The 57671-nt window shown below is 67.0% G+C and carries 46 protein-coding genes (1 of these 46 cut by a window edge); 14 read left to right on the forward strand and 32 right to left on the reverse strand.

What is annotated here, in order from left to right; genetic code table 11:
• The first annotated feature begins 208 nt into the window (after positions 1-208).
• Together rng and JL37_RS11405 are read left to right on the forward strand one after the other, a co-directional pair.
• Entirely contained in the window at positions 209-1672 is a 1464-nt protein-coding gene (rng, locus tag JL37_RS11400) for a ribonuclease G (protein ID WP_043544345.1), read from the forward strand.
• 202 nt (positions 1673-1874) lie between these two features.
• Entirely contained in the window at positions 1875-2576 is a 702-nt protein-coding gene (locus JL37_RS11405) for a DUF3053 domain-containing protein (RefSeq protein ID WP_043544184.1), read from the forward strand.
• Between the two features lie 23 nt (positions 2577-2599).
• Here the strand turns inward: JL37_RS11405 and JL37_RS11410 are convergent, their stop codons facing one another.
• The 4 genes from JL37_RS11410 to msbA form a co-directional block, all read right to left on the reverse strand.
• Positions 2600-4072 (reverse strand): sensor domain-containing diguanylate cyclase, encoded by a 1473-nt coding sequence (locus JL37_RS11410; RefSeq protein WP_043544185.1) that lies wholly within the window; start codon positions 4070-4072, stop codon positions 2600-2602.
• Between the two features lie 135 nt (positions 4073-4207).
• Entirely contained in the window at positions 4208-4438 is a 231-nt protein-coding gene (locus JL37_RS11415; protein ID WP_043544187.1) for a hypothetical protein, read from the reverse strand.
• A gap of 121 nt (positions 4439-4559) precedes the next feature.
• Positions 4560-6371: a monovalent cation:proton antiporter-2 (CPA2) family protein gene (locus JL37_RS11420; protein WP_043544188.1), complete on the reverse strand. Its 1812-nt coding sequence runs from the start codon at positions 6369-6371 to the stop codon at positions 4560-4562.
• A gap of 144 nt (positions 6372-6515) precedes the next feature.
• Positions 6516-8291 (reverse strand): lipid A export permease/ATP-binding protein MsbA, encoded by a 1776-nt coding sequence (msbA, locus tag JL37_RS11425; protein ID WP_043544189.1) that lies wholly within the window; start codon positions 8289-8291, stop codon positions 6516-6518.
• Between the two features lie 105 nt (positions 8292-8396).
• On the opposite strand from msbA, the gene JL37_RS11430 reads away from it, so the two are divergent.
• From JL37_RS11430 to JL37_RS11440, 3 genes are read left to right on the forward strand one after another with little or no spacing between them, the layout of a single operon-like run.
• The gene (locus JL37_RS11430; protein WP_043544190.1) at positions 8397-9368 is read left to right on the forward strand and encodes a glycosyltransferase family 9 protein; all 972 of its coding nucleotides are present in this window, start codon (positions 8397-8399) and stop codon (positions 9366-9368) included.
• A gap of 12 nt (positions 9369-9380) precedes the next feature.
• Positions 9381-10145, forward strand: a complete 765-nt coding sequence (locus JL37_RS11435) for a YdcF family protein (RefSeq protein ID WP_043544192.1) — start codon at positions 9381-9383, stop codon at positions 10143-10145.
• Positions 10142-10417 carry a YkgJ family cysteine cluster protein gene (locus tag JL37_RS11440; RefSeq protein ID WP_369798544.1) on the forward strand — a complete coding sequence of 92 codons (276 nt, stop codon included), beginning with the start codon at positions 10142-10144 and terminating at the stop codon, positions 10415-10417. The genes JL37_RS11435 and JL37_RS11440 overlap by 4 nt, the downstream gene beginning before the upstream one ends.
• A 252-nt stretch (positions 10418-10669) precedes the next feature.
• Here the strand turns inward: JL37_RS11440 and JL37_RS11445 are convergent, their stop codons facing one another.
• The 7 genes from JL37_RS11445 to dnaE all read right to left on the reverse strand — a co-directional run bounded on the left by JL37_RS11445 (position 10670) and on the right by dnaE (position 20165).
• Positions 10670-11818: a glycosyltransferase family 4 protein gene (locus JL37_RS11445; RefSeq protein WP_043544195.1), complete on the reverse strand. Its 1149-nt coding sequence runs from the start codon at positions 11816-11818 to the stop codon at positions 10670-10672.
• A complete protein-coding gene (locus JL37_RS11450; RefSeq protein WP_156124285.1) occupies positions 11793-12518 on the reverse strand; it encodes a polysaccharide deacetylase family protein in 726 nt (241 codons plus the stop codon). Before JL37_RS11450 ends, JL37_RS11445 begins: the two co-directional genes overlap by 26 nt.
• A 355-nt stretch (positions 12519-12873) precedes the next feature.
• Entirely contained in the window at positions 12874-13983 is a 1110-nt protein-coding gene (locus JL37_RS11455) for a glycosyltransferase (RefSeq protein ID WP_043544197.1), read from the reverse strand.
• Entirely contained in the window at positions 13980-14732 is a 753-nt protein-coding gene (locus tag JL37_RS11460; protein WP_043544198.1) for a glycosyltransferase family 2 protein, read from the reverse strand. The genes JL37_RS11455 and JL37_RS11460 overlap by 4 nt, the downstream gene beginning before the upstream one ends.
• Complete coding sequence (locus JL37_RS11465) at positions 14729-15577, reverse strand: polysaccharide deacetylase family protein (protein ID WP_043544199.1); 849 nt, start codon at positions 15575-15577, stop codon at positions 14729-14731. Before JL37_RS11465 ends, JL37_RS11460 begins: the two co-directional genes overlap by 4 nt.
• On the reverse strand, positions 15574-16674 hold the full coding sequence (locus JL37_RS11470; RefSeq protein ID WP_043544200.1) for a glycosyltransferase family 4 protein: 1101 nt from the start codon (positions 16672-16674) through the stop codon (positions 15574-15576). The genes JL37_RS11465 and JL37_RS11470 overlap by 4 nt, the downstream gene beginning before the upstream one ends.
• A complete protein-coding gene (gene dnaE / locus JL37_RS11475) occupies positions 16674-20165 on the reverse strand; it encodes a DNA polymerase III subunit alpha (protein WP_043544202.1) in 3492 nt (1163 codons plus the stop codon). The genes JL37_RS11470 and dnaE overlap by 1 nt, the downstream gene beginning before the upstream one ends.
• 117 nt (positions 20166-20282) lie before the next feature.
• Here dnaE and lpxO point away from each other — a divergent pair, with 117 nt between their 5' ends.
• Positions 20283-21182: a lipid A hydroxylase LpxO gene (gene lpxO / locus JL37_RS11480; protein ID WP_043544203.1), complete on the forward strand. Its 900-nt coding sequence runs from the start codon at positions 20283-20285 to the stop codon at positions 21180-21182.
• 192 nt (positions 21183-21374) lie between these two features.
• Here lpxO and hrpA read toward each other — a convergent pair whose 3' ends face one another.
• Positions 21375-25304 (reverse strand): ATP-dependent RNA helicase HrpA, encoded by a 3930-nt coding sequence (hrpA, locus tag JL37_RS11485; protein WP_043544205.1) that lies wholly within the window; start codon positions 25302-25304, stop codon positions 21375-21377.
• Between the two features lie 217 nt (positions 25305-25521).
• Here hrpA and argA point away from each other — a divergent pair, with 217 nt between their 5' ends.
• Positions 25522-26880: an amino-acid N-acetyltransferase gene (argA, locus tag JL37_RS11490; RefSeq protein ID WP_043544207.1), complete on the forward strand. Its 1359-nt coding sequence runs from the start codon at positions 25522-25524 to the stop codon at positions 26878-26880.
• Positions 26881-26985: 105 nt separating this feature from the next.
• The gene (locus JL37_RS11495) at positions 26986-27258 is read left to right on the forward strand and encodes an oxidative damage protection protein (protein WP_043544209.1); all 273 of its coding nucleotides are present in this window, start codon (positions 26986-26988) and stop codon (positions 27256-27258) included.
• A gap of 27 nt (positions 27259-27285) precedes the next feature.
• Here the strand turns inward: JL37_RS11495 and JL37_RS11500 are convergent, their stop codons facing one another.
• Positions 27286-28590, reverse strand: coding sequence for an ArgE/DapE family deacylase (locus JL37_RS11500; protein WP_043544210.1), 1305 nt, complete (start codon positions 28588-28590; stop codon positions 27286-27288).
• A gap of 39 nt (positions 28591-28629) precedes the next feature.
• Positions 28630-29949: an MFS transporter gene (locus JL37_RS11505; protein WP_043544212.1), complete on the reverse strand. Its 1320-nt coding sequence runs from the start codon at positions 29947-29949 to the stop codon at positions 28630-28632.
• A gap of 177 nt (positions 29950-30126) precedes the next feature.
• On the opposite strand from JL37_RS11505, the gene JL37_RS11510 reads away from it, so the two are divergent.
• A complete protein-coding gene (locus JL37_RS11510; RefSeq protein WP_043544213.1) occupies positions 30127-31110 on the forward strand; it encodes a LysR family transcriptional regulator in 984 nt (327 codons plus the stop codon).
• Between the two features lie 57 nt (positions 31111-31167).
• The gene (locus JL37_RS11515) at positions 31168-33120 is read left to right on the forward strand and encodes a phosphocholine-specific phospholipase C (RefSeq protein WP_043544215.1); all 1953 of its coding nucleotides are present in this window, start codon (positions 31168-31170) and stop codon (positions 33118-33120) included.
• 252 nt (positions 33121-33372) lie between these two features.
• Here the strand turns inward: JL37_RS11515 and phoU are convergent, their stop codons facing one another.
• The 5 genes from phoU to rmuC all read right to left on the reverse strand — a co-directional run bounded on the left by phoU (position 33373) and on the right by rmuC (position 39741).
• Positions 33373-34104: a phosphate signaling complex protein PhoU gene (gene phoU, locus JL37_RS11520; protein WP_043544216.1), complete on the reverse strand. Its 732-nt coding sequence runs from the start codon at positions 34102-34104 to the stop codon at positions 33373-33375.
• A 170-nt stretch (positions 34105-34274) separates the two neighbouring features.
• A complete protein-coding gene (gene rpiA / locus JL37_RS11525) occupies positions 34275-34955 on the reverse strand; it encodes a ribose-5-phosphate isomerase RpiA (RefSeq protein WP_043544218.1) in 681 nt (226 codons plus the stop codon).
• Positions 34956-34994: 39 nt separating this feature from the next.
• On the reverse strand, positions 34995-36656 hold the full coding sequence (locus JL37_RS11530) for an isovaleryl-CoA dehydrogenase (RefSeq protein ID WP_043544221.1): 1662 nt from the start codon (positions 36654-36656) through the stop codon (positions 34995-34997).
• A 63-nt stretch (positions 36657-36719) separates the two neighbouring features.
• Positions 36720-38249: an amidase gene (locus JL37_RS11535; RefSeq protein ID WP_043544223.1), complete on the reverse strand. Its 1530-nt coding sequence runs from the start codon at positions 38247-38249 to the stop codon at positions 36720-36722.
• 118 nt (positions 38250-38367) lie between these two features.
• A complete protein-coding gene (rmuC, locus tag JL37_RS11540; RefSeq protein WP_043544224.1) occupies positions 38368-39741 on the reverse strand; it encodes a DNA recombination protein RmuC in 1374 nt (457 codons plus the stop codon).
• 104 nt (positions 39742-39845) lie between these two features.
• On the opposite strand from rmuC, the gene JL37_RS11545 reads away from it, so the two are divergent.
• On the forward strand, positions 39846-40568 hold the full coding sequence (locus JL37_RS11545; RefSeq protein WP_052097112.1) for a PhoP regulatory network YrbL family protein: 723 nt from the start codon (positions 39846-39848) through the stop codon (positions 40566-40568).
• Here the strand turns inward: JL37_RS11545 and JL37_RS11550 are convergent.
• The 9 genes from JL37_RS11550 to JL37_RS11590 form a co-directional block, all read right to left on the reverse strand.
• Positions 40565-41278 (reverse strand): DNA-3-methyladenine glycosylase, encoded by a 714-nt coding sequence (locus JL37_RS11550; RefSeq protein ID WP_043544226.1) that lies wholly within the window; start codon positions 41276-41278, stop codon positions 40565-40567. The two genes, JL37_RS11545 and JL37_RS11550, sit on opposite strands and share 4 nt — an antisense overlap.
• Before the next feature lies 1 nt (position 41279).
• Positions 41280-41636: a Spx/MgsR family RNA polymerase-binding regulatory protein gene (locus JL37_RS11555; protein WP_043544228.1), complete on the reverse strand. Its 357-nt coding sequence runs from the start codon at positions 41634-41636 to the stop codon at positions 41280-41282.
• A complete protein-coding gene (locus JL37_RS11560; protein ID WP_043544230.1) occupies positions 41633-42442 on the reverse strand; it encodes an ABC transporter permease subunit in 810 nt (269 codons plus the stop codon). The genes JL37_RS11555 and JL37_RS11560 overlap by 4 nt, the downstream gene beginning before the upstream one ends.
• Positions 42439-43359: an ABC transporter permease subunit gene (locus tag JL37_RS11565; protein ID WP_043544231.1), complete on the reverse strand. Its 921-nt coding sequence runs from the start codon at positions 43357-43359 to the stop codon at positions 42439-42441. Before JL37_RS11565 ends, JL37_RS11560 begins: the two co-directional genes overlap by 4 nt.
• On the reverse strand, positions 43356-44483 hold the full coding sequence (locus tag JL37_RS11570; protein ID WP_043544232.1) for an ABC transporter ATP-binding protein: 1128 nt from the start codon (positions 44481-44483) through the stop codon (positions 43356-43358). The genes JL37_RS11565 and JL37_RS11570 overlap by 4 nt, the downstream gene beginning before the upstream one ends.
• Positions 44484-44488: 5 nt before the next feature.
• A complete protein-coding gene (locus tag JL37_RS11575) occupies positions 44489-45592 on the reverse strand; it encodes a polyamine ABC transporter substrate-binding protein (protein WP_043544234.1) in 1104 nt (367 codons plus the stop codon).
• A 143-nt stretch (positions 45593-45735) separates the two neighbouring features.
• A complete protein-coding gene (locus JL37_RS11580; RefSeq protein ID WP_197064598.1) occupies positions 45736-46404 on the reverse strand; it encodes a 3-deoxy-D-manno-octulosonic acid kinase in 669 nt (222 codons plus the stop codon).
• A 58-nt stretch (positions 46405-46462) separates the two neighbouring features.
• Positions 46463-46885, reverse strand: a complete 423-nt coding sequence (locus JL37_RS11585) for a group II truncated hemoglobin (protein ID WP_081955046.1) — start codon at positions 46883-46885, stop codon at positions 46463-46465.
• Entirely contained in the window at positions 46885-49416 is a 2532-nt protein-coding gene (locus JL37_RS11590; protein ID WP_043544237.1) for an ABC transporter permease, read from the reverse strand. Before JL37_RS11590 ends, JL37_RS11585 begins: the two co-directional genes overlap by 1 nt.
• A gap of 175 nt (positions 49417-49591) precedes the next feature.
• On the opposite strand from JL37_RS11590, the gene JL37_RS11595 reads away from it, so the two are divergent.
• The 3 genes from JL37_RS11595 (at position 49592) to JL37_RS11605 (ending at position 52478) form a co-directional block, all read left to right on the forward strand.
• Positions 49592-50566 carry a TRAP transporter substrate-binding protein gene (locus tag JL37_RS11595; RefSeq protein ID WP_043544238.1) on the forward strand — a complete coding sequence of 325 codons (975 nt, stop codon included), beginning with the start codon at positions 49592-49594 and terminating at the stop codon, positions 50564-50566.
• A gap of 100 nt (positions 50567-50666) precedes the next feature.
• Positions 50667-51167 carry a TRAP transporter small permease gene (locus JL37_RS11600; protein ID WP_043544239.1) on the forward strand — a complete coding sequence of 167 codons (501 nt, stop codon included), beginning with the start codon at positions 50667-50669 and terminating at the stop codon, positions 51165-51167.
• 33 nt (positions 51168-51200) lie between these two features.
• Positions 51201-52478: a TRAP transporter large permease gene (locus JL37_RS11605; RefSeq protein WP_043544241.1), complete on the forward strand. Its 1278-nt coding sequence runs from the start codon at positions 51201-51203 to the stop codon at positions 52476-52478.
• Positions 52479-53545: 1067 nt separating this feature from the next.
• Here the strand turns inward: JL37_RS11605 and JL37_RS11610 are convergent.
• The 4 genes in view from JL37_RS11610 to JL37_RS11625 are tightly spaced (each overlapping or abutting the next) and all read right to left on the reverse strand, a layout consistent with a single transcriptional unit that may run on beyond the window.
• Positions 53546-54532 carry an ABC transporter ATP-binding protein gene (locus tag JL37_RS11610; RefSeq protein WP_052097118.1) on the reverse strand — a complete coding sequence of 329 codons (987 nt, stop codon included), beginning with the start codon at positions 54530-54532 and terminating at the stop codon, positions 53546-53548.
• Positions 54522-55562, reverse strand: a complete 1041-nt coding sequence (locus tag JL37_RS11615; protein ID WP_156124286.1) for an ABC transporter ATP-binding protein — start codon at positions 55560-55562, stop codon at positions 54522-54524. Before JL37_RS11615 ends, JL37_RS11610 begins: the two co-directional genes overlap by 11 nt.
• On the reverse strand, positions 55559-57046 hold the full coding sequence (locus JL37_RS11620; RefSeq protein WP_043544243.1) for an amidohydrolase family protein: 1488 nt from the start codon (positions 57044-57046) through the stop codon (positions 55559-55561). Before JL37_RS11620 ends, JL37_RS11615 begins: the two co-directional genes overlap by 4 nt.
• Positions 57046-57671: the 3' portion of an amidohydrolase family protein gene (locus tag JL37_RS11625; protein ID WP_043544244.1), read on the reverse strand. It continues 568 nt past the right edge of the window; only the last 626 of its 1194 coding nucleotides appear in the window; its start codon lies beyond the right edge, outside the window; the stop codon is at positions 57046-57048. The genes JL37_RS11620 and JL37_RS11625 overlap by 1 nt, the downstream gene beginning before the upstream one ends.

Here is a 57671-nt window from a genome sequence, read left to right on the forward strand (position 1 = left end):
TAGGCCCTGTGCCGCAGGCAGTCCTGGCTGGCCGCCGACGCCATTCTCGTGCCGGCACACGCCGCGCCGCCTTCGTACTTCCTTATATATATAGCCAAGGCAAGGCTATGCTCGCTCGGCGGCTTGCCTATGGAATGGGTGCGTTTACTATTCGCCTTGTACGCCGCACCTACCTGGAGACGAACACCCTATGCCCCCCGCCATCGCCATGAGCGAAGATATCCTGATCAATGTCACCCCCTTCGAAACCCGCGTTGCATTGGTGGAACAAGGATCGGTGCAGGAGCTGCACGTGGAACGCAGCATCCAGCGCGGCCATGTGGGCAATATCTATTTGGGGCGGGTCGTCCGCGTGCTGCCCGGCATGCAGAGCGCCTTCATCGACATCGGGCTGGAGCGCGCCGCCTTCATACACATAGCGGACTTGCGGGAGAACCGGGGAGAACGCAGCCAGGGGCTCACCCCCACTCCCATCGAGAAGCTTCTGTTCGAGGGACAGACCATCATGGTGCAGGTGGTCAAGGACCCGCTGGGCACCAAGGGCGCCCGCCTGTCCACGCAGATCAGCATGGCGGGACGGATGCTGGTCTACCTGCCCCACGACCCGCACATCGGCATTTCGCAGAAGATCGACACCGAGTCCGAACGCATCCTGCTGCGCGAACGGCTGCAGGCCTTGATGCCGGCCGACGAGAAAGGCGGCTTTATCGTACGGACACAGGCGGAAGGCGCCAACGACGAAGAATTGACGGCGGATCTGGAGTACCTGCGCAAGCTCTGGACCAGCGTGCAGGCCGCCGCTCGGACCCAGCCCGCCCCCGCCCTGCTCCACCAGGACCTGACCCTTGCCCAGCGCGTGCTGCGCGACATGGTGGGCCCCGGCACCGGCGCCATTCTCGTGGATTCCCGCACGACGAGCGCCGCCATGCTCGAATGGGCCCGCATCTATACCCCATCGGTCGTCGACCGCATCCAGCATTACAGCGGCGAGCGCCCCCTCTTCGACACGGCCAACGTGGACGAGGAGATCGCCCGCGCCCTGTCCCGCCGGGTGGACCTGAAGTCGGGCGGCTACCTCATCATCGACCAGACCGAGGCGCTGACCACCGTCGACGTGAACACCGGCGGTTTCGTCGGCGGGCGCAACTTCGACGACACCATTTTCAAAACCAACCTGGAAGCGGCGCAGGCGATCGCGCGGCAGCTGCGCCTGCGCAACCTGGGGGGCATCGTCATCCTGGACTTCATCGACATGGAGGATCAGGAACACCGCGAAACCGTGCTGGCGGAACTGAAGAAGGCGCTCGCGCGCGATCGCACACGGATGACGGTCAATGGTTTCACGCAGCTGGGGCTGGTGGAAATGACCCGCAAGCGCACCCGCGATTCGCTGGCGCACCAGCTGTGCGAGCCCTGCCCCATGTGCGAGGCGCGTGGCAACGTGCGCACGCCGCGCACCGTCTGCTATGAAATCCTGCGCGAAATCCTGCGCGAGGCGCGGCAATTCAACCCCAAGGAATTCCGCATCCTGGCATCCCAGGATGTGATCGACCTGTTCCTGGAAGAGGAAAGCCAGCACCTGGCCATGCTGGGCGACTTCGTGGGCAAGCGCGTATCCCTGGAAGTGGAAAACCGCTACTCCCAAGAACAGTACGACATAATCCTCGTCTAGGGACTGTCCAACCGACAAGCCCCACGCTCATAACAGGTGCGCCTCGGGAATTCACGTCATTGTGTATGAATTGTGTGTCTTAACGATTCGTTTGCAATGAAACTTGAAACCGATGGCGACAAGACGAGCGAGCCGATAAGCTGCGGGCGCTTTGCGGGCGATGGCCTGCATGCGCCCATTCTTTTGCTTTCGGAGGTCAATGATGAAGTCCCTATTCCGTCCGTTCCTGGTGCTGGCCGCCGCGCTGCCGCTTCTGCTGGCCGCCTGCGGCGACAAGGAGCCCGAACAGCGTGCCGCGTTCACGCAGTTCCTGCAGACCCGCATCGTGGACAAGCCCGGCGTGCGGGTGCCGAAGCTGACGGACGAGGAGAAGAAATCCTTTGGCGACTACGCTGCCCATTACGCCGTCATCACCGACTTCAACGCCGGCATGGACGCCTCCGTGAAGCCGCTTTCCGGCATCATGCAGAAGGGCGCGGTGCGCTCGCTGAACGACGTCGTGGCGCGCCGCGACGACATCAAGGCAGTGCAGGTTTCGCTGAACGAAATGGGCACCGCGCTGAAGGCGGAGCAGGCCAAGGCCGATGCCGCGCATGCGCAACTCAAGCAGCCGGAAGACCTGAAGGCCGTGTACGACAAGGCTTATGAAAAGACTGTCAGCCTGCCGGCCGATACCTTCCGCGACACGCTGCCTCAATTGAACGCGACGTTCGACGCCAGCCTGAAGATCGCCGACTATGTCGCCGCGCATGCCGCGCAGATCGATATGTCCGGCCCGATCGTCAAAGTGCAGGACCCGGCCGTGCAAGCCGAGTTGAACAAGCTGCTGCAGGACCTGAACGCGCAAGCGAAGAACGTGCAGCAGGCGCAGACGCGCATGCAGGCCGTCATGGTCGGCCGCTAAGCGGCCAGGGCCATGCCGGCGGCTCACTCGCCGGCCACCGCCACGCGGTTGCGGCCCGCCTCCTTGGCCTGGTACAGGGCGGCGTCGGCCGCCTCCACCAGGCTGGCCTCCATGTCCTCGGCCAGCGGTATCGCAGTCGCGACACCGATACTGACCGTCACGATGCCGGCCCCGTTGTCCTCATGCGGCACGCGCAAGCCAGCAATGGCCTGGCGGATGCCTTCGGCGACCGCCTCCGCGCGCTGCCCGCTGGTATCGGGCAGCAGCACCACGAATTCCTCCCCTCCGTAACGTGCCGCCAAGTCCCGCGGACGCCGGGCCTTCTGCTTGAGCACGAGCGCCAGCACCTTCAGCAATTCATCGCCTTCCTGGTGGCCGTAGCGATCGTTGTACCGCTTGAAGTGGTCTGCATCCAGGAAGAGCAGCGACAGCGGCGCGCGCTCACGGCGCGCGTCCAACCATTCCCGCGCCAGCGCCTCGTCGAACGCGCGGCGGTTCGGCATGCCGGTAAGCCCATCGGTCTGCGCCTGAGCCTCCAGCCGGGCCTCGATCACCTGCCTCTGGCTCATCTCGCGACGAAACAATACGATCAGCGCCACCACGGACAGGAACAGCGCCCCGGTGACCGGCACGACCAGCAACGCGCGGCGCATCCAGGGCGCCATCACTTCGTCGACGTCCATCGCGACGTCCAGGATCAGCGGCGTGCCCTCGATGGTTGCGAACGTGTAGAGGCGATTGACGCCGTCCGGCGACAGCACGCCCACGAACGAACCTTCACGGCGGATCAGGAATTGCTGGAAATCCAGGGACATGCCGATGTCGCTGCCCAGGTCCGACAGGGAATAGGGGTTGCGCAGCAGCACCACCCCGTCGTTGCGGAAGATGGCGATCTCATCCCTCTCGCCAATCGACAGCGCGGCGAAGCGATCGCGGAAATAGGCCAGGCGCAAGGAACCGCCCACGATGCCGGCGAAGCTGCCGTCCGGATTGGACAGGCGCCGGCTGATGGCGATGCTCTCGTCTCCGCCGCGCATGCGGCTGTGGTACGGCCTGCTGACGTACAGGCCGATGTCGTCGGCGTCGCGGTGCACCTGGAAAAAATCCCGATCCGCGAAATTCACGGCGGGAGGATCCAGCGAGCCGGAGTGGTAGCGGATATTGCCGTCCTTATCCACCACCACGATCGCGCCCAGGTACTCGGCCGTGGACGAGCGGTCGAACAGGAAGCGGTGCTGGGTTGCGCGTTCGACGCGCTCCATGCCCGGCTCTCCCAGGCGTTCTATCACCCCTTGCAGCGACAGATCGTAGAGATGCACGGTGCGGCTGATGTCTCCGGACAGCACTCCCGTGATGTTCCGGGCGGACACGTGGGCCGCGTCCCAGGTGACGCGTCGGTCGATCCAGAGCAGCGCGATGGCCGCGGCGCAAATGCCGACCGCGAGCAGCACCGCCAATGCATACAAGGCATGATGAACAAGCCTGCGAGACTTCAATACGGCGCTCCTACGCAAGGGACGTCGGGATATCGCAGCCCATGGCTAGTGGGAATTCATCTTGCCGATAATGCCGATCCCCGGCCTTGGACGCAAGATCCACGCCGAAAAAGGGACGCAGCGCCCAGCCCGCCCTCAGGATGCCGCGACCGCCGCGATGCGGAAGGGAAAGGCCTTGGCGCCCCTGGCCCTGTCGGTCTCGCGGTGCGCGCCGATCGACCACGCGGGCCCCGTTCCGCCCGTCTGCGAAAGCAGCTGGCGCATGGAGCCCGCGGAAAACCCGCAGCGCAAGGCCGTGGCCTGGCGCCGGGCCAGTTCTATACCAACAGCTTGCGGTGTCGTGGAAATCCGATCCGATTGCAGCATGGCAGCCCCCTGGCAAAAGCTCTTCATGGGCGAAGAGTCTGTGCGGATTAATCTACCTTAGTCACCGGGGCTTGCGCGTGAAATGATGCGTAACGTAACGCGAATAAAAGGAAATATTGGCCTACGCCAGCGGACTGGGCGCCGTTTCGGTGGCCTCGCGGTCGGGCTTGTCGTTCTTGCCGTCGGGCGCGCTGCTCATATTGCCGTACAGCAGCGACCGGCCGGCGAACAGCCCGCCCGCCACTTCCAGCTCGAAACGCTCGGTATCCCGCTTGCGGACGTCTTGGGCCACCTCGGCGGCTTCGTCCGCCGGCACCCCGACCACGCGCAGCGCGGCCTCGCCGAACGCCAGCGCCGATTCCAGGGTTTCGCGCACCTGGTAATCCACCCCCTCCTTGGCCAGCGCCAGCGAATGAATGCGGTCATAGGCCCGCACCGCCACCTTGACCAGCGGGAACTCGGCCTTGACCAGCTTGACCATGTGGTTGACCGAGACAGGATTGTCGATACAGATGAGGATGACGCAGGCGTTCTCCGCCCCTGCCGTGCGGAGCATGTCGACGCGGGTGCCATCCCCGTAATAGACCTTGACGCCCCACTTGGCCGCGGCCCGGATCGCGTCGGTGTCGGTATCCAGGATGGAGACCTTCAGGTCTCGCGCCAGCATGGCCTGGGTCACGATCTGGCCGAAGCGGCCGAACCCCACGATGAGCACGCAGCCGTCCAGGTCCTTGGCCACGTCCACGTCTTCCATGGATGGCGCGGGCTTGGGCAGCAGCCAGCGCAGCGCGAGCACGCACAGCGGCGTGAAAGCCATCGAAATGATGACGACCGCCGTCAGCACGGCGCCGGTGTGCGCATCGAATATGCCGGCGGCCGCCGCCGCGCCATACAGCACGAAGGCGAACTCTCCCCCCTGCGCCAGCAGGGCGGCGCGGGTCATGGCCTCGGCATGGGTGGCGCGCAGCGCCCTCGCCACCACATACACGCCGGCTGATTTCACCAGCATGAAGACAATGACCGCCGCCAGGATGAGCGGCCATTCGCGCACGACGGCGGAGAGATCCAGGGACATGCCCACGCCCAGGAAGAACAGACCCAGAAGAATGCCGCGAAAGGGCTCGACCTCCGCCTCGAGCTGATGGCGGAAGGTGGATTCGGACAGCAGGACGCCGGCCAGGAAGGCCCCCATGGCCATGGACAGGCCGCCGAGTTCCATCAGCAGCGCCGCCCCCAGCACCACCAGCAGCGCGGCGGCGGTCATGACCTCGCGGGCGTGCGCCGCCGCCAGCAGCCGGAAGAGCGGGTTGAGCAGCCACCGGCCGGCCGCCAGCAGGGCCAGTATGCATCCCACCGCGATGGCCGCCTGCAGCCAGGGATCGCCATCGCCGTGCTGGACGCCGCCCGCCGGCGCCAGCAGGCTGGCCAGGGCCAGCAGGGGAACGATGGCCAGGTCTTCCAGCAAAAGAATGGACACGATGCGCTGCCCTTGCCCGCTGGCGGCCTCGCCGCGTTCAGCCAGTATCTGCATGACGATCGCGGTGGACGACAGCACGAAGCCCATCGCGGCCATGAAGGCCGCCGGGCCGGACAGCCCGGCCAGCAGGCCGACACCGGTCAGGAGCGCGCCGCAGGCGAGCACCTGCGCCACGCCCAGGCCGAATATCTCGCCCCGCAGCTTCCACAGGCGCGAAGGCTGCATTTCCAGCCCGATGATGAACAGAAACATCACCACGCCCAGCTCGGCCACGTGCAGGATGGATTTGGGATCCGAAAAAAACCCCATGCCGAAGGGGCCGATGGCCAATCCGGCGGCGAGATAGCCCAGGACGGATCCCAAGCCCAGACGTTTGAACAAGGGAACCGCGACAACGGCGGCTCCCAGCAGGACGACGACGTTGACGAGCTGATTGCCTTCGGAAGGCAGGGACATGGAACGCTCCTGGATGCACGGCGAGCCGCGGCGCCTTGGGCGCCGCCGGCCTTGCGCCATTTTCCGGCAATCCGGCGGCTTGGCAATCCGGAAATGCGACAGGAGGAAACGCGCCCGGGCGAGGCCGGGCGCGAAGGGCTGCGGTCAGTCCTCGCGGAACTGCATCTTGTAGAGCGAGGCGTACAGGCCGTCGGCGGCCAGCAGCTCGGCGTGGGGCCCTTGCTCGACGATCTTGCCCGCATCCAGCACGATGATGCGATCGGCGTTCTGCACGGTGGACAGGCGATGCGCGATGACCAGCGTGGTGCGGCCTTTCATCAGGCGCTCCAGCGAGGCCTGGACCTGGCGTTCGGACTCGTTGTCGAGCGCGGAGGTGGCTTCGTCCAGGATCAGGATGGGCGCGTTCTTGATCAGCGCGCGAGCGATCGCCAGGCGCTGGCGCTGGCCGCCCGACAGGCGGGCGGCATTCTCGCCCACGGGGGTGTTCATGCCCTGCGGCAAGCCATCCACGAATTCCAGCAGGTTGGCGGCCGCCAGGGCGTCGCGCACTTTCTGCTCGCTGGACTTGCCGAGCGCGCCGTAGCCGACGTTGGCGGCGATGGAATCGTCGAACAGCACCACGTCCTGGCTGACCAGCGACAGATGCGAACGCAGGCTGCGCAGCGTCAGGTCGCCGATGGGCACATCGTCCACGAGGATCTGCCCGCTGTCGGCCAGCACGAAGCGCGGCAGCATATTGACCAGGGTGGTCTTGCCGCTGCCCGAACGGCCCACCAGGGCGACGGTCTGGCCGGGCTCGACGACGAAGGAAACGTCGTTGACGGTATCGCGGTCGGCGTCCGGGAAACGGTGCGACACGGCTCGGAACTCGACCTTGCCGCGCACGGGCTCGGACAGTTCCCTGGTGCCGGCATCGCCTTCGGGGACCTGGTCGATCAGCGTGAATACGCTTTCGGCGGATACCAGCATCTTCTGCATGCGCGCGGCGACGTTGGTCAGGCGCTTGATGGGATCGAAGATCTGGGCCAGCGCCGCCATGAACGAGGCGAAGCTGCCCACGGTGAGCGCGCCGCTGTTGGCCTGGCTGAGCGCCACGGCGATGACCGCGCCGACCGAGATCGAAATGCATACCTGGGTCAGCGGCGTCAGCGCGGCGTCCGCCGTGGCGGTGCGCATGGCGAACCGGCGCAGGCGGCGGTTGACGAAATCGAAGCGGCCGCGCTCGACCTCGTAGCCGTCGAACAGCTTGATGACGCGCTGGCCGTCGATGCCCTCGCCGACGACCCGGGTCAGCTCGGCGTTCATGTTGACGGTTTCGCGGTTGATGCGGCGCAGGCGCTGGATGAAGAAGCGCGAGATCAGCACCGAGACGGGCAGCATGATCAGGATGATCAGCGTCAGCACCCATGACATGTACAGCAGCACGCAGATCAGGGCGATGACGACCAGGGTTTCCCGGACCAGCACCGTAATGACGTCGGTGGCGTAGCCGGTGACGTTGCCCGCGTCGATCGTGAAGCGGTTGAGCAGGCGGCCGGTGTCGCCCTGCTTGAAATCGGCGTCCGGCAGGCCCAGCAGGCGCTCGAACATGTCGCGCCGCATGCCCAGCAGCACATTGTTGGCGACCCAGGCCAGCAGGTAATCACTGAAGAAGTTGCAGATGCCGCGCAGCAGGATGAGGCCCACCACGGCCAGCGGCAGCGCCCACACGTAATAGGGTTTGGCCCCGGAAAAGCCTCCGTCCAGCAAAGGCTTCATAATGACGGCCAGGACGGGTTGCGTGGCGGCCGCGCCCGCCATCAGCAGGATGGCCAGCAGCAAGCCCTTCCAGTAGGAGCCTACGCGGCTGTAGATCCGCCTCCAAAGTTCGGCTTTGACGGGCTGGGACCCCGCGGGCGCATGGCGTGCAGCAGAATTCAAAGGGATCACTCGCTTTTATACAATTGTGGCGAGAATTGTACCGGCTGCGCGCAGACGCGCTGCCCGGACCGCCCCTCTTAGCCCTAACGCGCCCAGCGCCCATCCATGTCCGATATCAGTTGTCTGTACGTCCGGTTGCCCAATTGGGTGGGCGATGTCTGCATGAGCCTGCCCAGCCTGCGTGCCCTGCACGCCAGCGGCCTGCCCCTGGTGATCTGTGCCCGTCCCTGGGCCCGCGACCTCCTCGAGGGCGTGGCCAAGCAGGATTTCATCCCCATGCGGGGCAAGGTCGGGCCCGACCGCGCGGCCGTCAGCGCCCACCGGCGCGCCTTGGGCGCCCAGGGCCGGCGGGCGCGGGGCCTGCTGCTGCCCGACTCCCTGTCCAGCGCCCTGGTGTTCCGGCTGGCTGGCGTGCCCTCGGCGGGCTACCGCGATGACGGCCGCAGCTTCCTGCTGCGCTGGCCGGTCTCCAAGCCCGACGATTCCCTGCACGCCGTCCAGTCCTGGCATTACCTGACGCGCGAAGCCCTGAGGCGCTGGGGACTGCCCAGCGGCCCCGCCGAACCTGGCCCGACCCTGGACCTGCCCCTGACCGCCGCCCACCGCGATGCCGCCTCCCTGGCGCTGGAAGCGGCCGGGCTGGCCGGCAAGCGTTTCGTCCTGATCGCCCCGACGGCCACGGGCCTGCACAAGGGCAGGATCAAGGTCTGGCCAGGATTCGATACACTTACCCGCGCCCTCCAGGCTCTGGGCCATACCGTGGTAATGTGCCCCCCTCCGGCCGAGACCGAGGAAGCCCGGCGCAATGCGCCGACGGCGCTGCTGCTGCCGCCCCTGTCCCTGGGCGCCTTCGCGGCGCTGACGGCCAGGGCCGCACTGGTGATTTGTAACGATTCCGGTGTGTCGCACGTCGCGGCGGCCGCCGCCGCCAGGGAGCTCACCCTGTTCGGCGTCACCCGCCCCGGCCGGACCGGGCCGTGGTCGCCTCGAGCGGTGTGCCTGGGCGCCGAAAACGCCTGGCCATCGGCCGAGGAAGTCGTGCAACAGGCTGAAACCCTGCTGCACGAGACGCAGTAATCAGGATTTGAAATGCCCCTTTCCAGTTATCTCGCAAATCTGATCATTCCTTACAACCTGTGCATGACCCTGGTCGTGATCGGACTGGCGCTGGGCTGGGTCCGGCTCCGCAAGACCGGCGTCGCCCTCATCGGGACCGGCCTGCTGTGGGCGCTGTTCTGGTCGCTGCCGGCTACGTCGCTCTGGCTGGGCGGAGCGCTGGAGTCCCGCTACCCGCACTTGCCTCCCGCGGAATCCCCGACTGCCGACGCCATCGTGGTGCTGGGCGGCAATACCGCCAACGGCCGCGCCAACTGGTTCCTGCCCTACGACAAAGGCACCGCTATCGTGCGCATCGATACGGCCGCCGAGCTCTATCGCGCGGGGCGCGCGCCCAAGGTCCTGCTGTCGGGCGGCGCGCTCGAAGGCGATGTGAGCGAGGCCCGGGGCATGGCCCACAACATCCGCCAGCAAGGCGTGCCGGAATCGGCGCTGATCCTGGAAAACTCCAGCCGCACCACGTACGAAAACGCCGCCCTGACCGAAGACAAGCTCAAGTCGCGCGGCATCGGCAAGATCCTGCTGGTGACCTCCGCGCTGCACATGCCGCGGGCGATGGCGGCCTTTTCCAAGCAAGGGGTGGAGGCCATCGCGGCTCCCACGCCGCCGCAGATCGTGGCGCCCGCGGACGGCTCGCTTGCGCTGTGGCTGCCCGACCAGCGCACCTTCGACGCCAGCCGCTCGATCATCAAGGAATACGCCGGCCTCTTCGTCTACTGGCTGCGCGGATGGGTATGAGCGCGGCAACGCTCGCCTGCCGGCCCGGTTGCGGCGCCTGTTGCATCGCGCCGTCGATCACGCGGCCGATCCCCGGCATGCCGCAGGGCAAGCCGGCCGGCGTGCCCTGTATCCAGCTGCTGCCGGACATGCGCTGCGCGATATTCGGCCAGCCTTCGCGCCCCGATTTTTGCGGCGGGCTGCAGCCACAGGCCGAGATGTGCGGCGCCGACCGCGAGCATGCGATTTACTGGCTGGGTGAACTGGAGCGGATGACGGCGCCGGCGGGGTGAGGGGGCGTGGGTGTCAGACACCCGGGAACGCCGCTTCAGCTTGGGCGAGTGTCTCGTGGGGGTGTCAGACACTGGGCCGATGGGTGTCAGACACCCGGGAGCGCTGCTTCAGCTTGGGCGAGTGTCTCGTGGGGGTGTCAGACACTGGACCGATGGGTGTCAGACACCCGGGAACGCTGCTTCAGCTTGGGCGAGTGTCTCGTGGGGGTGTCAGACACTGAGACCGGCGCTGGCCGGGTGTGTGGGTTGCGGTCAGGGGCGCTCGGAGAGCACTTTTTCGTATAGCGCCTCGTAGCGCGCCGCGACCGCCTCCCAGCTCTGGTCGCGGGCGATCGCCAGGCCGCGTTCCGCCAGGGCCGCCCGCAGTTCGGGCTCCGAACCCAGCCGCTCCAGCGCTTGCGCCAACTGGGCGCCGTCGCGCGGGTCCTGCAGGATGAGCGCGTCCTTGCCTGCGGACAGATACTGCGCGAAGCCGCAATAAGCGGGCGAACTCACTACGACCGGCAAGCCATGCGACATCGCCTCCAGGGGCGCCATGCCATAGCTGTCGTTCAGCGTGGGGTGCGCATAGATGTCGGCCGCGCTGAAGTAGCTGGCGACGTCGGGCGTGGGATCGACCAGCGATACCCGGCCGGCGACGGCGCCTGCGGCGCGCACGCGCTCGCGCGTGGGCTCGTCCGCGCCCACGACCAGCAGCTTGTATTGCGGCGGCAGCTTGCCCAGCGCGTCGAGCAGGGCCGGCAGGCCTTTACGCAAGGGATTGCGGGCGACCAGCAGGCAGCCGACGGTATCGGCGCCCCACCCCAGGCGGGCGCGGGTCTCGTCGCGCCCTTGCTTTTGCGCGGCCGTGGGCAACTTGACCCCCGGCGCGATGATGTCCACAGGCAGTTGCGGGCCATAGCTGCGGTGCAGCTGGTCCATGATCAGGCCGGAAACGGCGACCACCCGGCGCGCGGGCGCCGTGCGCACGCGGAACCATTCCAGTAGCAGGTAGGTGGCCAGGCGCGGGCTGAGCCAGGCGGTCAGGCGCTGCAGCGGCTTGACGCGTGTGAGTCGGTTGTAGCGCACCGGAGTGACATGCATGACCTGGATTTCACCGGCCCAGCCGTTCATGTGCGAATGCACGATGTCGTAGCGTCCGCGGGTGAGCCGGTCGGCGCGCCAGGCGAAATACAGCACCCGCATCCAGCTGGGCAGCCAGCCCGGGAAGCGCACGGGCAGGAAGGAAAATGGCAGCTCGCTGTCGAAATCGCGCGCCACGACGGACACGTCATGGCGCTGGCCGAGCACGCGCATCAGCTCCACGCCATAGGCTTCCGCGCCTCCGAAGCGATTGCCGAAGCGGTCGACCAGAAGCGCGATGCGGAGCCGCCGCTCAGCGGCGCCGGCGGGTGTCTTCATACCGGGTCAGGCACTTCTGCAGGAAACGGACGATATGGGTGGAGCGAGCCACAGTCACCCGGGGCAGCCCGTAAGGATCGTCGGAAGCGCCCGCCAGGCCGCGCTGGGTCAGCGTGGCGTTGTCGTATCCGGCCTCGCGCACCATGGCCCGGTGTTCCGGACCGTGATCGCCATAGGGATAACAGAAAGCGGTGACGGGCGCGCCCAGCGCCTGCTCCAGTTCGTCCTTGGATTCGACGATCTGACGGCGGGCTTCCTCGGGCGCCATTTCAGGCAGGTGGACGTGGTCCAGGGTGTGCGAGCCGACCTCGTTGCCCGCCTGCGCCCATTCCCGCATTTCGGTCACGGTCATCAGCGGCGAGAACGGGATGCCTTTTTCCAGGTCCCATACATTGCCGCCATCGAACTGGCGAGCCACGAAATAGTTGGTGGCGGTGAAACCCAGTTCGCTCAGTACCGGCATGGCGTTGTGGTGCACGTTGCGGTAGCCGTCATCGAACGTGATGCCGAACACCTTGCCCTGCCGTTCGCCGCGCACGTAGGGCATGACGTCCCGCATGGACAGGCCGCGATAGCCCAGCCGGCGCATCCAGCGCATCTGCCGGGCGAAGCTGGAAGGGTGCACCGTCAACCCGCGATACGGCGTGCCCTTGGGGTTGGGTTCGCCGATCTGGTGGTACATGAGTATAGGGATAGACATAGGGACGGATTATAAGGGCCCCCACGCTGCGCACGCTACGCGTGCTTGCTGCCCCCCGAGGGGGCTGCGCCGCCTTAGGGCGGCCTGGCGGCGGCGCGGCTGTCTTTATGGAGGGCGTCGAAACAGTCGATCACCCCCGGGGCTGCGCCGCCTTAGGGCGGCCTGGCGGCGGAGGGATGAAGCCCCCACGCTGCGCACGCTACGCGTGCTTGCTGCCCCCCGGGGGGGCTGCGCCGCCTTAGGGCGGCCTGGCGGCGGCGCGGCTGTCTTTGTGGAGGGCCGAGGCGGTCGACCGCCCTCTTCCCCCGGGGCTGTCCAGCCTTGGGGCGGCCTGGCGGCTCGGGTGCTGGACGGCTCAGGCCAGGGTGCGTTGGTAGACGTCCAGTGTGGCGGCGGCGAAACGTTTCAGGTTGAAGTCGTTCACGCTGGTTTCCCGGGCCTTGGCGCCCATGGCGCGCAGGGCGTCGGGGTGGTCGAGCATGAAGCGCAGCCTGGCGGCGATGGCGGGCACGTCGCGCGCGGGCACGATCCAGCCGTTCACGCCGTCCGCAACGTTTTCGGGCAGGCCGCCTGCGTCGCTGACGAGGGCGGGCAGCCCCAGGCTCATGATCTCGCGGCAGGCGAAGGACAGCGCCTCGCGGTAGGACAGCACGAAGCCGGCATGGCAGGCCGCCAGGGCGGGCCGCACGTCGTCGAGCAGGCCCGGAAACTTGACCTGGTCGATCATGCCCAGTTCTCGCACCCGGGCGAGCTTGGCCTCATTCGGCGGATCGCCAGCGACCATCAGCAGCACCCGCGCCTTGTCGGCAGGCGGCAAGGCGGCGACGGCCGCCACCAGGTCCAGCCAGCCCTTGTCGTAGTCGGTGCCGCCCGCGCTGCCCAGCAGCAGCTTGTCCTGCCAGCCCGGCCCGAAGATGCGGGTCCGCAGTTCGTCCAGGCCTTCCTGCGCCGGCGGAGAAAAGTAGTCGGTGTCGATCCCATGGCGGATCGTGGTGATGGGGCGCTTGCCATAAGGCGATCGCGCCATCAGGCCATGGACGTAGTCGCTGACGGCGATGCCGTGGTCGGTGGCCAGCGCCACCCGCAACTTGTGCCCGAAACTCGTCAAGGGATGATCGTTGTGCTTGGTGAACACAATGCGCGGCCGCCGCGACATGCCCAGGGTAGCCAGCATGACCTGCTTGTGGTCGGCCGAGCCGTTGGAATGGATGATGTCGTAGCCGCCGTCCTTGATCAGCCGGCGCAGCCGCGCGCGGTCCTTGAACCAGGACGACGGGCGCGTCGTGTACTGCATGCCCTCGACCCGCACGCCGGGGATGGCCTGGGCGTAACGGTACAGCCGGCTGGTGGACGGCACCGCCACCGTGATCTGGTGGTCCTTGGACAGCGCCTTCGCCAGATTGATGATGTAGGTGACGTGCCCCCCGCCGTTGCCGCCGTGGAAGTTGGTATAGAGGATCTTCACTTTTTCTTGTCGGCCAGGAACATCAGCTTCGAATAGCGGAAGAAACTGCCCGCGGCCGCGGTGACTGCCAGGACCAGGCCGTGCTTGCCGTCCAGGAAGCCGCGCCGGATCAGGTAGATCCGCACGAAGGTCCAGAACCCGTGCCCCAGCGCGCCGAAAATCGACGTGCGCCGGCCCTTGGCGTACATCATGGCGGCGGCGTCGGACGAGTAGCGGTTGACCTTGTTGATCAACGCGTCCAGGTTGTCATACGGATAGTGATGGAAATAGCCGCGCATCCTCAGGGGCTGGCCATTGGCCGGCACCACGCGTTCATGCACCGCGGCGTCAGTGAAGCGCGCCCTGCCGCGCTTGAACAGGCGCAACACGTAGTCCGGCCACCAGCCGCTGTGGCGGATGTCGCGGCCGCAGAAATTCGACAGGCGCGCGATCTCGTAGGCATCGGCCTGCGGGGCGTCCAGCACTTCCTGGATCTCCCGGGCCAGCTCCGGCGTGACGCGCTCGTCGGCATCGATGGAGAGCACCCAGTCGCCCGTCGCCAGATCCAGCGCGCGGTTCTTCTGGGGCCCGAAGCCCGGCCAATCGGAGGTGACTTCGACCCGGGCGCCCAGGGCTTGCGCCAGCTCTACCGTGCCATCGGTACTGCCCGAATCGACGACGATGAACTCGTCGGCGAAGTCCACCGACTTGAGGCAGGCGGCGATGTTGGCCGCCTCGTTCTTGGTGATGATGATGACTGATAACTTCATCCGCGATTCCTAAGACGCTTTTTCCAAGCCTTCCAGGCATGGAAGCGCGGCCCCCAGAACGGGTCGCGCGACAGCCAGATGCGCCGGTTCAGCCAGGAACCGCCCTGGTTGCGCACCGCGAAACGGTATATGTGCCCGGGATCCGCGCCGGGGGAGTTCTGGCCGAAAGGGTCGGTAGTGTACAGGTGGCGGAACCCCGCCTCGCGGGCCGCGTCCACGTAGTCGGCGTCGAAATAGCCCTGTGGCCAGCAGAGATGGTCGCTTGCCTGGCCCAGCCGGCGCTCCAGCGTTTCCCGCGAGTCCCGAAGCTCCTGCGCGATATGCGCGCGCTTGGCGTCCGTATCGGCCCCGCAGACCTTGTCCCAACGCGTGTGGGTATGCGTATGGGAATGGAATTCGAAGGTGCCCGCGGCCCGCATGGCCTCGATCTCGCTCCAGCGCAGCATGGCCTCGTCCGCCCGTCCCGCCGCCACCAGCTGCTTGCAGGCGTCGTGGTCCGGCGTGGCGGGCAAGGGACCGCCCTGGCCTGCGTGCGGCCGGACCGGCCCGTCGCCTATCCAGCCCGTGATGGTGAACAGGATGGCGCGCATTCCGTGGCGGGCCAGCACCGGATGCGCGTGCACCCAGTTGTTCAGGTAGCCATCGTCGAAGGTGATCAGCACGGACCGCTCGGGCGCGTCGCCGCCCGCCAGGTAGGCCGCGAACTGCTCGGCCGACAGCGATTGGTAGCCGGCGCGCGCCAGGCGCGAAATCTGGGATTCGAAGACGTCGGGCGTCGCCGCGATCATGCCGCCCGCGGGCGTGACGTGGTGGTACATCAGCACCGGTACGTTGGGCGCGTTCATCCCGCGCGCTCCGCCAGCCACTTGGTGTAGACGGCCTCGGTGGTTTCCGCCAGCCGGGCGGGCGAGAACACGCCCTCGTCCCAGACCATCTTGCGGCCGGCTTCGCCCATGCGGCGGCGCAGGCCGGCATCGTCGACCAGGCGCTGCAGCGCGTCCGTCAGGGCGCGGGCGTCCTTGGGCGGCACCAGGATGCCGGTTTCCCCGTTGCGGAACATCTCGGACACGCCGCCCACGTCCGTGCCGATGACGGGCAGGCCGCTGGCCTGCGCCTCGACATAGACGGTGCCGGACGCCTCCTGCTGGGTCGCCAGCGCAAAGAGGTCGAAGCCCGCCAGCAGATTGGGCACGTCGCGCCGCATGCCCATCAGGTGGATGCGGTCCTGCAGCCCGCGTTCGGCCACATAGGCCTGCGTCTGCTCGAACACCGGCGAGCCTCCGCCGACGAACACCAGATGCAATTTGGGCCGGCTGGCCATCAAGGGCGCGATCGCGTCGATCAGGTCCTTGTGGCCCTTGGTCGCGCGCATGACGGCCACACAGCCCACGACGATATCGTCATCGGCCAGGCCGAGTTCCTCGCGCAGGGTGGAGCGTTCGACCGGCGGGGGCAGCACGATGGGCGAATAGACCGTCGCCACCCGTTCGGATGGCACCCCGCGGTCGATCAGATGCTGGCGCACGTGGTCGCTGACCGTCGTGACGCGGTGAGGCAGGCGAGTGTAGGACCATAGCGAGCCCACCTTGTTGGACAGGTGGCGCGTGCGCACGATGAGCGGCGTGCCCGCCAGCCGGCCCGCGGCGGCCGCGATGACCGTATCCCGCCGGCTGTGCGTGTTGAGCACGTCGAAACGCCCTTCCCGCAGGATGCCGCGTATGGTGGCGATGCCTTTCAGGTAGTTCGCCACGCCGTCCATTTCCAGCGTATGCACGGTGAAACCGGCCTCCGACAGGCGTTCCGCCAGCAGCGCCTTGGGCTGGCAGATGGCCTCCATGTGGTGACCCCGCGCGCGCATGGCGGTCATCTCTTTGAAGATCCGCCCTTCCTGGCCGCCGAAACTGGTGGCGGCCTCCGAGTGAACGATACGCAGGCTACGCATCAATAAGTCACCTCGACCCCGTCCGGCTTGGTCCATTCATTCAGGTTCGCCAGCAGCGTATCCGCCATGCGGACCCGCCACTCCTCGCCCAGCCGCACGGTGCACAGGAAATTGTTCTTGGAATAAACGATGTCGACGGGCACGCCGGGAATGCCGTTCTCGGGTTCGGCCCGGAACGGGTTCAGCATCTGCCGCAAGCGGACCGCGTCGGCGCTGCCGTTGAGCTTGACGCGCAGCGACTTGGCCCGCGCCTCGCGGGCCAGTTGCAGGTCATAAAGCTGCTCGGCCACGATGCGCATGCCGCCGGAATAATCGTCATTGCTGACCTTGCCCTGGACAATGACGAGCTGGTCCTCGCGCAGGCGATTGCGGTGCTTCTCGTAGAGTTCGTTGAAGACCGAAATTTCTACCTGCGCGGTGCCGTCGTCCAGCACGGCGAACACCATCTTGCCCCGGCGCGTCATCATGACGCGCACGCTGGCCAGCACGCCGCACATCCATTGCAGGTCGCGCTGCGGCTCCACGCGGGCCAGCTGCATGGGCACGATGCGCCGCACCTCGTCGCGCCAGGCGTCGAACAAGTGCCCGCTGTAGTAATAGCCCAGGGCGGTCTTTTCTTCGGTGAGCTTCTTGTGCAGGTCCCAGGGCGGGACCTTGGCCAGCTCGCCGGCCACCACGTCGCTGCTGTCGTCGCCGAAGAGCGAGGCCTGGTTGGCGCTGCGGGCCGCCTGCTCGGCGGCTTCCATCGCGGTGGGCACCGACGCCAGCATGGCCGCCCGGTTGGGTTCGATGGTGTCGAAGGCCCCCGCCTTGATCAGGGCTTCGATGGTGCGGCGGTTGACCGCGTGCTTGCTGACGCGGCGGCAGAAGTCGAACAGGTTGAGGAACGGGCCGCCTTCCTTGCGCGCGCGCAGGATGTCTTCGACGGCGCCCTGCCCCGTGCCCTTGACGGCGCCCAGGCCGTAGCGCATGGTGCGCGGCGGTTTGCCGTTCTTGGTGTGCTTGTCGGCCACCGGCTCGAAGCGGTAGCCCGAGAAGTTGACGTCCGGCGGCAGCACCTCGACGCCGTTGTCCTGGGCGTCCCGGCAGAAAATCTGCACCTTGTCCGTGTCGTCCATGTCGGAGGACATGGTCGCGGCCAGGAACTCCGTCGGATGGTAGGCCTTGAGCCATGCCGTCTGGTACGAGATCAGCGCGTACGCGGCCGAGTGCGACTTGTTGAAGCCGTAGCCCGCGAACTTCTCCATCAGGTCGAACAGCTTGACCGCCAGGTCGGGATCGTGGCCCTTTTCCTTGGCGCCCTTCTCGAACAGCTCCCGGTGCTTGGCCATTTCCTCGGGCTTTTTCTTGCCCATGGCGCGGCGCAGCAGGTCGGCGCCGCCCAGCGAATAGCCGCCGATGATCTGCGAGATCAGCATCACCTGTTCCTGGTAGACGATGACCCCGTAAGTGCTCTTCAGGGTTGCTTCCAGGTCGGAGTGGAAGTAGTCGACCGCGGCGCGGCCGTGCTTGCGGTTGACGAAGTCGTCCACCATGCCGGATTCCAGCGGCCCCGGACGATACAGGGCCAGCATGGCGATGATGTCTTCGAACGTGTTGGGCCGCAGCTTCTTGAGCAGTTCCTTCATGCCGCGCGATTCCAGCTGGAACACGGCGGTGGTGTTGGCGTCGCACAGGATCTTGTAGGCGGCCGGATCGTCCAGCGCCAGGGCCATGACGTCGAAGTCGCGCTTGTCTTCGTTGAACTGGCGCACGTAGCGCACGGCCCAGTCCAGGATGGTCAGGTTGCGCAGGCCCAGGAAGTCGAACTTCACCAGGCCGGCGGCCTCCACGTCGTCCTTGTCGAACTGCGAAACCGCGCTGTTTTCCTGACCGGGCTGGCAATACAGCGGGCAGAAGTCAGTGAGTTTGCCCGGGGCGATGAGCACGCCCCCGGCGTGCATGCCGATGTTGCGGGTCAGGCCTTCGAGGGGTTGCGCCAGGTCCACCAGCGCGCGCACTTCCTCTTCCTGCTCGTAGCGATCCTTGAAGGCCGGCTCGTCCTTCAGGGTCCGTTCGAGCGACCACGGATCCATCGGGTTGAACGGGATCAGCTTGGACAGGCCGTCGCAGAACATATAGGGCATGTCCAGCACGCGGCCTGCGTCGCGCACCACCGCCTTGGCGCCAAGCGTGCCGAAAGTGGCGATCTGGCTGACGGCCGCGCGGCCGTACTTTTCCTTGACGTAGTCGATGACCCGTTCGCGGTTGTCCTGGCAGAAGTCGATATCGAAGTCGGGCATGGAGACCCGCTCGGGATTCAGGAAGCGCTCGAACAGCAAGTCGTAGCGGATGGGGTCCAGGTCCGTGATGCCCAGCGCGTAGGCCACGAGCGAACCCGCGCCCGAACCCCGGCCCGGGCCCACCGGCACGCCGTTGTTCTTGCCCCAGTTGATGAAGTCCTGCACGATCAGGAAGTAGCCCGGGAAGCCCATCTGGATGATGGTCTTGCATTCCCAGCGCAGCCGCTCGTAGTACTGCTCGCGCTTGGATTCGCGCTCGGCGTCGTCGGGGAACAGGAAGCGCATGCGCTTTTCCAGGCCCTCTTCCGACAGCTGGACGAGGTAGTCGTCCAGCGTCACGCCCTCGGGCGTGGGGAAGTTGGGCAGGCGCGGCTTGCCCAGCACCAGGCTCAGGTTGCAGCGCTTGGCGATTTCCACCGTGTTGGCCAGGGCCGAGGGCACGTCGGCGAAGCGCCGGGCCATTTCCTCGGAACTGAGCAGGTATTGCTCTTTGCTGAAGCGGCGCACGCGGCGGGGGTTGGCCAGGATCTCGCCTTCGGCGATGCAGACCCGGGCCTCGTGCGCCTGGAATTCGAATTCGTCCAGGAACTGCACCGGATGGGTGGCCACCACCGGCAGGCCGGCCTCGGCCGCCAGGCGCATCGCGGCCTGGGTGTAGGCCTCGTCGCCGTCCATGCCGGCGCGCTGCAGCTCGATGTAGTAGCTGCCCGGAAACAGGTGCGCCCACTGGCGCGCGAGCGCCAGCGCCGACACGGCGTTGCCCGCATCCAGCGCCTGCCCCACGTCGCCCCCGCGCCCGCCCGACAGGACGATCAGGCCGTCCTGCCCCTGCAGCCATTCACGCCGGATTTCGGCGCGGCCCTTGCCCTGGTTGGTCAGGAAGGCCTTGGTGAGCAGTTCGCACAGATTCAGATAGCCCTTGTGGTTGCGCACCAGCAGCAGCAGGCGGAAAGGCTTGGCGGGATCATCGTCGTTCGACAGCCAGACGTCGCAGCCCGCGATGGGCTTCACGCCCGCGCCGCGCGCGCCCTTGTAGAACTTGATCAGGCCGAACAGGTTCGACAGATCGGTCAGCGCGACGGCGGGCTGGCCCAGCTTGGCCACGCGCTTGATGAGATCGGGAATGCGCACGATGCCGTCCACGACCGAGAACTCGGAGTGAACGCGCAGATGAACAAATGGGGACGGGTTTGTTACGGCTTCGGACATAGGCGGAATTGTACCGGGCAAAGCCGGCGAGCCGGACGATTCGAAGCGGCCAGTCAGGTGGCCTGTGTAACAATAGCCCTTGAACGTGACTTACCCATTGCTGCACGAGATTTACGTATGAAATGGCTAATCCCCGGGATCTGGCTGGCCGCCATCCTGTTTGCGCACTTCCGCGGCCGCGTCAGGCTGCCGCTGGGCCGGCAACTGCTGGACCACTCCGTGCTGCTCGCCCCCATCAACGCCTTCATGGTGCTGGCTTCGCGCGTGCCGCCCACCCCCTACCTGACGACGAGCGAGATCGCCGAACTCAAGGTGCTGGACGACCACTGGGAGACGATCCGCGAAGAGGCCGTGCAGATGGCCGAGCTGCGGCGCATCAAGGCCGCCGACACCCACAACGACATCGGCTTCAATTCGTTCTTCAAGTACGGCTGGAAGCGCTTCTACCTGAAGTGGTATGACGCGCGCCACCCGTCTGCCGAAGAACTCTGCCCCAAGACGGTCGCCATCCTGAAGACCCTGCCCAAGGTCAAGGCCGCGATGTTCGCCGAGCTGCCGCCCGGCGGCCAGCTCAACCGGCACCGCGACCCGTTCGCCGGGTCCCTGCGCTACCACCTGGGCCTGGTCACGCCCAACGACGACCGCTGCCACATCATCGTCGACGGCGAAACCTATAGCTGGCGCGATGGCGAAAGCGTGGTGTTCGACGAGACCTACGTCCACGAAGCCTACAACCGCAGCGAACAGAACCGCATCATCCTGTTCTGCGACGTCGAGCGCCCGCTGAAATGGCGCTGGGCCGAGGCCTTCAACCGCTGGTTCGGCCGGGTGGTGATGTCGGCGGCCAGTTCGCCCAACGACGGCGGCGACCAGACCGGCGCCATCAACAAGCTGACGCACGCGCACTGGGTCATCGACCAGAAGCGCAAGGCCTTCAAGGCCTGGAACCGCAACGTCTACAAGGCCACCAAGTACGGCCTGATCGCCCTCGTCATCCTGGGGTTCCTGGCGCTGTAGGGGGCACAGGACGAGGGTTCGGGCCAGTGTCTGACACCGACGACAGCACGCAACGCTCGGGTGTCGTCGGTGTCTGACACCCGGGGAAATCCACTTTGACCGGGCGAGCATCCCATAAGGGTGTCAGACACTGCTCTGCCGGGGGTGTCAGACACTGCTCTGCCGGGGGTGTCAGACACTGCGCTGCCCCCTCTACCGCTGCATTGACTCCCAGCTCTTCATCAGCCGCTTCACGGACACCGGCATCGGCGTGCGCAGTTCCTGCGCGAACAGGGCCACGCGCAACTCTTCCAGCAACCAGCGGAACTCATCCAGCCGAGGATCCGGCGCCCCCTTCAAAGCCGAGCGCGCCCGCTGGTACTGGGTCAGCAGCGGCGCCATTTCCGCCACCAGCTTCGCATCGCGCGCGGGATCGGCGCGCAGCTTGTCGATGCGCGCCTGGACAGCCTTCAAATAGCGCGGGAAATGCGCGAGCTGGGCGTACGGCGTGTCGCGGATGAACCACTTGGGCATCAGCGCGCCCAACTGCGCCTGCAGGTCGGCGTAGGCGGTGGCATGCGGCTTGGCCTGGGGCAGCTTGCGCTGCACCGCCGCGTACTCCGTCAGCACGGCCCCCGCCAGGCGGGCCACCTCCTGGGCCAGCAGGCCCAGCCGGCCCTTGCCGTCGGCGCGCCGCGCCTCGAACTGCTGCTCGTTCACCGGCCACGGATCGGCCAGGCAGGCCTGCCCCAGCGCGCAGTCGACGATCTGGTCGCGCAGCTCTTCCTGCGTGCCCAGCGTCATGTAGAGCATGCTGATACGGGTCAGGTCCGTCAGGTTCTTTTCCAGGAACTTCACCTGCTCGCGCAGCCCCAGGCGGAACAGCTTGAGCAGGCCGGCGCGATGGTGCTTGCGGGCCTCGTCAGGATCGTCGAACACGTCCAGGTCGCAATGGGCGCCGCGGTCCACCAGCGCCGGGTAGCCGATGACGGACTGCCCGCGCCGCTTGATCTCCATGATCTCCGGCAGAGGGCCGAAGGACCAGGACGTCAGGTTCTCGTGCGCCAGCGCCTGGGCGACCTGCGTGTCGCTGGCCGCGAGCTGCTGGAAGGTGGCTTGCGCCTGCTTGCCGAATTCGGCGCGCAGTTGCGCCAGGTTGCGCCCCGCCGCCAGCATGCGGCCATGCTCGTCGACCACCCGGAAATTCATGAACAGGTGTGCGGGCAGGGTTTCCAGCTTGAAATCCGCCACCGCCGGACGGACCTGGACCTGGCTCCACATATCGGCGATGAGGGCGTCCACCAGCCCCTGCTGCGGATCGCCCAGGCGGTCGAACCAGCGGTCGTAGAATCCGGCGGCGTAGTCCGGCAGCGGCACGCAGTGGCGGCGCAGCTTCTGGGGCAGGGATTTCAGGAGCAGATGCACCTTTTCCTTGAGCATGCCGGGCACCAGCCATTCGCAGCGCGCCGGGTCGATCTGGTTCAAGGCGAACAGCGGCACCGACAGCGTCACGCCGTCGCGCGCGGAGCCGGGCTCGAAATGGTAGTCCAGGGCCATGGACACGCCCTGCCATTCCACCTTCTTGGGGAATACGTCGGTCGTGACCCCCGCCGCTTCATGCCGCATCAGTTCGTCGCGGGTCAAGAGCAGCTGGGCGGCCGCCGCCTTGTCCAGCCCCGACACCCACTTTTCCAGTGTGGCCGTCTGCGAGATGCCTTCGGGCAGCTGGCGGTCGTAGAAGGCGTAGATCAGTTCGTCGTCGACCAGGATGTCGGGGCGGCGGGTCTGGTGCTCGAGCTTCTCGATGCCGGCGATGAGCTTGCGGTTGTGCGCCACGAAGGCCAGGCGCGTGTCGATCTCGCCCGGCACCAGGGCCTGGCGGATGAAGAGCTCGCGCGCGTGCGCCGGATTGACGCGGCCGTAGTGGATGCGACGGCCGGCATAGATGACCAGCCCGTACAGCGTGGCCCGCTCGTTGGCCACGACCTGCCCGGCCTTCTTTTCCCAGCGGGGATCGGACCAGTTGCGACGGATCAGGTGCGCGGCCACTTTTTCCAGCCACGTAGGGTCGATCCGCGCCACGCAGCGCGCGTAGAGACGCGTGGTCTCGACCAGTTCGGCGGCGACGATCCAGCGCCCCGCCTTCTTCACCAACCGCGAACCCGGATGGATGTGGAAGCGGATCTCGCGGGCTCCTTGGTAGTGGCCGCCCTCGTCGCTCTTGAAGCCGATGTTGCCTAGCAGCCCCGACAGCAGCGCCAGATGCAGCTGCTCATAGGTGGCTTCGGCCTGGTTCACGCGCCAGCCCTGCTCGCCCACCAGGGCCGCCAGCTGGGTGTGCACGTCGTGCCATTCCCGCAGCCGGATAGGCGACAGGAAGTTCTGGCGCAGCAGCGCCACCAGCTTGCGCTGGGAAGCCTTGTGCTGCACCTGCTCGCCGTACCAGCGCCACAGCTTCAGGAAGGAAATGAACTCGGATTTGTCATCGCCGAACTTGGCGTGCGCGGCCTCGGCGGCCTCGCGCTCCTGCATGGGGCGGTCGCGCGGATCCTGCACCGACAGGGCCGAGGCGATGATCAGCATTTCCGCCAGGCACTGATGTTCGCGCGCCGCCAGGATCATCCGGCCGATGCGCGGGTCCACGGGCAGCTTGGCCAGTTCCTGCCCCGTGCGGGTCAGCGCGAAGGAGGCGCCGGTGCGCGTGCCGTCCGCCTCGTCGCCGGACGGAGACGCCAGTTCGATCGCGCCCAGCTCCTGCAGCAAATGGTAGCCGTCGGCCACCGCGCGGCCGGGAGGGGCCTCGACGAAGGGGAACTGCTCGATATCGTCCAGCTTCAGCGACTTCATCCGCAGGATGACCGACGCCAGCGAGGAACGCAGCACTTCCGGATCGGTGAACGGCGCCCGGTTGTTGAAGTCCTGCTCGTCGTAGAGCCGGATGCAGACGCCCGGCCCCACGCGGCCGCAGCGGCCGGCGCGCTGGTTGGCCGAGGCCCGGCTGATCGGCTCGATGCGCAGCTGTTCGACCTTGTTACGCCAGGAATACCGCTTGATGCGCGCCAGCCCGCTGTCGACCACGAAACGGATGCCGGGCACGGTCAGCGAGGTTTCCGCCACGTTGGTGGCCAGCACGATGCGCCGGGCATTGGTGCGCGGATGGAAAATCTGTTCCTGCTCGGCCTGCGACAGCCTCGCATAGAGCGGCAGCACTTCGGTGCCGGCCGGATGGCGCTTGCGCAGCGCCTCAGCGGATTCGCGGATCTCGCGTTCGCCGGGCAGGAAGACCAGCACGTCGCCCGGGCCATGCCGCGCGCATTCGTCCACGGCGTCCACGATGGCGTCGATCAGATCGCGTTCCTCGTCGCCCGACATGCGCTCGCGGTCGCGCCCGGGCTTGCCCGAGGCCGGCGCCTCGTCCGGCGCCGGCTCTTCGCGCACGGGACGGTAGCGGACTTCGACGGGGTACAGGCGGCCGGACACCTCGATGACCGGCGCGGGCTTGTCCTCGGACGAGGCGAAATGCCGGGCGAAGCGCTCGGCGTCGATCGTGGCCGAGGTGATGATGAGCTTCAGGTCCGGGCGACGCGGCAGCAGCTGCTTCAGGTAGCCCAGCAGGAAGTCGATATTCAGGCTGCGTTCGTGCGCCTCGTCGATGATGATGGTGTCATAGCGGCGCAGGAGCGGGTCGCGCTGCGACTCGGCCAGCAGGATGCCGTCCGTCATCAGTTTGATGGACGCGTTAGGGCCGGTGCGGTCGTTGAACCGCACCTGGTAGCCCACCACCTCGCCCATCGGCGTATTCAGTTCCTCGGCGATGCGCTTGGCCACCGAAGTCGCCGCCAGGCGGCGCGGCTGGGTGTGGCCGATCATCTTCTGGCGGCCGCGGCCCAGTTCCAGGCAGATCTTGGGCAGCTGCGTGGTCTTGCCCGAGCCGGTCTCGCCGCTGACGATCACGACCTGGTGGCCGGCGATGGCGCGAGCGATCTCCTGGCGCCGCGCGCTGACGGGCAGGTCTTCGGGGTAAGTCACCGCGGGGATGGGCCGCTCGGGGCGCGGCGCTCGGCGCGTATTCTGTGCAGCGGCCGCCGCCGGGGCCGCCGCGTCCGCGGTCTTGGGCGCCCGCGGGCTGGAGGATTCAGGCATGTACGATAGTCCGGTTAGGCCGACATTATAAATTTCCGCGCGCCCCCGCTGGTCGGTCCGGCCCCAAACCGGTGAATCGGGCATGGAATTCGCGCTGTATTCCGCATGCGGCGCCCCCCTGGCGGTCATATAATTTCGCCACGCCGTCCGCGCGACGGCGCTATGACGCGGCATGGCGCCGCGTTTTGACCGACTCTCAGGAATCCCTCCACCCATCATGCCCGACCTGGAACCAGACACCGTCTCCGCCCTCGAAGCCCCCGAATTCGCACCCGCCCAGTTCGTCCGATGGTTTCGAGACGTGGCGCCCCATGTGCATGCGTTCCGAGGCAAGACGTTCGTGGTGGCGTTCGGCGGCGAACTGGTGCAGGCCGGCGCGCTGAACGCGCTGGTGCAGGACCTGTCGCTGCTGTCCTCGCTGGGCATCCGCCTGGTGCTGGTGCACGGATCCCGCCCGCAGGTCAATGAGCAGTTGCGCCTGAAGGGCTTCACGCAGCAGTTCGATCGCGGCATGTCCCCCACCGACGCCGCCGCGCTGGAATGCGCCAAGGAAGCCGCCGGCGAGATCCGCCTGGATATCGAGGCCGCTTTCAGCCAGGGCCTGCCGAACACGCCCATGTCGCATGCGCACATCCGCGTCATTTCCGGCAATTTCGTCACGGCGCGCCCCGCCGGCGTGATCGACGGCGTGGACTACAAGCACACCGGCCAGGTCCGCAAGATCGACATCGACGCGCTGAAATTCGCCATCGAAAAAGGCTCGTCCGTCGTGCTGCTGTCGCCGCTGGGCTTCTCGCCCACCGGCGACGCGTTCAATCTGGCCATGGAAGACCTGGCCACCAGCGTCGCCGTGGCGCTGCGCGCCGAAAAACTGATCTTCCTGTCCGGTTCGCCGGGCGTGATGAACGACGACGGCACGCTGGACACCGAACTCGCCCGCGTGGACGCCGACGCGCTGCTGGCCGCAGGCACGCTGGACGAGGACACCCACGCCTTCCTGCATTGCGCCTCCCTGGCCGTCAAGCGCGGCGTGGCCCGCGCGCACCTGCTGCCCTTCACGCTGGACGGCAGCGTGCTGCTTGAAATCTTCACCCACGACGGCGTGGGCACCATGGTGGTCGAAGACACACTGGACGACCTGCGCCCGGCCACGATCGACGACGTGGGCGCGATCCTCAGCCTGATCGAGCCGCTGGAGGCCGACGGCACCCTGGTGCCCCGTCCCCGCAGCGTGGTCGAGCGCGACGTCGAAAACTTCACGGTGCTGGAGCACGATGCCGTGATCTACGGCTGCGCCACCTTGCACATGTTCCCGGAAGAGCAGATGGCGGAAATGGCCTGCCTGATCGTGCATCCGGAATGGCAGGGCTCGGGCGAAGGCGAAATCCTGCTGCGCCACATGGAATCGCGCGCGCGCGCCGCGGGCGCCAAGCGGCTGTTCGTGCTGACCACCCGGACCTCGCACTGGTTCATGAAGCGCGGTTTCGTGCAGGGCGGCATCGCCGACCTGCCCCGCGAAAAGCAGAACAACTACAACCGTTCGCGCAACAGCCTGGTCTTCATCAAAAAGCTGTAACCGCCCCGGCGCGGGACGGTTACCGCAGAGGCTGAAGGGGCTTGGCGTCCATGGGGGGCCAAGCCCGGTAAAATACCGGCTTACTTATTTTTCCGGCAGCGAATCATGGCTCGTATCGTCAACTGTGTGAAATTGAAGCGTGAAGCCGAAGGGCTGGATTTTCCTCCCTACCCCGGCGAACTCGGCACCCGCATCTGGCAAAGCATCTCGAAGGAAGCCTGGGAAGAATGGAAGGCGATCCAGACGCGGCTGGTCAATGAAAACCGCCTGAACCTGGCGGATGCCCGCGCGCGCAAGTACCTGCAGCAGCAAATGGAGCGCTTCCTGTTCGAAGACGGCAGCGTCGAAGCCCAGGGCTACGTTCCGCCCTCGGCCTGATCCACGAACGGCCGCGCCCCGCGGCCCTTATGCCGGCGCCTGCAAACCGCACCATTGCGCGATGAACAGCGCAATCGTCTTGGTGATCAGGCGCAGCGACTCCAGGTGGACGCGCTCGTCGAATCCGTGGATGTCCAGCGATTTGGGGCCATACACCAGCGTCGGCATATCTCCATAGATCACGAACACGCGCGCGTCCAGGTAGCCCGGCGTCGTGAAACTCTGCAGTTCGCTCTGGAATGCCTGCCGATGGCAATCGCGCAGCGTGTTCTCGGCGTCCGACCCTTCCTCCAGCACATAGCCTTCGGCATAGAACCCAGTGTAGGCCACCTGCGGCGCTGTGCCCCCCAGGCGCGGGTCCGACACGGCTTCGCGCAGGCAGGCATCGATCTCGGCCCGGGCCTCGTCGGCCGTGGTGCCCGGATAGATGGCGGCGCGCACATCGAATTCGCACCATGGCGGCACCGTCGACGGCCAGTCGCCGCCCTCGATCTTGCCGATGTTGAAATTGATGGGATGGTCCAGGTGCTCGAAGTGCCGGTGGCAGTGGTGCTGTCCGTTCCATTTCGCTTCCACCCGGCGCAGCGCCTCTATCGCGGCGTAGGCCGCGTCGATGGCGTTGAAGCCGTTGGCCATTTCCCGCGTGTGCGTGGGATGCCCCTGCACGCGGACCTTGAACCACAGCACGCCCACGTTGGCGCGCACCAGCATGTTCTCTTCCGGCTCGGGGATGATGACGGCGTCGGCCTTGTAGCCGCGCAGCAGGGCCGCCAACGCGCCGTTGCCCGTGCACTCTTCCTCCACCACCGACTGGAAATGGATGGGAGCCCCCGGCGCATAGCCTGCCGTCCGCAGCGCATCGTAGGCATACAGGTTCGCCGCCAGCCCGGCCTTCATGTCGGCCGCGCCGCGGCCGTACATCCAGCCGTCGATGATGGCGGGGTCCCAGGGCGAGCGGCTCCACATTTCCTGGGGGCCGGTGGGAACCACGTCGATATGTCCGTTGAGGATCAGGGAACGGCCCGTCTGCACGTCGGGCCGATAGGTTCCGACCACGTTGAAGGCGTTTTCGTATGACACCGTGACGGGGCCGAAGCCCGGATGGGAGCGGATGTCATCGACGTCGATCTTCCAGCGGTCCATCGAGAAGCCGCGCTGGCGCATCGCCTCGTACAGAAAGTCCTGCGCCGTATGCTCCTGTTCGCGCAGCGAGGGAAAGCGCACCAGATCCTGCGTGAAGGCCAGCTGCGCATCGAAGCGTTCGTCGACGGCCCGCAGGATGCGGCTGATTTGTTCGGAAGTCAGCGCGGCGGGCGCGGTTGCGTTGTCCATGCAATCTCCTTGAATGTAGTAGAACGGGAGCGATACGGCTCAGGCGGCGCGGGTGGCGGCCGTTGCGGCTCCGGCGGCGCGCTGCTTGTGCGCAGCCAGGCCCCAGATGGAAACCAGGGTGATGAGCGAAAGGCCCGAATAGAACAGCGCCAGCGGCATCCACTGGCCGGGGTACCGGTGCGACAGCCAGGTGCCGACCAGGGGCGTGAAGCCGCCGGCGATCGCTCCGCACAACTGGTACGAGAGCGAAATCCCCGAATAGCGCACGTGGGTGTCGAAAGCCGAACTGATGAAGCCGGCCATGGCCGAGTAGATCGTCGCCATGAACACCAGCACAATCGCGATGCCCGCCACGATGCTCAGGGGCGTGGCATGGCTGACCAGCATGAACATCGGATACGGCGCCAGCACCGAGCAAGCGGCGGCGACGATCAGCACGCGCGCCGTGCCCAGCGATTCCGCGAACCAGGCGGCGAGCGGCTGCACGAAGAACTGGATGATCGCGACCGCGAACAGGCAGTCGAGGATCATCGCGCGGTCCAGGCCGAGCGTCTGCGTCGTGTAGGCCAGCATGAAGGTGTTGGTGAAATAAATGCCGCCGATGGCGACGGTGCAAACCCCCATGCACAACAGCACCGTGCGCCAGGCCGTGCGCATGACTTCGCGGGCCGGGATCTCCAGCGTCTCCTGGCGCGCAAGCACCTTGGCGAAATCAGGCGATTCGCTTACGCCGATCCGGATGAAATAACCGACCGCCAGCAGGACGGCGCTGACGAGGAACGGTATGCGCCAGCCCCAGGCCAGGAAATCGGCCTCGTCCAGCGTAGTGATCAGGCGGAAGGCCACCAGAGAGAGGATCAGGCCGGCCGGGCTTCCCAACTGCGCGAAGGACGCCGCGAACGTGCGGCGGCGCTGGGACGCGTGCTCGCCCGCCATCAGCACGGCTCCGCCCCATTCGCCGCCCACCGCAAGGCCTTGCGCCAGGCGCAGCAGCAACAGCAGCGCGGGCGCCAGCAGGCCGGCCTGTTCGTAGCCCGGAAGCAGGCCTATGCCCACCGTGGCCACGCCCATGATGATCAGCGTGGCCATCAGCGCGTTCTTGCGCCCGATCCGGTCGCCCAGATGGCCGAACACCAGCCCTCCCAGCGGCCTGGCCAGGAACCCGGCCGCGAAAGTGCCGAACGACGCCATCGTGCTGACGAAAGGGTCCGCCGCCGGGAAAAACACCTTGCCGAAGACCAGCGCGGCCGCGGTGGCGTAGATGTAGAAGTCGTACCACTCGATGGTGGTGCCGATGAACGCGGCGGCGGCGGCGCGCACCGGCTGCTTGGCGGTGGGTGGATGGGCGGGGCCTGTCATATTTCCTCCTCGGAATGTCTTTGCTTTTGATGGCCGCTTTATCGCCCGCCGCACGACATACGGTCAATTTCTGTTTTCTAATCATCAAGTTAAGTAAAATTAATGTCGATGAGGGAGACGCCCGCCTCTGCGGCCGAACGCCGAGCCTGCCGCATATTTCTTAACTATCAATGCGTTATGAATGAAGATCCGCTTTCCCCCGTGGCGACGGCCCGCAAGATCGATCGCCTGGACTGGAACCTGCTGCGCACCTTTCTGGTGATCGTCCAGGAGCGCAGCATTAGTGGGGCTGCTATCAAACTGCATATCACCCAGTCCGCGGTCAGCCAGGCCCTGCGCCGCCTGGAGCAGCAACTCGACCGCAGGCTGATCGAACGGCATCACGCCCGATTCGCGGTCACGCAGGCCGGCGAAGAGGTGCGCCAGGCCGCCGAGGCCATCCACGGGAGCGTGTCCCAGCTCGTCAACGACGTGGCGCAGGCCGAAGAGCAGACGGTGGGACGCATCCATGTGCTCGTCGCCAGCCGCATCCATTCGGCGGTCTACGACGACTTCTGGGCGGGCTTTCATCGCGCCCATCCTCGCATCGAGGTACAGCTGGACGTGCTGCCCAGCAGCGAGATCGTCAGCGTCGTACAGCAACGGGGCGCCACCGCCGGCATCGCGCTGTGCCGGCAGATTCCGAAACGCCTGGACCACAAGTTGTTCCTGCAACAGCGCTACGCCTTGTTCTGCGGCAGGAACCACGCCTTGTTCGGCCGCCCCGACATCCGCATGGAAGACCTGCTCGGAGAGGACTTCGTCTCTTTCGCCAGCGATGCGCTGGGAGACAGCCTGTCGCCATTGACGATCTTCCGCGACCAGCGCGGCTTTTCGGGCAGGATCGTCGCCACTTCGTCGCAGCACGACGAAGTCAAGCGGCTGCTGGTCGCGGGTTTCGGCATAGGCTGCCTGCCGGAGCACAGCGTGCAAGCGGATCTCGCGGAAGGCAGGTTATGGCGCCTGCCGCCCGGCGAGGGCGTGTGCGCCGCCGACCTTCATCTTCTTTGGCGCGGCGACGCCCATCGCAGCGCGGCCGAGGATCTGTTCATTGCGTCGTTCCGCAAGCACATCGACAATTACTCCTTGCCGCAGCGCCTGCTCGCGACCCTGCCCCAGTAAGGCCTTAAGATTCTCCTATCGCCGGCCGCAACGGGCCCGGCCAACCGTAAAGCCGTCATGACCAAAGCATCGAGCCCGCCCTTCCCCGCCAGGCAGCCGGACGCCATCGCGCGCGCCCGCTCCATCGCTCCCGACCGCCAGACCGGCACGCTGCAGGACGTGCGCCACGTGGTGATCCTGATGCAGGAGAACCGCTCCTTCGATCATTATTTCGGCACGTTGCCCGGGGTGCGGGGCTTCGCGGATCCGCTGCCCGCGCCCACGGCCGCGGGCGACGTTCTGACGCAGGCGGACGGCGCGGCGCGGGTCCGCCCCTATGCCCTGCGTGGCGAATACGCCGGCGATACGCCCGTGGGCTATATCACGCCCCACACCTGGGACGATGCCCAGCGCGCCTGGAACGATGGGCGCATGGACCAATGGCTGCCCGCCAAGAGCCGGCTCGGCATGGGCGCCTACGACGGCGCCGACATCCCGTTCCAGACCGCGCTGGCCAACGCCTTCACGCTATGCGATGCCTACCACTGCTCGATGCATGCCGGCACCAATCCGAACCGCCTGTTCCTGTGGACCGGTACGAACGATCCTTCGGGACGGGCGGGCGGCCCGGCGCTGGTGAACACCTTCGACCGCCTGGGCCCCATCGCCGAAGGCTACGCCTGGACCACCTATCCGGAACGCCTGCAGGACGCAGGCGTGGACTGGCGCATCTACCAGGACATGGAGGACAACTATCACGACAATCCGCTGGCCGGCTTCAGGCAATATCGCCGGCAGCATGCGGACGGCGGCGCATCCGCTCCCTTGCGCGATCGCGGCCTGTCCACACATACGCTGGACGACCTGGCCCGCGACGTCGCCCAGGGCACGCTGCCGCAGGTGTCGTGGATCATCGCGCCTACCGCCGACTCGGAGCATCCGGAGGTCTCTTCGCCCCGCCGGGGCGGCGCCTATACCGAGCGCGTGCTGGATATCCTGACGCGCGACCCCGCCACCTGGAGCCGCTGCGTGTTCTTCGTCACCTATGACGAAAACGACTGCTTCTTCGACCACATGCCGCCGCCCGCGCCGCCGGCGCGCACCGCGGACGGCGCATCGGGGGGCCTGTCCACCGTCGAGCTGGAAGGCGAATACCACGATGCGCGGCACGGCCCCAGCGCCTCCACGCCGGACGATCCGGCTAGCCTGCACGGCCGCGGCTTCGGCCTGGGGCCGCGCGTGCCGATGCTGGTGATCTCGCCCTGGAGCCGCGGCGGCTGGGTCAACTCGCAAGTGTTCGACCACACATCCGTGATCCGCTTCCTGGAAGCCCGCTTCGGCGTGGCCGAACCCAATATCAGCGCGTGGCGGCGCACGGTGGCCGGGGACCTGACCTCCGCTTTCGACTTCACTGGGGATCGCGGACCGCAGGCGGAAGACGGCAAGCGCCGCGCCTGCCCGCTTCCGTATGCGTTCGAAGCCCGAGGCGCAATGGCCGCGGACGGCCGGCACTACCGGCTGACGCTGCGCAATCCCGGCGGGGCGGGCGCGGTACTGCATGTGTACGATCGGCTTGCGCTGGAACGTGCGCCGCGCCGCTACACGGTGGGCGCCGGCGATCGCCTGGACGACGGCTGGCGCCTGAACGATGATGGCGCCTATGACTTGTGGCTGCTGGGCCCCGATGGCTTCCACCGGCATTTCCGCGGCGACGCCCGCGACGCCGGATGCCTGGAGGCGCACCTGGCGCCGGCCGCCGCCGGCGTGCGGCTGCGCCTGGTCAACAACGGCCGCGCCGTGCAGTCCGTGGAGCTGGCGTCGCGCATGGGAGATGGCTGGTGCACCGCGACGCAGGTGCCGGCCGGCGGCGCAGTGGACGTGGAGTACCCGGGGCGCGAAGGCTGGTACGACGTGGAGCTGGCCGTCCCGGGCATGCCGGCCTTTGGACGGCGGCTGGCCGGCCGGATCGACGGCGGCAAGTCTGGCGTGCCGGATCCCAGGCTGGAGGCGGTGGTGTTGGCCGAAGGGTGAGGCGGGAAGGCCGGCGGCTTGCGGGGGTGTCAGACACCCTTTGCCGCGCTTGCGTGATGCGAGGAGCATTTCTCCAGGGTGTCAGACACCTGCGTTTCCACAGGGTATCAGGTGCCTGACATCCCTACGAGCAAGCCGCCCGAAATAGAGGTGTCTGACACCCCTACGAGCAACCCGTCAAGCTGAAGCCGGCCCGCCCGGGTGTCAGACACCCGCCATAAGCTGCTGGTGTCAGGCACCCACCGCGAAAAACTACTGCTCCTGTTGCGGCTCGTCCGAGTCCGCGTCGCCGCGCGCCTGGCGCTCGGTGTTCTTCACGCCGGTGTGGCGCACGTCCGCGCCCTTGACCATGTAGATCACGCGTTCGGACATGTTCTTGGCGTGGTCGCCGATGCGTTCGAGCGCGCGGGCGATGAAGATCATGTCGATGGCGCGCGAGATGGTGCGCGGGTCTTCGATCATGTAGGTGATGAGGTGGCGCAGCGCGCCCTTCCATTCCTTGTCCACTTCCTTGTCGCTGCGCACGACGGCGGCGGCCAGGATGGGATCGAGGCGGGCGAAGGCGTCCAGCGCCTGGTGCAGCATGGTGCGCACATTGGCGGCCATGTGGCGCAGTTCGATCACCGGGATGTGGCGCAGTTCGGCCTCGTGGATGCGGCGCGCGACCGTCGCGACCTTCTCGGCCTCGTCGCCGGAACGCTCCATGTCGGTCAGCATCTTCGATACGGCCATCAGCATGCGCAGGTCGATGGCGGTGGGCTGGTGCCGCGCCAGGATCCGGCTGATGCTCTCGTCGATCTCGACCTCGTGGCGGTTGACTTCCTTTTCGCGCTCGCGAACCTTTTCAACCAGCGACAGGTCCCCGCTGGCCAATGCGTCGATGGCCTCCTGGATCATGGCTTCCACCAAGCCGCCCATTTGCAAGAACTGCGAACGGACGCTTTCCAGATCCGCGTCGAACTGTTTGTTTGTGTGCTCCGACATCCGGGCTCCCTGCGTGGTTGATCTCATTGCAATGCCCCGAAATTAAAGAGTGTTACGAGATGGGCCTGCACAACCCGCAAGGTTATGACCCAAGTGTGACAGGATTATGAATCGGGCCCCTGCCGCCTGCAAGGCAGGCCGGCAAGCGGCAATGCCCCACGGGAAGCGCCTCAGGCCTTGCGGTCCAGGCGGCGGATGCCGTTCTGCGTGGCCAGCAGCGCCACGTCGGCGCCGGCCAGCGCGAACAGGCCGCAGGTGACCACGCCCGGCAGGTTGTTCACGCGGGCTTCGAGACCCCGGGCGTCCGTGATGGACAGACCCGAGACGTCCAGGATGATGTTGCCGTTATCGGTCACGAAACCTTCGCGCAGCCGAGGCTGGCCGCCCATCGCCGCCATGGCGCGAGCCACCGATTCGCGGGCCATCGGAATGACTTCGATCGGCAGCGGGAACTTGCCCATGGTCTGCACCAGCTTGGATTCGTCGGCGATGCAGATGAAGCGCTCGGCCACCGACGCCACGATCTTCTCCCGCGTCAGCGCGCCGCCGCCGCCTTTGATCATGTGGAGGTTGGCGTCGATCTCGTCCGCGCCATCCACGTAGACCGGCATGGTGGCGACGTCGTTCAGGTCCAGCACCTTCAGCCCGTGGTCGGCAAGCCGGGCGGCGCTGCGCTCCGAGCTGGCCACCGTGCCTCCGATGCGGCCCTTGAAACTGGCGAGGCCGTCGATGAACAGGTCGGCCGTGGAGCCCGTGCCCACGCCGATGATGACGTCCGGGCCGGCGACCTGTTCAACGAATTCCAAGGCCGCGTCGGCGGCTTGCTGCTTGAGTTCTTGCTGGGAGAGCATGGCGGGAAAATGCGGGAATGGTTTGTCCAGCCGGGAAATTTAGCACGCGGCGGCGGGCCAGGCGCGGGCCAGGATGGCCTGGGTATCCGTCCCCGCGGCCAATTCGCCGAAAATGCCGCCGCCAGCGCGCAAGCGGCTGGCGGCGAATGCCTGCCCCACGGCGTCCGGGGCGTGCTGGATCAGCAAGGCGGCCTGCCATAGCCGCGCCAGGCCGCCGGCGATGCGCCGCGCCTGGAACTCGGCCTGCTCCCCATCCGGCAGCAGGGCGTGCCAGCGCGCCAAGGCATCGTCGAAATCCCGGTTCTGTCCCTTGACCAAGGCGAACTCGCGCTCCAGCGCGGGCAGCGCCTCGGGCTCACGCTGCAAGGCCCGCAGCACATCCAGGGCCATCACGCTGCCCGAGCCTTCCCAGATGGAATTCACCGGCGTTTCGCGGTAGAGCCTGGGCATAGGGCCCTCTTCCACATAGCCGTTCCCGCCCCAGACTTCCATGCATTCCGCCACCGCGGCGATGGCGCGCTTGCATACCCAGAGCTTGGCGGCGGGCGTGCCCACGCGGACCAGCGCGCGGGCCTGCGCATCCGCGCGCTCGTCCACGGCGCGCGCCAGGCGCAGCGCCAGCGCCATGGAGGCTTCGCTTTCCAGCGCCAGGTCGGCCAGCACATTGCGCATCAGCGGCTGTTCGAGCAGGGCCTTGCCGAAGGCATGCCGATGCCGCGCATGATGAACCGACTGCACCAGCGCCTGCCGCAACAGCGCCGTGCTGCCCAGCACGCAGTCCAGCCGGGTGGTCGCCGCCATTTCGAGCAACGCCGCCAGGCCCCTGCCCGGCTCGCCCAGCAGGACGCCCCAAGCATCCTCGAATTCGACTTCGGCGCTGGCATTGCTGCAGTTGCCCAGCTTGTCCTTCAGCCGCCGCAGGCGGACGGCGTTGCGCGGCCCGTCCGGTATCCAGCGCGGCACGAAGAAGCAGCTGAGCCCTTCGTCCGTCTGCGCCAGCACCAGATGCGCGTCCGCGTGCGGCACCGAGAGAAACCACTTATGCCCCACGAGGCGGTAGGGGCGGCCGCGGCCCGCCGCCTCGAGCGGCATGGCCCGCGTGCTGACCGCGCGCAGGTCGGAGCCCCCCTGCTTTTCGGTCAGCCCCATGCCGATCAGGGCTCCGCGCTTTGCGGACAGCGGGGCATCCGCCCCGTCGAATTCACGCGAATACAGGGCCGTCAACCACTGGCCGGCGAAATCCACGGCGCCGGCCGGCTCGCGCTGCAACAGGGGCACCGCGGCGAAGGTCATGGTCGTGGGGCACAGCGTGCCGGCCTCGACCTGGCCCTGCATCACGTAGGCGGCGGCGCGCGCCACCTGCACGCCCGGCTCGGGCTGCGCCCAGGCGCGGCTGTGCAGGCCGCGCGCCACGATGCCCGCCATGAGCAGGTTCCAGGACGGATGAAAATCGATGTGGTCGATGCGATGGCCGACGCGGTCGTAGTTGAGCAGCCGCGGCAGGCAGCGGTTGACCTGGGCGCCGGCCTCCAGCGTTTGCGCGCGGCCCAGCCAGGCGCCATGCGCGGCCAGTTCGCCCGCCCAGGCCTGCGCGCCCTCCCGGCTTACCGCGGCGCGCAGCGCCGGATCGGTTTCGTACAGGGAATAGTCTTCCAGGGGCGGAACCTGGTTGAATACGGTGTGCGTCTCGAACGATGACATGGCAACTCCCTGGATTCGTCCGCTGGCGCGCCGTCGGCCGTTCGGCGCAGCGGCCCCGCCGCCTCAGCGCGCCATGGGCGCCACCAGGACCCAGGGCCGCAGCGCCTCGACCTGCGCGGCCAGTTCCAGCAGCAGGGCCTCGCTGCCGAGCCGCCCCATCAGCTGGATGCCGATGGGCAAGCCGTCGGACGACATGCCGAAAGGAATGGAGATCGCGGGCATGCCGGTCAGGTTGGCCAGCGGTGCGAAGGGCGAATAGCCGATGACGCCCTTCTTCCCCAGACGGTAGGCCAGATAGTCGGCGTTGTCCATGGCGTAGCGGCCGATGGCCGCGGGCGGCTGGGCCAGCACCGGGCTGAGGAACAGGTCGTGCCCCTGCGTGCCGTCACGCTCCAGGAACCGGCCGACTCGGCGCGTGATGTCGTGGCAGGTGTCCACGCAGGCCACGTACTGCGCACCGGAGATCGCACGGGCATATTCGCGCGCGCCCAATGTGGTGGGCTGCAATTCATCGGCGGCGAGGCGGCGGCCGCGCGCGCCGACGAAGGAATCGATCGCGTTGGCCGCCGCGCTGGCGATCAGCGGCAGCATGGGCGACAGTACCTCTTCGGACCCGACGGGCGGCGCGGCGGGCACCAGCTCGTGGCCGAGCGAGGCGAAGAACCGGGCGGCCTCGTCCACGGTGGCCGCCACTTCCGGATGGATGGCCTCGCCCTCGTAGGTGGTGTTGACGAACGCGATGCGGCGGCGCGGGGCCGCCTGCGGATCGGCCGCCACGCGCGCCACGACGCCTCGATAAGATTCCGCCGGCTGGACGGGCGCCGCGTACGGCGCGCCCACGTCGGCGCCCGCGCTGATGTCCAGGGACGCCGCGCAGTCGCGCACCGACAGGGTCATCATGTGTTCCGTGGCCAACCCGCCCCAGCCTTCGCCCTTGAGCGGGCCCAGCGGCATCAGTCCGCGCGAGGGCTTCAGGCCGAGCACGCCGCAGCAGGACGCCGGAATGCGGATCGACCCGCCGCCATCGCTGCCGTGCGCAATGCGCACCATCCCGCTGGCCAGCGCCGCCCCGGCGCCTCCGCTGGAACCGCCCGCGCTGTGGCCGGCCTTCCAGGGGTTCTGCGTAGCCGGGCCGTAGACGGGCGACTCCGTGGTGGGGCTCAAGCCGAGTTCCGCGCTGGTCGTGCGGCCGAACGGGATCAGGCCCGCGCGGCGGTACCGCTTGACGATCTCGGCGTCGACATCCCATTCGACCTGGCCATAGAGCACCGACCCCATTGCGCTTGGGAGGCCCAGCGCGGCGGTGCCCAGGTCCTTGAGCAAGGTGGGCACGCCCAGGAAAGGACGCTGCGGCAGCTGCGCCATGCGCTGTTCGGAGGACAGCTTCGCCAGTTCCTCGTCCAGCGCCTGCGCCAGGCGCAGGCCGAGCTCCGCCTGCATGCCGCAAGCCGCGTTGATCGCGGGATTGCGCGCCTCCACCCTGTCCGCCGCCTGCTGCATTGCGGCAAGCGCGGTCGTGGCCCCTTGCGCGATATCGACGCCCAGCGCCGTCGCGTCGAGGGTAGAGGAATCATGGCGTTCAGCGGTGCTCATGCTAGCGATGCTCCAGGTATCGACGGCGAATTGCCGCAAACGTCAGGATATCGGCTGTCGGACCGGGCAACAAGCTTGGACGGAAGCCCAGGCGCCCTGCTCCGCCCCGCCGCGCGGGTCAGCCGGCGCTGGGGGACGGCGCTTCCGGCTCGCCTGCATCCTCGCCGGTTTCACCCAGCAGCAACCGCGCATCGGCCTCGGGCAGCGCCTCCACGTCCTTCAGGTTGCGCAGCATGGCGCGCGTGCGCACCTCGGTCTGGCCGATTTTGTTGCTGGCGGTGTCCAGCGTCTTCTTGACGCTGGCCAGCGCATCGCCGAACTTGCCGAATTCCGTCTTGACGGCGCGCAGCACCTGCCAGACCTCGGACGAGCGCTGTTCGATCGCCAAGGTGCGAAAGCCCATCTGCAGGCTGTTCAGCAGCGCAGCGAGATTGCTCGGGCCCGCCACGTTGACGCGCAGGTCGTGCAGCTTGTCGAGCAGGCCGGGCCGGCGCAGCACTTCGGCGTACAGGCTTTCGGTGGGCAGGAACATGATGGCGAAATCGGTGGTGTGCGGCGGCGCTACGTATTTGGAGGCGATCGAACGCGCCTGCAATTCGACGGCTCGGCCCAGCGCGGCCCCGGCGTTCCTGACGCCTTCCGCATCCGCCGCCTCCTGGGCATCCATGAGGCGCTCGTATTCTTCCTTGGGGAATTTGGCGTCGATGGGCAGCCAGACCGGGCCGGCGCCGTCGCCGCGCCCTGGCAGGCGGATGGCGAACTCGACCACCGCCTCGCTGCCAGGCACGGGCTTGATGTTGCTGGCGTACTGATCCGGGGTCATGTTGTCTTCGATCAGCCGGGCCAGCTGCACCTCGCCCCAGGTGCCGCGCGACTTGACGTTGGTCAGCACCCGCTTCAGGTCGCCCACGCCCGCGGCGAGAGCCTGCATTTCGCCCAGCCCCTTGTGCACGGCCTCGAGACGGTCCGACACCAGCTTGAACGACTCGCCCAGGCGCTGCTCCAGCGTGGCGTGCAGCTTTTCATCCACGGTCCGCCGCATTTCATCGAGCTTGGCGCTGTTGTCGGTTTGCAACGATTGCAGGCGCTGATCCACGGTGGCGCGCACTTCCATCAAGCGCCGCTCATTGATCTGGATAAGGCCCTGCAGTTGCTCCGAGAAGCCCGAGGCGAAGCGCGCCAGCGATTCCGCCGACTCGACGCGGGCGGCCTGGGCGTCGCGGGACAGGCCGGCGCGCAGGTCCCCATGCGATTGCGACAGCTCCGCCCGCAAGGCGCGCGTGGATTCCGCGAATTCGGTGCGCAGGCCGCGCTGCCCTTCCGCAATATCGGACCGCAGCGCGCGCTCGGTCCGTTCCAGGCTTTCCAGCAGCGCATCGAGCCGGGAGTCCGGCGCGGGGGGGCGCAGCCAGGCCAGCAAGGCCGCCAGAAATGCCAGCACCGCGCCGCCTGCGGCGATCCAAAGCAGATGAATGTCGTTCAAAAGATGCATCTCCAAAGCCAGGATTGTAGGACCCGGACCACGTCTGCTGCGTCCCCCCGCCTGGAGCCTGCATTATCGGACTAGTTACCTGGAACAAAGGATTAAACTCTGATATGTCCAACCAGGTTCCGCCGCCCTTGAATCCCGCAGACTCCTTCCCCTGCATCCCCGCTGCATCATTCCAGGCCGTTTTCGGCCCATTGAACCTTGATGCCGAGGCGCCGCTCGCCATCGGCGGCGACCGGCACATTTTCCAGCATCCCCACATGCCGTCCCTGCTCGTCAAGGTCATGGACATGCAGGCTCGCGCCGTCTACCTGGAAGCGCGCCCCTTCAAGCGCTGGTACAAGCAGTACCAGCGCGAGAGCGCGTACCGGGTCTATCTGAACGAAATCTCCGAGTACGTCACCACTACTACCCGGCCTTCCGGCGTATGGCAGGTGCCCATGGCGCGCATCCTGGGCCTGGCGCAAACCACGCTGGGCCTGGGGCTGGTGGTCGAGAAGATCTGCGACGAGGCGGGCAATATCGCCCCCACCGTCGCCGACCTGGCGCGGCAGGGCAAGTTCGACGCGGCGCTGAGCGAACAGCTCGACGAGTTCTTCGATGACCTGGCCGATGCGCATGTCGTCCTGCACGACATTTCCGCCAGCAATGTCGCCTGCGGGCTCAATGCCGACGGCAAGCAGGGCCTGTACCTGATCGACGGCTTCGGAGTGCTGCCGCTCATTCCGCTGTATGCCTGGAGCAAGCGCCTGAATCGCCGGCGCATCCTGCGCAAGTACGCCCGGATGCGCGCGTCGCTTGCCCAGCGCTTCGCCCTGCCGGCCGCCTAGGGCGCTTCGGGCAGCACGATGCCCTGCCGGTCCACCCATACGTAGTCATGCCCCGCCCGCTGCCCGCGCCGCAGCGGATTGCGCGTGCAGAAGGCGGCGTAGGACGGGTCCACGAAACGATAGCTGAGGTGTTCGTCGCGGCCCAGGGGAATGCCGAGGCGCGTGGTGCAAATCAGCGCGGCGGGGGCTTGCCCCACATCTTCCACATAGAGGGCGCGGGGGTCGAAGCGGCGCGCGTCCCAGTCCGGCACCTTCAGCCCGAGCGCCCGGCACAGCAGGGTCTGGCCCGCGCACAGGCCGGCGGGCGGCCTGGGGCGCCCTTGCGCGTCGGGATTCAGTTCCTGCATGCGGGCCAGCGATTTCGGTCCGGACAGCGCATCCGTCCAGGGATAGCCGGATTTGATCAGCACGGCGTTGCCGGGGCCGGCCGCGCTGAAGTTCAGCGAATCCCCGCCGCGGGCGTAGTACATGTAGACGGTGCCGCCATCCATGAACAGCGCGCGGCGCTTGTGGGTATACCCGAGCGAGGCGTGGCTGCCCTTCTCTTCCAGGTAATAGGCTTCGGTCTCGATGATGCGGGCCGACAGCCACAGGCGGCCGACGCGATGCCGGATGACCTTGCCCAGCAGTTCGCGCGCCAGCTGGGCCGCGTCGCGGTCGAAGAACGCGTCGGGCAGCGGCTGGCCCGCCGCGCCTGGGCCGGCCGCCACCTCAGGCGAAGCGCTCGCCGTAGCGTTTTTCGCTGAAGCCAACGCTCACCTGGCCATCGGGCGTCACCGTGACCGGACGGCGCACCAGCGCCGGGTACTCGGCGATCAGCTGGCTCCATTGGGCATCGGTCTGCGCGGACTTGCGCTCTTCGGGCAAGTTGCGCCAGGTCATGGAGGTACGGTTGGCCAGCTTTTCCCAGCCGCCGACCTTTTCCGCCCAGGACTTCAGGGTGGCGGCGGGCACGGGATTGTCGCGGTAGTCCACGAATGCGTGGTCGACGCCATGGGCGGTCAGCCAGTCGCGCGCCTTGACGCAGGTGCTGCACTTGGTCAGGCCATACAGGGTGGTTTGCTTCATTTGGGTTCGGACTCCTTGCGCCATTGCATGCGGTTGGCCAGGATCACGCACGTGCCCACCGCCAGGATGAACAGGGTGGCCAGCGCGTTGATCTCGGGTTTCAGGCCCAGGCGCACCCGCGAGAAAACCTCCATCGGCAGCGTGCTGGAGCTGGGGCCCGACAGGAACGAGGCCAGCACGACGTCGTCCAGCGACAGCGTGAAGGACAGCAGCCAGGCCGATGCCAGCGCCGGAGCGATGAGAGGCAGCGTAATCTTGAAGAACACGGTGATGGGCGTGGCGCCCAGGTCCAGGGCGGCCTCTTCCAGCGAGCGGTCCAGGTCGCGGATGCGCGTCTGGATGATGACCGCGACGAAGGCCATGCAGAGGGTCACGTGGCCCACCCAGATGGTGAAAATGCCGTTCTCGGCGGGCCAGCCCAGGCTGCCGCGCAATTCCACGAACATCAGCAAAAGGGAAATGCCCAGCACCACTTCCGGGATGACCAGGGGCGCGCTGAGCATGCCCACGTAGAGCGCGAAGCCGCGGAAGCGGCCCATGCGCCCCAGCACGTAGCCCGCCCAGGTGCCGATGATGACCGCGGCCGTGGCGGTCATGGCCGCGATGCGGAACGACAGCCAGGCCGCGCGCAGCAGCGCATCGTCGTTGAAGAGCGAGTGGTACCAGCGGAACGACAGCCCGGTCCAGGACGTGACGGTGGGCGATTCGTTGAACGAGAACACCATCAGGCTGATGATGGGCACGTACAGGAAAAAGTACCCCAGCCCCAGCACGATGCCGCGCAAAGTCTTGTTGGGCCCGTTCATTTGCGGCCTCCGCCGGACTGTTCCTGCTGCTTGACCTGGTTGTACTGGAAGTACACCAGCGGCACGAGCAACAGCAGCACCATCACGCAGGTCACCGCCGAGGCCATGGGCCAGTCGGCGTTGTTGAAGAACTCGTTCCACATGACGCGGCCCATCATGAGCGTGTTGGCGCCGCCCAGCATTTCCGGAATCACGTATTCGCCGACCGCCGGGATGAACACCAGCATGGAACCCGCGATCACGCCCTGGCGCGACAGCGGCACGGTGATCTGCCAAAAAGCCTGCCAGGGCTTGGCGCCCAGGTCGTACGCGGCTTCCAGCAGGCGCAGGTCCATCTTCACCAGCGTGGCGTACAGGGGCAGGATGAAGAACGGCAGGTAGGCATAGACCATGCCGATATAGACGGCGACGTCGGTGCGGTAGATTTCCAGCGGGCTGGAAATGATGCCCAGGCCCTGCAGCAGGTTGTTGAGCAGGCCGTCGTTGCGCAGGATGCCCACCCACGCATACACGCGCAGCAGCAGCGAAGTCCAGAACGGCAGGATCACGCCCAGCAGCAGCAGGTTGCGCACCGAGGGCGACGAACGCGCGATGTAGTAGGCGATGGGATAGCCGATCAGCACGCAGCACAGCGTGGTGATGGCGGCGATCTTCACCGAGTTCAGGTAGGTGGCGAAGTACAGGCTGTCGGTGAACAGCAGGATGTAGCCGCGCAGGTGCAGGCTGAATTGCACCGCCTCGTCCTTGAATTCCGCCAGCGAGGTATACGGCGGAATGCCGAACTTGAGCTCGGCGAAGCTGATCTTGAAGACCAGCAGGAACGGCACCAGCAGGAACAGCACCAGCCAGGCATACGGCGGGACCACCGCCAGCGTCCGGCCCGACGGCAGCCAGTCACGGGGCGAAATGCGGATCATGACGCCAGCACCGTCGCGCTGTCGGCATCCCAGCTGACGAAGATTTCTTCATCGATGCCGGGCGCGTCCATCTGGATGAGCAGTTGGCTGGGCACGCTGGCCTCCACGGTCTTGCCCGAATCGAGACGGATCTGGTAGAGCGCGTAGCTGCCCATCCACGCCATGTGGCTGACCATGCCGTGCGCCCAGTTGTATTCGCCTTCGGGCTGTTCGCGCGAGACGACCAGCCGCTCGGGCCGGATGGAGACGTGCACCTCCATGCCCAGCGGTTCGCTCACGCCGTGGTTGACGAAGAGCGGACGGGTCAGTTCGTCGCATTCGATGGCGACGTGGTCGGGTTCATCGACCACGATGGTGCCGGTGAACATATTGGTCGACCCGATGAAGCTGGCGACGAAACGGGAATTCGGGAAGGCATAAACGTCCTGCGGCGAGCCGCATTGGACGATCTGCCCTTCCGTCATGACGGCCAACCGGTGCGCCATGGTCATGGCCTCTTCCTGGTCGTGCGTGACCATGATGCAGGTCACGCCGACCTGCTCCAGGATCTTCACCAGCTCGATCTGCGTTTTCTGGCGGATCTGCTTGTCCAGCGCGGACATGGGCTCGTCCAGCAGCAGCAGCTTGGGACGCTTGACCAGGCTGCGCGCCAGGGCGACGCGCTGCTGCTGGCCGCCCGACAGCTGGCTCGGCTTGCGGCGCGAATAACCGGCCATCTGGACCAGGTCCAGCGCCTCGAACACGCGGTCATGGATTTCGGCGCGGTCCACGCCTTCCTGCTTCAGGCCGAAAGCCACGTTGGCCTCGACCGTCATGTGCGGAAACAGCGCATAGGACTGGAACATCATGTTCACGGGCCGCCGGTACGGCGGCACGTGGGTGATGTCCTCGCCGTCCAGCAGGATCTGACCCGAGGTGGCCTCTTCGAACCCCGCCAGCATGCGCAGCAGCGTGGACTTGCCGCTGCCCGAGCTGCCCAGCAGGGCGAAGATCTCGTTGCGCTTGACCGACAGATTGACGGAACGGACGGCGACCACATCGCCGAAGATCTTTACGACATCGGAGATCCGGACGAACTCGTCCGGATCCGTCGAATGCTGCGCCGAGTAACGGCTTTCGCTCATGATGACTATCTTCCAGACTTCAGCTCGGACCACATCCGGTTTTGCAGGCGTTGGATGTTCAAGGGCAGCGCCTTGATCACGTACAAGGTCTTGGAGACCTCCGCCGGCGGGTAGATCATGGGGTTCTCGGCGACGTCCTTCACCACGTACTGCCGCGCCTCTTTATTGGCGTTCGGGTAAAACATGGTGTTGGTGATGGCCGCGTGCACCTTCGGCGTTTCAATGTAGTTGATGAAGGCCAGCGCTTCCTCGGGATGCGGGGCGTCCTTGGGAATGACCATCAGGTCGAACCACGCAGGCGCGCCGCCCTTCGGAATGAAGTAGTTCACTTCGTAGGACTTCTTGGCTTCCTGGGCGCGCTTGCGGGCGATCATCACATCGCCCGAGAAGCCGTAGACCATGCACAGGTCGCCCACGGCCAGCTCGTCGATATAGCCCGACGAACTGAACTGGCGGATGTACGGACGGATCTTCATCAGCACTTCCAGCGCGGCCTTGTAGTCGTCCGCGTTGGTGCTGTTGGGGTCCTTGCCCAGGTACTTCAGCACGGCGGGAAATACCTGCGCGGCCTCGTCCAGCATGGAGATGCCGCATTCCTTCAGCTTGGCGGCGTTCTCGGGCTTGAAGATCATGTCCCAGCTCGCGAGGTCGACGCCGTCGCCCATGATCTGCTTGACCTTGGTGACGTTGTAGCCCAGGCCGTTGGTGCCGTAGCCCCACGGGATGGCGTATTCGTTGCCCGGGTCGACGGAAGCGACCAGCGCCATGATTTCCGGATCCAGGTATTTCCAGTTCGGGATCTTGGACTTGTCCAGCTTCTGGAACAGGCCGGCCTCGATCTGGCGCGAGGCGTAATGCGTGGACGGGACAACGACGTCATAACCCGACTTGCCGGCCAGCAGCTTGGCCTGCAGGGTGTCGTTGCTGTCGTAGACGTCATAGCGGACCTTGATGCCGGTTTCCTTTTCAAAACCGGGAATCGTGTCCGGAGCCGTGTATTCGGCCCAGTTGTAGACGTTGACGACCTTGTTCTGCGCGACCGCCGCCGATGTCGCCGCCGCGGCCAACATCGCCCCAAGCGCCCAGCGCATACCCGCCCGTAGTTTCATTACCAGCCCCCTTGCGTTATGCCGTATGTGACAGGAGTACCAAAAGGCGAAATGATAAAGCTTTTTAGCGATGGTCTGCCCAACTTTGCCGGGTAGTTGGCGTGGATACGGCCCAGTGGCGCCGCCCAGGGGCCCTGTGGCCGTCAGGGCTGGATCCCGATGCCCCAGGCCGTCCAGTAGCTGTCGCGCAGGCGCAGCCAGAAACGTTCGCCGTCCTCTCCCGCCACCTTGCGCAGGGAACGGCGCAGACGGTCCAGGTTGCCTTGGCGCTGCCGTTCGGACAAGACGCCTTGCGTGCCGCGGTCGAAGTCGATCAGCCAGATCCGGCCGTCGCCCCCGACCAGGATGTTGAACGCGTTGAGGTCAGCGTGCCACACACCCGCCCTATGCATGCGGACGATGGCCTCGGCCACCGCCTGCCAGAGCGGTTCCCCCAGCGCCTGGGCCAGGGGGCGCACGCCGGGGATGCGCTCGACCACGATGGCGGCGCGGTAGGCCAGCCCCTGCCGCCAATAGGCGGCGGCCAGCGGCGCGGGCACGGCCAGGCCCTGGGCGCGCATGGAGGCCAGCAGGCGGTATTCGCGGAAGCTGCGGGTGCGGTCTTCGCCGTTCCAGAGATAGGCGTCGCGGCTGACGCGGGCGATCATCCCGCCGCGGCGGTAGCGCCGCAACACGCCCTGCCATCCCGGCCCCTGGACGAACCAGGCCGCCTGGCGCCCGCCGGCGTCCACCGGGCGGGCTCCGTCGCCGTAGTGGCCCGGGTTGAACAGTTCCGGCCCGGCCTCGGGCAGCCGCGAGGCGTCGCTCAGCATGGCCCCGGCCAGCGGGCCGGGCCATGCCTGGCGCCGCGCGCCCGAACGCAGGTCGTCCTCAGCCTTCACGGTTGCGCATCCAGTCGGCCACGCCGTAGAACGACTCCAGCAGCCGGTCCACCAGCGCCGGTTCGATCTCCTCGTCTTCCATGGCGCGCCCGATGCAGGCCACCCACTGGTCGCGCTCGATTTCGCCGATCGAGAACGGCAGGTGCCTTGCGCGCAGCCGCGGATGGCCGAAGCGTTCTATATAGTGGTCCGGGCCGCCGAAATAGCCGCACAGGAACCAGAACAGTTTGTCGCGCGCAGAGTCCAGGCTGGGGCCATGGGCCGCACGCAGCTCCTTCAGGTCGGGCTCCGTGTCCATCAGGTCATAGAAGCGGTCGACGAGGGCGCGCACGCCGGGCTCGCCGCCGAGCAGATCGAAAATGCTGTGGGAGTTTTCCACGGGTTCGGTAATGGAATGGACGCGGGACGTCATCAGGTTTCTCGTAGGGTGACCAGGGGCGGCGTGCGCAATACGCCGCGCAAGGCGAGCGCGCCGCCCGCCCAGGCGCCGAGCATGCCCGCGCCGATGCCCGCCAGCCATGGCCAGAGGCTAAGAGTAATCGTGAAATCAAAGACCTGGGTTGACAAAGCCCAAGCGATCGCCGTGGCGCCCGCGGCGGCCAGCAGGCCCGCCAGGCCTCCCACGGCCCACAATTCGATGCGCTGGGACCGGGCCAGCTGGCTGCGGGTCGCGCCCAGCGCGCGCAGCACGGCAGCCTCCCGCATGCGCTCGTCGCGCGTGGCGGTCAGCGCCGCCGACAGCACCAGCACGCCCGCCGCCAGCGTGAACAGGAACAGGAGCTGCACCGCGCGGCCCACCTCGTTCAGCACGGACTGCAACTGCTGCAGGATGGCTCCCACGTCGAACACCGTCAGGTTGGGGAATTCCCGCACCAGCGCAGGCAGCACCCCCGCCTTTTCGGGCGGAAGGTAGAACGAGGTGATCCAGCTTTGGGGCATATCGGCCAGCGAGGCGGGGGTCAGGATGGCGAAAAAATTGACCCGCATCGTATCCCAGTCCACCCGTCGGGTGCCTGACACCGCCACTTCGACCTGCTGGCCCGCCACGTCGAACGTCATCTTGTCGCCCAGCTTGATGCCCAGCGTCTTGGCCAGGCCCGACTCCAGCGACACTTCCGCCGAACCGGGCGCCAGCCAGCGCCCCTCTTCGATACGGTTGGACGAGGGCATTTCGTCCCCGTAGGACAGGTTGAATTCCCGGTCGACCAGCCGCTTGGCGCGGGGCTCTTCGTAGTCGTCCGGGCCCACGGGCCGGCCGTTGATGGCGATGAGCCGGCCCCGGACCATCGGCGACAGCGCGATGCGGCCCAGGCCCTCGCGGGTGAGCGCGTCGGTCACGGCCTGGCGCTGATCGGGCTGGACGTTGATCAGGAAGCGGTTGGGCGCGTCGGGCGGCAAGGTCCGCTGCCAGCCCTGGATCAGGTCGGTGCGCGTCATCGTCAGCAACAGCAGCGCCATCAAGCCCACCGCCAGCGCGCACACCTGGGTGATGGTGGCGGCGCGCCGGCGCACCACGCCCGCCAGCGCAAAGCGCAGCGCGGGCAGGCCGGCGGCCAGTTTACGGATGCGCGACAGCCCCAGGATGCACAGCCAGGCCACCAGCGCGAATACCGCGAAAGCCCCGAGGAAACCGCCCGCCACGACGGCCCCCAGTTTGGCGTCCCCGGCGAACCACCAGATCAGCAGGGCGAACCCCGTGGCGCCCAGGATGTATCCGAAGGCGCTGCGCGCGCTCAGCGCATCGGCGTCGCGCCGCAGCACCCGGGCGGGCGGCACGTGGCGCAGCTGAGCCAGCGCGGGCAAGGCGAACCCCAGCAACAGCAGCAGGCCAGTCAGCAGGCCCTGCAAGGCCGGAATCGCGGACGGAGCGGGCAGGACGGTGTCGATCACCGTCCCCAGCAGCATGACCAGCACCTGGTGCACCGCGTAGCCCAGCAGGCAGCCCGCCGCCGAGGAAAACAGGCCGACCAGGGTGAATTCCAGCGTCAGCATGCGCGAAACCTGCGACTGCACCGCCCCCAGGCAGCGCATCACCGCCACGCCGTCGCGATGGCGCGCCATGTAGCGGCCGGCCGCCAGGGCCACCGCCACAGCCGATATCAGCACGGCCAGCAAGGCGACCAGCGACAGGAAACGCTGCGCGCGATCCAGGGTGCGGCGCACCTCCGGACGGCCCGATTCCAGCGTGGCCACTTTCTGGCCCCGCTTCAGGTTCTGCTTGAGCCAGGCCGAATAAGCGGCCACGGCATCGGGCTGGCCGGCGACCAGCAAGGCATAGCCGATGCGGCTGCCCGGGGCGATCAGGCCGGTGGCGGGAAGATCGCTGGCCCGCAGCAGCACCCGCGGCGCCACGTTGACGAACTGCATGCCCCGGTCGGGTTCGTAGGTGATCACCCGGTCGATGCGCAGGCGGGCGTCGCCCACGTTCAAACTATCGCCGACCTTCAGGTTCAGCAGGGATAGCAGTTGCCCGTCCACCCATACCGCGCCCTCGGGCGGAACGTCGCGGGTGGCGGCGTCGGGCGCGAACGGCGCGTCGGTCACCCGCAGGGCGCCACGCAGCGGGTAGCCCGGCTCGACGGCCTTCAGCGCGGCCAGCTGCGCGCCGTCGCCCGCCCCCACCATGGAGGGGAACTGCCAGGTGCTGGACACCGCCAGGCCCCGCTCGCGAGCCTGGTCCAGGAAGTCCGGAGGCACGGGTTCGTCGGCGTCCAGCACCAGGTCGGCGCCCAACATCTGCCCCGCATCGCGCTCCAGCGCCCGGCCCACCCGGTCGGCCAGGAAGCCCACACTGGTCACCGCGGCCACCGCAACGACCAGCGCCAGCACCAGAAGCCGCAACTCGCCGGCCCGGGCGTCGCGCATCATCATCCTGGCGCCCAGGCGCAGGGTGGACCAGAAACCGGGGCGCTTGGCCCGTGACATATCAGGGAAATCCATCATTTCACAATGTTAACCAACGGCCAAGATCGGGGCCGAATCCCGATATCATCCCGGGGCGGGAGGCGAAGCCTCCGAAAATGGCCCACACGCCGCGCCTTCGGCTTGCTGCCCCCAAGGGGCTGTTTTGCCTTGGCGCGGCCCGGCGGCAAAACAATACTAACTTTTGGAGAAGACTATGCGTAAATCCTGGCTTGCCGCCACGATTCTGGCTGCCTGCGCGGCCGCGACATCCCTGCCCTCCGCGGCACAGACCACCCTGAAGATGGCCTACGCCCTGTCCACGTCGTCGCACTATGGCGCCGGCGCGGATGCCCTGGCGAAGTCCGTCGAGGCATCCACCAATGGCAAGTACAAGGTACAGCAATTCGCCAACAGCGCGCTGGGCGGCGAGCGCGAGGTGATCGAAGGCCTGCAGATCGGCACGATCGACCTGGCCATCGTTTCGACAGGGGCTACCCTGAATTTTGTTCCCGAAACCGGGGTTTTCGATATCCCCTTCCTGCTGCGCGACCTGGACCATGCCCGCAAGGTGCTGGACAGCAAGATCGGCCAGGACATGCTGGCCAAGTTCCCCAGCCGCGGCATCATCGCGCTGGCGTGGGGAGAACAGGGCTTCCGCCACCTGACCAACAACGTGCGCCCGGTGAAGACCCCCGCCGACGCCCGTGGCCTGAAGATCCGCACCACGGAAAACCCCATCCACATCACGGCCTTCCGCCAGATCGGCATCCTGCCCACCCCCATGGCCTGGCCTGAAGTGGCCACTGCCCTGCAGCAAGGCACCATCGACGGCCAGGAAAACCCCCTGTCGGTGATCACCTCGGCCAAGCTGTCGCAGATGCAGAAGTACCTGTCGCTGACCGGCCACGTCTACGGTCCGGCCCTGGTGCTGATGTCGGCCAACGTCTACGAAGGCCTGTCCGCCGCGGACAAGGCCAACTTCGACCGCGCCGGCAAGGAATCCGCCCAGGCCATGCGCGCCTACGTGGACAACATCGAAAAGACGGGCGTCGAGCAGCTGAAGAAGGAAGGCATGCAGGTGTCGGAGGTGGACCGCGCCGCCTTCGCCGCCGCCGTCGAGCCCGCCTACCCCGAGTACTACAAGAAGTTCGACAAGAAGCTGATCGAAGCGATCCGCGACACCAAGTAAGCGGGCCCGCCCCTACCCGGGGCGTCCCCCCTGGCGGCGGGATTGCGGTCCCGCCGTTTTTCGTTCCCACCCTTCGCGTACACCGCCAACGGGATACATCATGCGTTTGCTCTGCGCCTTCGACCGCGGGCTGTTCAAGCTGGTCTCCGTCTTTGCCCAACTCCTGCTGGTGGCCGCCGCGGCCGCCGCCTTCTATCAGGTCATTGCCCGTTTCGTGCTGCATTCGCCCGCCGACTGGAGCGAGGTGCTGACCCGCGCCCTCCTGATCTGGACCGTGCTGCTGGGCGTGGCGCTGGCCTTCCGCCACGGCGCCATGATCAGCGTGGAATTGCTGCGCAACCTGCTGGGCGGCACGCGCCGCCGGGTGCTCGAGGCCGTCATCGGCCTGATCTGCGCCGGTTTCCTGGGTTTCCTGGCCTGGATCGGCGGCAACATGACCTACCGCGTGCGCTTCCAGAACGTGCCCAGCCTGGACATTTCGATTTCCTGGATCTATCTCGCCATTCCCGTGGGCGCGACGCTCGCCGCCATCGCCGTGCTGGCCCGCTGGTGCGCCGGCGAGGAAGACGACGTGCCCGTGCGCAACGACGCGCAAGGCTGAGCCCCCCATAGAACACAAGCAGCAGATATCGCCATGTCACAACTCATGATTGTCTCGATGCTGATTTTCTTCGGGCTGTCCGTGCCGGTCGCAGTGTCGATCGGCCTGGCCAGCCTGGCGGGAGTCGGCGCCGCCGGCCTGCCCTGGCTGGTGGTCGCCCAGCAGCTGTTCGCGGCGCTGGACAAGTATCCGCTCGTCGCGATCCCCTTCTTCATCCTCGCCGGCAACCTGATGGAGGCCGGCGGCATCTCCGAACGCATGGTGGAATTCGCCAAGAGCGTGGTGGGCGGCATCCAGGGCGGGCTGGCCTGCACCTGCGTTCTGACCTGCATGATCTTCGCCGCCGTGGCCGGTTCCAGCGTGGCGACCACTTTCGCCGTCGGCGCCATCCTGATCCCCGCCATGGTCCGGCACGGCTACCCCGCGCCCTTCGCCGCCTCGCTGCAGGCCAGCGCGGCCGAGCTGGGCGTGATCATCCCGCCGTCCATTCCGATGATTCTGTTCGCCGTGTCCACCGACACCTCGACGGGCGAACTGTTCATCGCGGGCGTCATGCCCGGCATCCTGATCGGCGCGGCGCTGATGTTGTATGTGTGGCTCTACGCCAAGCGCAACAACCTGGGCAAGCGCGACGGCGAAGGCCGCCTGCCGCTGTGGCCCGCCTTCAAGAACGCCTGGCTGGCGCTGCTGATGCCGGTCATCATCCTGGGCGGCATCTACGGCGGCGTCTTCACGCCGACGGAAGCCTCGGTGGTGGCGGTCATGTATGCGGTGTTCGTGGGCAAGTTCATCTACCGCCGCCTGACCTTCAAGCAGTTGTCCGACACGCTGCACAAGTCGGTGGTGTCCACCGCGGTGATCATGTTCGTGATCGCCAACGCCGGCATCTTCAGCTTCCTGCTCAACCGCGCAGGCATTCCGGACGCGCTGGGCGTGTGGCTGTCGCAGATCTTCGACACCAAGTTCACCTTCCTGATGGGCGTGAACGCGGCGCTGTTCGTGATCGGCATGTTCATCGAAACGTCGGCTTCCATCGTGGTGCTTGCCCCCTTGCTGCTGCCGGTGGCGCTGAAATTCGGCGTGGAGCCGGTGCACTTCGGGATCATCATGGTGGTGAACCTGGCGCTGGGGATGATCACGCCGCCGTTCGGGGTGAACCTGTTCGCGGCGTGCGCGGTGGCCAAGCTGCCGCTGGAGCGCTTGATCAAGCCCTTGATTCCGTTTGTCGGGGTGGTGATTGTTTGCTTGATCGTGATTACGTATTGGCCGGGGTTGTCGTTGGGGCTGCGTGATCTGGTATACGCAAAGTAGTTTTGTTTATTACTTCTGTAATTTTTGCTTTGTACTGAGAGGCGGTTTGCGTTGCTGCGTCGTTTCGTAGCTTCGTAGCTTCGTAGGCCGCTCCTCGGCGCGGGCGCCGTGACTGCTCGCGCCCACGATTGCGGTCCGGCGCCCGGGCGCCGGACTGCCCCTTCGTCATCCTCGTACAGGCCTGCGGCCTTCCCTTCGGATTCCCTCGGGCGCATCGAGGTTGCTCGCAGCCACGGCGCCCGCGCCGAGGAGCTATGTGTGTCTTGGCTTGATGCGCTGCTAGATCTGGGCTCAGTGACGAATCTTACGGTGCCCGCCGATGCCGGCCGCGCGGGCGGCCGACATCGGCATACATGCCTAGAAGCGTGCCGGCGGGTGCGCTGGCGCGAATTCAGTCATTGGTTTGCTGATGGCTTCGTCTGTTTTTTGGAGGGGCGGTGATGGGCGGCGCGGCGACGACAGCTTGCGCATGCCCACCCGTGCGCGCCGCCCATCCGGCACCGGCGTTGACGCGGCGCGCCCAAGTGTCTGACACCCTTACGCTCAGATCTTCAAACCCGGGCAAATGTTCCCGGGTGTCTGACACCCCCACAGCAAAGTCACCTCGCGTGCCAGACACCCGGCAAGACCCCTTTCAATCCGTACCCTCATCGCGTAAGGGTGTCAGACACTAGACGGCAGAGACGCGCTGCACGCCAGTGTCAGACACTGGCATCATCACCACGACGCAAGACACCGCGTAAGCTCCCAGAGGCCGCCCGCGCGGCCGGCCGGGAGCGGGCCCTGCAAGATGCTCCACCGCCCCACCAGCGGCGGCAAGAACCTCAAGAACCCTGCCCTCCCCGCTGGCCGAGAAGTTTCAGCTTTTGGAGCCCGGAGTGGCGGTGGCGCGGCGTGCGTGGGGAGTCGATAAGCCCGAGGGAATCTGAAGGAGGCGCCGCAGGCGGCGACGAAGATGACGACGGGGGAGTCCGGAGCGAAGGCTCCGGACCGCAATCGTTGACCCGCGCATCCCGCGCCACCGCCGCGCCGGGCGTCTTAAGAACTCAACAGAACAAGACAGAAAATCAAGCCACCCGCTCCACCTCCCAAGACACCGCATGGCAGCGAACCTGCCGCCCTCCCCCAACGCTGATGACCGCCGGCGCTTCCTTCTTGCATTGCTCCCGCGTCATCGAACATCGCGGATGGAACGTGCACCCTGACGGCGGCTGGATCGGATTCGGCACTTCTCCCCCCATCGGTTCGCGGTCCCGCCTTGGATTGTCCAGGTCCGGAATCGTGTCCAGCAGCATCCGCGTATAAGGATGCTGCGGCGACTCGAACAGCTGATCCGCCGGCGCCTGCTCGACGATGCGCCCCAGGTACATCACCGCCACGCTGTCCGACACATGCCGTACGACCGACAGGTTGTGGCTGATGAACACATAGGTCAGCCCGAACTCCTTTTGCAGGTCGCCCATCAGGTTCAGGATCTGTGCCTGCACCGACACGTCCAGGGCGGAAGTCGGCTCATCGCACACCAGGAACTCCGCCTCCGTCGCCAGCGCCCGCGCGATCGAGATGCGCTGGCGCTGGCCGCCGGAAAACTCGTGCGGGAAGCGCTCCGCGTCGCCGGCCGACAGGCCCACCAGTTCCAGTAGCTCGTCCACCCGGCGCTTGGTATCGGCAGGCGTGGCGCGCAGGCCCAGCGTGAGGATGGGTTCGGCCACGATGCTGCCGACCCGCCAGCGCGGGTTCAGGCTGGCATAGGGGTCCTGGAAGATCATCTGCGGATGCAGCGTCCCGCCCTTGCGGCTGCGTCCATAGCGCAAGGTTCCCCGCGTGGGCGCCACCAGGCCCACCAGCAGCTTGGCCAGCGTGGACTTGCCGCAGCCCGATTCGCCCACGATGCTCAGCGTGGCGCCGCGGGGCACGGACAGAGACACCCCGTCCACGGCCTTCAGCGTTTGCGCGGGCTGGCGCGACAGCGTGCGCTCCAGCCAGGGCGGTGAAACGTCGAACCAACAGGCCAGGTTATCTGTCTTCAGCAGCACATCGTCGTTAGGCGGCATGAGCGACTCCTCCTTGGTGCAGCCAGCAGGCGCTGACGGTAGCCCCCGCCGGGGAGGCGGCCAGCGGCGGGCGCGCCTGTCCGCAACGCGGCCCCGCCATCGCGCAGCGCGAATGGAATGCGCAGCCTTCCGGCATGGCGTGCAGGCGCGGCATCGCGCCGTCGATCTGGTTCAGCCGGGCCGCGCGGTGACGCAGGCCGGGAATGGCGTTCATCAGGCCCTGGGTATACGGATGCCCGGGCCGGCGCAGCACGTCCAGCACCGGCCCGATCTCGACGATACGGCCCGCGTACATTACCGCTACCCGATCGGCGGTCTCGGCGATCACGCCCATGTCGTGGGTCACCAGCAGCACCGACGTGCCCTGCTCGCGGCAGAGGCGGCGCAATAGAGCGGTGATCTGCGCCTGCACGGACACGTCCAGCGCGGTGGTGGGCTCGTCGGCGATGATCAGCGCGGGCCTGGCCGCCAGGGCCAGCGCGATCACCACGCGCTGGCGCATGCCGCCGGAGAACTGGTGCGGGTAATGGTCGATGCGCCGGTCCGCGGCCGGGATGCCGACCGCCAGCAGCAATTCCAGCGCGCGCAGGCGCGCCGCCGAGGCCGGCACCTTGTCGTGGTGGCGGATCGTTTCGACCAATTGATCGCCCACCGTGAACAGCGGATGCAGGCTGGTGAGCGGATCCTGGAAGATGGCGCCGATCTCCTTGCCGCGCAGGCGCTGCCGGGCCTTGGGCGGCAGATTATCGATGCGCCTGCCTGCCAGGTGGATCTCTCCGCCGCCCAGCCGGCCGGGCGGCTCCAGCAGGCCGATCACGGCCATGCCGGTCAGGGATTTTCCGGCGCCGGACTCGCCGACCATGCCCAGGATTTCGCCCGGAAGAATGTCGAAACTGATATCGCGGGTGGCGACCAGGACGCCGTGGCGCGTGGGGAACTCGACCGACACGCCGCGCACGGACAAGGTCGGCGCGGCGCTGGCGCCGGCGGCGGCAGGCGGCTGGGTGGCGCCGGGAACGATTGCCATCATGACGGACTCCTTGCGGGACGCGGATAGCTGGAGGAAAAGATCCGATCCACCGGGGGATGCCCCCAGGTGCGGTCGGGATAGCGGGCGACCAACCCGTCGAATTGCGCCTGCGCCTGCTCTTGCGCCAGGCGCGCGTCGAAACCGGGAATCCGGCCGTCCACCATGACGAAGCGGCCGTCGATGATGACCTGCGACACGTCGCGCCCGCTGCCGCTCACCATCAGCGTCTGGATCGGATCGATCATCTGCCCGTTGCGGTCGTGCGAAAAATCGAAGACGACGATGTCGGCCTTGGCGCCCGCGGCCAGCCGGCCCAGGTCGGGCCGCCCCAATGCGTCCGCGCCGCCCACCGTGGCGGCGTCGTAATAGTCTTCGGACCGCACCGCCTCCGTCGACGCATCGGCCACGCGGCACAGCACCATCCCCACCTGCATGTTCAGCACCATGTCGGGCGGCCAGGTATCGGTGCCCATGCCGATGTTCACGCCCAGCTTGCGATAGCGTGCGAACGATTCCAGCGTGGCGCCATGCCGCCCCGACACCAAGGGGCAATGAACGATGCTCGCGCCGGAATCGCGGATGATCTCGACGTCGCGCCCCGGCCTTTCGATATGGCGAGAGCCCGACACGTAGGTGCCGTGCGGCAGCAAGGCGCGCTCGGACAGAAAATCCAGGCTTTGCAGCCATTCCGGCGGGCTCATGCCGTGCTGCTCCAGCACCAGGTCGTACTCCAGGCGCGATTGGCAGCAATGCAGCCGGACCGGCATGTTGCGCTCGCGCGCCGCGGCGGCGGAAGCGCGCAGCAGCGCCGGCGTGCAGGTTTCGATCCGGTCGGGCGACAGCATCGCGCGCACGCGGCCATTGTGCCGGCCGTCGATCTCGTCGCCGAACGCCAGCGCTTCGGACAGGCCCGCCATGCCGCGCTGCTCGTCGTAATGGCAGCGGATCCTGCCGTCCGCGTCCACATAGGTGTGGCCGCTGCGATAGGCTGGGCCCAGGTATACGCGCAGGCCCAGTTCGCCCGCCGCGCTGGCGGCAGACAGGAACTCGTCGCGGGTCTCGCCCCACACCCGGTAGAACAGCGAGGCGATCGGCAGCGCCGTCGTGATGCCGTTCCTGATCAGTTGGGCGAAGGCGTAGCGCTTCTGGAAGGCCAGCTCCGCCGCCGTGTACATCTCGTACGGCCCCCGCCGCATATAGCTTTCGGGCCAGATGCGGCCTTTCTTCCAGGCGGGCGAGTTGTCGAAGCCCAGGATGGTGGTGTCCAGGTCGGACAGCGCGTCCAGATCCACGAAGCCCGGGCCGATCAGCGCGCGGCCGTAGTCGCGGCGCTGCGCGACGGGTCCGGGGTAGCGGTGCCCCACGTAGACGATGCGGTCGCCCTCGAACACCAGTTCGCCGTTCTCGTACAGGCAATGGCGGCCGTTTTCATGGCCGACCACCCAGCGGGCGGTCAGCAGGACGGGGCCTTGGACTGCGCTCATCACGGCGCCTCCGCCAGCGCGCGGCCGTCGCGCGCGACGACCCGCCCGCGCTTGACCACCAGCTTGCGCACCGGGCGCGAGACGATGGCCTCGGCCACGGTCTCGGCATCCACCAGCACGAAGTCGGCCTGGCAGCCCGGCGCCAGCCCGTAGTCCGCCAGACCCATGACGCGCGCATTGCCGTAGGTGGCCACGTGCAGCGCCAGCTCCAGCTCGTCATCGCGACGGAAGTTGTTGCGCAGGCCCAGCAGCATGGTGCGTTCCAGCATGTCGGGCTTGCCGTAAGGGCCCCAGGTGTCGCGCATGCCGTCGTTGCCCGTACAGACGGCGACGCCCGCCGCGTGCAGCCGCGCCACGCTGGGCACGGGCCGCGAGGCCGAGCCGGTGGTCATGATGTGTACGCCGGCCTCCAGCAGGCCATTGGTCAGCGCCTGCACGGCCTGCGTGTCGGGCATGCCCAGGCAGAAGGAATGCGACAAGGTGACCTTGCCCTGCATGCCCAGCGCGAGCACGCGGTCTATGGTCATCTGCATCGAGAAGGCGCCCAGTTCGCCCGCTTCGTGCAAGTGGATGTCGATGGGCTTGCCGTGCCTTTCGGCCAGGCCGAAGATGGCGTCCAGGTGGC

Source organism: Achromobacter sp. RTa (assembly GCF_000757485.1).
Classification (GTDB): Bacteria; Pseudomonadota; Gammaproteobacteria; order Burkholderiales; family Burkholderiaceae_B; genus Achromobacter.

Bases quoted from the DNA above. Each gene is read 5' to 3' on its own strand.
- rng (WP_043544345.1), top strand. From the start codon at position 209: ATGAGCGAAGATATCCTGATCAATGTCACCCCCTTCGAAACCCGCGTT.
- JL37_RS11405 (WP_043544184.1), top strand. From the start codon at position 1,875: ATGAAGTCCCTATTCCGTCCGTTCCTGGTGCTGGCCGCCGCGCTGCCG.
- JL37_RS11415 (WP_043544187.1), bottom strand. From the start codon at position 4,438: ATGCTGCAATCGGATCGGATTTCCACGACACCGCAAGCTGTTGGTATA.
- JL37_RS11420 (WP_043544188.1), bottom strand. From the start codon at position 6,371: ATGTCCCTGCCTTCCGAAGGCAATCAGCTCGTCAACGTCGTCGTCCTG.
- JL37_RS11430 (WP_043544190.1), top strand. From the start codon at position 8,397: ATGTCCGATATCAGTTGTCTGTACGTCCGGTTGCCCAATTGGGTGGGC.
- JL37_RS11435 (WP_043544192.1), top strand. From the start codon at position 9,381: ATGCCCCTTTCCAGTTATCTCGCAAATCTGATCATTCCTTACAACCTG.
- JL37_RS11440 (WP_369798544.1), top strand. From the start codon at position 10,142: ATGAGCGCGGCAACGCTCGCCTGCCGGCCCGGTTGCGGCGCCTGTTGC.
- JL37_RS11445 (WP_043544195.1), bottom strand. From the start codon at position 11,818: ATGAAGACACCCGCCGGCGCCGCTGAGCGGCGGCTCCGCATCGCGCTT.
- JL37_RS11450 (WP_156124285.1), bottom strand. From the start codon at position 12,518: ATGTCTATCCCTATACTCATGTACCACCAGATCGGCGAACCCAACCCC.
- JL37_RS11460 (WP_043544198.1), bottom strand. From the start codon at position 14,732: ATGAAGTTATCAGTCATCATCATCACCAAGAACGAGGCGGCCAACATC.
- JL37_RS11465 (WP_043544199.1), bottom strand. From the start codon at position 15,577: ATGAACGCGCCCAACGTACCGGTGCTGATGTACCACCACGTCACGCCC.
- JL37_RS11470 (WP_043544200.1), bottom strand. From the start codon at position 16,674: ATGCGTAGCCTGCGTATCGTTCACTCGGAGGCCGCCACCAGTTTCGGC.
- dnaE (WP_043544202.1), bottom strand. From the start codon at position 20,165: ATGTCCGAAGCCGTAACAAACCCGTCCCCATTTGTTCATCTGCGCGTT.
- lpxO (WP_043544203.1), top strand. From the start codon at position 20,283: ATGAAATGGCTAATCCCCGGGATCTGGCTGGCCGCCATCCTGTTTGCG.
- hrpA (WP_043544205.1), bottom strand. From the start codon at position 25,304: ATGCCTGAATCCTCCAGCCCGCGGGCGCCCAAGACCGCGGACGCGGCG.
- argA (WP_043544207.1), top strand. From the start codon at position 25,522: ATGCCCGACCTGGAACCAGACACCGTCTCCGCCCTCGAAGCCCCCGAA.
- JL37_RS11495 (WP_043544209.1), top strand. From the start codon at position 26,986: ATGGCTCGTATCGTCAACTGTGTGAAATTGAAGCGTGAAGCCGAAGGG.
- JL37_RS11500 (WP_043544210.1), bottom strand. From the start codon at position 28,590: ATGGACAACGCAACCGCGCCCGCCGCGCTGACTTCCGAACAAATCAGC.
- JL37_RS11505 (WP_043544212.1), bottom strand. From the start codon at position 29,949: ATGACAGGCCCCGCCCATCCACCCACCGCCAAGCAGCCGGTGCGCGCC.
- JL37_RS11510 (WP_043544213.1), top strand. From the start codon at position 30,127: ATGAATGAAGATCCGCTTTCCCCCGTGGCGACGGCCCGCAAGATCGAT.
- JL37_RS11515 (WP_043544215.1), top strand. From the start codon at position 31,168: ATGACCAAAGCATCGAGCCCGCCCTTCCCCGCCAGGCAGCCGGACGCC.
- phoU (WP_043544216.1), bottom strand. From the start codon at position 34,104: ATGTCGGAGCACACAAACAAACAGTTCGACGCGGATCTGGAAAGCGTC.
- rpiA (WP_043544218.1), bottom strand. From the start codon at position 34,955: ATGCTCTCCCAGCAAGAACTCAAGCAGCAAGCCGCCGACGCGGCCTTG.
- JL37_RS11530 (WP_043544221.1), bottom strand. From the start codon at position 36,656: ATGTCATCGTTCGAGACGCACACCGTATTCAACCAGGTTCCGCCCCTG.
- JL37_RS11535 (WP_043544223.1), bottom strand. From the start codon at position 38,249: ATGAGCACCGCTGAACGCCATGATTCCTCTACCCTCGACGCGACGGCG.
- rmuC (WP_043544224.1), bottom strand. From the start codon at position 39,741: ATGCATCTTTTGAACGACATTCATCTGCTTTGGATCGCCGCAGGCGGC.
- JL37_RS11545 (WP_052097112.1), top strand. From the start codon at position 39,846: ATGTCCAACCAGGTTCCGCCGCCCTTGAATCCCGCAGACTCCTTCCCC.
- JL37_RS11555 (WP_043544228.1), bottom strand. From the start codon at position 41,636: ATGAAGCAAACCACCCTGTATGGCCTGACCAAGTGCAGCACCTGCGTC.
- JL37_RS11560 (WP_043544230.1), bottom strand. From the start codon at position 42,442: ATGAACGGGCCCAACAAGACTTTGCGCGGCATCGTGCTGGGGCTGGGG.
- JL37_RS11565 (WP_043544231.1), bottom strand. From the start codon at position 43,359: ATGATCCGCATTTCGCCCCGTGACTGGCTGCCGTCGGGCCGGACGCTG.
- JL37_RS11570 (WP_043544232.1), bottom strand. From the start codon at position 44,483: ATGAGCGAAAGCCGTTACTCGGCGCAGCATTCGACGGATCCGGACGAG.
- JL37_RS11575 (WP_043544234.1), bottom strand. From the start codon at position 45,592: ATGAAACTACGGGCGGGTATGCGCTGGGCGCTTGGGGCGATGTTGGCC.
- JL37_RS11580 (WP_197064598.1), bottom strand. From the start codon at position 46,404: ATGCTGAGCGACGCCTCGCGGCTGCCCGAGGCCGGGCCGGAACTGTTC.
- JL37_RS11585 (WP_081955046.1), bottom strand. From the start codon at position 46,885: ATGACGTCCCGCGTCCATTCCATTACCGAACCCGTGGAAAACTCCCAC.
- JL37_RS11590 (WP_043544237.1), bottom strand. From the start codon at position 49,416: ATGATGGATTTCCCTGATATGTCACGGGCCAAGCGCCCCGGTTTCTGG.
- JL37_RS11595 (WP_043544238.1), top strand. From the start codon at position 49,592: ATGCGTAAATCCTGGCTTGCCGCCACGATTCTGGCTGCCTGCGCGGCC.
- JL37_RS11600 (WP_043544239.1), top strand. From the start codon at position 50,667: ATGCGTTTGCTCTGCGCCTTCGACCGCGGGCTGTTCAAGCTGGTCTCC.
- JL37_RS11605 (WP_043544241.1), top strand. From the start codon at position 51,201: ATGTCACAACTCATGATTGTCTCGATGCTGATTTTCTTCGGGCTGTCC.
- JL37_RS11610 (WP_052097118.1), bottom strand. From the start codon at position 54,532: ATGCCGCCTAACGACGATGTGCTGCTGAAGACAGATAACCTGGCCTGT.
- JL37_RS11615 (WP_156124286.1), bottom strand. From the start codon at position 55,562: ATGATGGCAATCGTTCCCGGCGCCACCCAGCCGCCTGCCGCCGCCGGC.
- JL37_RS11620 (WP_043544243.1), bottom strand. From the start codon at position 57,046: ATGAGCGCAGTCCAAGGCCCCGTCCTGCTGACCGCCCGCTGGGTGGTC.